Origin of the sequence: Aminobacter sp. MET-1 (assembly GCF_026521175.1) — a bacterium.
Lineage (GTDB): Bacteria > Pseudomonadota > Alphaproteobacteria > Rhizobiales > Rhizobiaceae > Aminobacter.
On sequence record NZ_JAMSHL010000001.1, the window covers coordinates 1 to 55,424 of the forward strand.

Annotated in this window: 53 protein-coding genes and 1 tRNA gene; 31 read left to right on the forward strand and 23 right to left on the reverse strand. The window is 63.9% G+C overall.

Going from position 1 to position 55,424, the window contains the following annotated elements; genetic code table 11:
* From NDO48_RS00005 to NDO48_RS00040, 8 genes are all read right to left on the reverse strand, one after another.
* Nucleotides 1–1,261, reverse strand: a 1,261-nt coding sequence (locus NDO48_RS00005) for an FGGY-family carbohydrate kinase (RefSeq protein WP_267320646.1), incomplete at its 3' end; no start/stop codon positions are given.
* 1 nt (nucleotide 1,262) lies between these two features.
* Nucleotides 1,263–2,324 carry a class II aldolase/adducin family protein gene (locus NDO48_RS00010; RefSeq protein ID WP_267320647.1) on the reverse strand — a complete coding sequence of 354 codons (1,062 nt, stop codon included), beginning with the start codon at nucleotides 2,322–2,324 and terminating at the stop codon, nucleotides 1,263–1,265.
* A 102-nt stretch (nucleotides 2,325–2,426) separates the two neighbouring features.
* Nucleotides 2,427–3,533, reverse strand: a complete 1,107-nt coding sequence (locus NDO48_RS00015) for a substrate-binding domain-containing protein (RefSeq protein WP_026227628.1) — start codon at nucleotides 3,531–3,533, stop codon at nucleotides 2,427–2,429.
* Nucleotides 3,534–3,592: 59 nt separating this feature from the next.
* Nucleotides 3,593–4,540: an ABC transporter permease gene (locus tag NDO48_RS00020; protein ID WP_018430135.1), complete on the reverse strand. Its 948-nt coding sequence runs from the start codon at nucleotides 4,538–4,540 to the stop codon at nucleotides 3,593–3,595.
* A gap of 10 nt (nucleotides 4,541–4,550) precedes the next feature.
* Nucleotides 4,551–5,552, reverse strand: a complete 1,002-nt coding sequence (locus NDO48_RS00025) for an ABC transporter permease (protein WP_018430134.1) — start codon at nucleotides 5,550–5,552, stop codon at nucleotides 4,551–4,553.
* Nucleotides 5,549–7,063, reverse strand: a complete 1,515-nt coding sequence (locus tag NDO48_RS00030; protein WP_267320648.1) for a sugar ABC transporter ATP-binding protein — start codon at nucleotides 7,061–7,063, stop codon at nucleotides 5,549–5,551. Before NDO48_RS00030 ends, NDO48_RS00025 begins: the two co-directional genes overlap by 4 nt.
* A complete protein-coding gene (locus tag NDO48_RS00035) occupies nucleotides 7,060–8,469 on the reverse strand; it encodes an FGGY-family carbohydrate kinase (RefSeq protein ID WP_018430132.1) in 1,410 nt (469 codons plus the stop codon). The genes NDO48_RS00030 and NDO48_RS00035 overlap by 4 nt, the downstream gene beginning before the upstream one ends.
* The gene (locus NDO48_RS00040) at nucleotides 8,466–9,242 is read right to left on the reverse strand and encodes a DeoR/GlpR family DNA-binding transcription regulator (protein WP_018430131.1); all 777 of its coding nucleotides are present in this window, start codon (nucleotides 9,240–9,242) and stop codon (nucleotides 8,466–8,468) included. Before NDO48_RS00040 ends, NDO48_RS00035 begins: the two co-directional genes overlap by 4 nt.
* A 234-nt stretch (nucleotides 9,243–9,476) precedes the next feature.
* Between NDO48_RS00040 and NDO48_RS00045 the strand changes: the two genes are divergently transcribed.
* The 7 genes from NDO48_RS00045 (at nucleotide 9,477) to NDO48_RS00075 (ending at nucleotide 19,000) form a co-directional block, all read left to right on the forward strand.
* Nucleotides 9,477–11,579, forward strand: a complete 2,103-nt coding sequence (locus tag NDO48_RS00045) for a bifunctional rhamnulose-1-phosphate aldolase/short-chain dehydrogenase (RefSeq protein WP_018430130.1) — start codon at nucleotides 9,477–9,479, stop codon at nucleotides 11,577–11,579.
* 838 nt (nucleotides 11,580–12,417) lie between these two features.
* A complete protein-coding gene (locus NDO48_RS00050; RefSeq protein WP_018430129.1) occupies nucleotides 12,418–13,386 on the forward strand; it encodes an ABC transporter permease in 969 nt (322 codons plus the stop codon).
* Nucleotides 13,387–13,403: 17 nt separating this feature from the next.
* Nucleotides 13,404–14,354 carry an ABC transporter permease gene (locus NDO48_RS00055; RefSeq protein ID WP_018430128.1) on the forward strand — a complete coding sequence of 317 codons (951 nt, stop codon included), beginning with the start codon at nucleotides 13,404–13,406 and terminating at the stop codon, nucleotides 14,352–14,354.
* A gap of 6 nt (nucleotides 14,355–14,360) precedes the next feature.
* Complete coding sequence (locus NDO48_RS00060; protein ID WP_018430127.1) at nucleotides 14,361–15,554, forward strand: amidohydrolase family protein; 1,194 nt, start codon at nucleotides 14,361–14,363, stop codon at nucleotides 15,552–15,554.
* On the forward strand, nucleotides 15,551–17,047 hold the full coding sequence (locus NDO48_RS00065) for an amidohydrolase family protein (RefSeq protein ID WP_018430126.1): 1,497 nt from the start codon (nucleotides 15,551–15,553) through the stop codon (nucleotides 17,045–17,047). The genes NDO48_RS00060 and NDO48_RS00065 overlap by 4 nt, the downstream gene beginning before the upstream one ends.
* Entirely contained in the window at nucleotides 17,040–18,023 is a 984-nt protein-coding gene (locus NDO48_RS00070; protein ID WP_267320649.1) for an ABC transporter ATP-binding protein, read from the forward strand. Before NDO48_RS00065 ends, NDO48_RS00070 begins: the two co-directional genes overlap by 8 nt.
* Nucleotides 18,020–19,000, forward strand: a complete 981-nt coding sequence (locus NDO48_RS00075; RefSeq protein WP_267320650.1) for an ABC transporter ATP-binding protein — start codon at nucleotides 18,020–18,022, stop codon at nucleotides 18,998–19,000. The genes NDO48_RS00070 and NDO48_RS00075 overlap by 4 nt, the downstream gene beginning before the upstream one ends.
* A 16-nt stretch (nucleotides 19,001–19,016) precedes the next feature.
* Here the strand turns inward: NDO48_RS00075 and NDO48_RS00080 are convergent, their stop codons facing one another.
* Nucleotides 19,017–19,694 carry a GntR family transcriptional regulator gene (locus tag NDO48_RS00080; protein WP_018430123.1) on the reverse strand — a complete coding sequence of 226 codons (678 nt, stop codon included), beginning with the start codon at nucleotides 19,692–19,694 and terminating at the stop codon, nucleotides 19,017–19,019.
* A 137-nt stretch (nucleotides 19,695–19,831) separates the two neighbouring features.
* On the opposite strand from NDO48_RS00080, the gene NDO48_RS00085 reads away from it, so the two are divergent.
* Both NDO48_RS00085 and NDO48_RS00090 read left to right on the forward strand, forming a co-directional pair.
* Nucleotides 19,832–20,467, forward strand: coding sequence for a flavin reductase family protein (locus NDO48_RS00085; RefSeq protein WP_267320651.1), 636 nt, complete (start codon nucleotides 19,832–19,834; stop codon nucleotides 20,465–20,467).
* Between the two features lie 11 nt (nucleotides 20,468–20,478).
* Entirely contained in the window at nucleotides 20,479–21,222 is a 744-nt protein-coding gene (locus tag NDO48_RS00090; RefSeq protein ID WP_040456363.1) for an aspartate/glutamate racemase family protein, read from the forward strand.
* Between the two features lie 266 nt (nucleotides 21,223–21,488).
* On the opposite strand, the gene NDO48_RS00095 is transcribed toward NDO48_RS00090, so the two are convergent.
* Complete coding sequence (locus NDO48_RS00095; RefSeq protein WP_267320652.1) at nucleotides 21,489–22,964, reverse strand: amidohydrolase family protein; 1,476 nt, start codon at nucleotides 22,962–22,964, stop codon at nucleotides 21,489–21,491.
* A 191-nt stretch (nucleotides 22,965–23,155) separates the two neighbouring features.
* Here NDO48_RS00095 and NDO48_RS00100 point away from each other — a divergent pair, with 191 nt between their 5' ends.
* A complete protein-coding gene (locus NDO48_RS00100) occupies nucleotides 23,156–24,724 on the forward strand; it encodes an ABC transporter substrate-binding protein (RefSeq protein ID WP_018430119.1) in 1,569 nt (522 codons plus the stop codon).
* A 112-nt stretch (nucleotides 24,725–24,836) separates the two neighbouring features.
* Nucleotides 24,837–26,315: an amidohydrolase family protein gene (locus NDO48_RS00105; protein ID WP_018430118.1), complete on the forward strand. Its 1,479-nt coding sequence runs from the start codon at nucleotides 24,837–24,839 to the stop codon at nucleotides 26,313–26,315.
* A 25-nt stretch (nucleotides 26,316–26,340) separates the two neighbouring features.
* Here NDO48_RS00105 and NDO48_RS00110 read toward each other — a convergent pair whose 3' ends face one another.
* The 4 genes from NDO48_RS00110 to NDO48_RS00125 form a co-directional block, all read right to left on the reverse strand.
* A complete protein-coding gene (locus NDO48_RS00110) occupies nucleotides 26,341–27,783 on the reverse strand; it encodes an amidohydrolase family protein (protein ID WP_267320653.1) in 1,443 nt (480 codons plus the stop codon).
* Nucleotides 27,776–28,870: an amino acid ABC transporter permease gene (locus NDO48_RS00115; protein ID WP_018430116.1), complete on the reverse strand. Its 1,095-nt coding sequence runs from the start codon at nucleotides 28,868–28,870 to the stop codon at nucleotides 27,776–27,778. Before NDO48_RS00115 ends, NDO48_RS00110 begins: the two co-directional genes overlap by 8 nt.
* Before the next feature lie 2 nt (nucleotides 28,871–28,872).
* A complete protein-coding gene (locus NDO48_RS00120) occupies nucleotides 28,873–30,030 on the reverse strand; it encodes an amino acid ABC transporter permease (protein ID WP_267320654.1) in 1,158 nt (385 codons plus the stop codon).
* 78 nt (nucleotides 30,031–30,108) lie between these two features.
* The gene (locus tag NDO48_RS00125) at nucleotides 30,109–31,131 is read right to left on the reverse strand and encodes an amino acid ABC transporter substrate-binding protein (protein ID WP_018430114.1); all 1,023 of its coding nucleotides are present in this window, start codon (nucleotides 31,129–31,131) and stop codon (nucleotides 30,109–30,111) included.
* Nucleotides 31,132–31,372: 241 nt separating this feature from the next.
* Here NDO48_RS00125 and NDO48_RS00130 point away from each other — a divergent pair, with 241 nt between their 5' ends.
* The gene (locus tag NDO48_RS00130) at nucleotides 31,373–31,750 is read left to right on the forward strand and encodes a hypothetical protein (RefSeq protein WP_267320655.1); all 378 of its coding nucleotides are present in this window, start codon (nucleotides 31,373–31,375) and stop codon (nucleotides 31,748–31,750) included.
* Between the two features lie 109 nt (nucleotides 31,751–31,859).
* On the opposite strand, the gene NDO48_RS00135 is transcribed toward NDO48_RS00130, so the two are convergent.
* A tRNA-Ser gene (locus NDO48_RS00135) sits at nucleotides 31,860–31,949 on the reverse strand.
* A gap of 17 nt (nucleotides 31,950–31,966) precedes the next feature.
* Nucleotides 31,967–32,254 (reverse strand): hypothetical protein, encoded by a 288-nt coding sequence (locus tag NDO48_RS00140; RefSeq protein WP_267320656.1) that lies wholly within the window; start codon nucleotides 32,252–32,254, stop codon nucleotides 31,967–31,969.
* Nucleotides 32,255–32,587: 333 nt separating this feature from the next.
* On the opposite strand from NDO48_RS00140, the gene rplU reads away from it, so the two are divergent.
* From rplU to NDO48_RS00155, 3 genes are all read left to right on the forward strand, one after another.
* On the forward strand, nucleotides 32,588–33,019 hold the full coding sequence (gene rplU, locus NDO48_RS00145; RefSeq protein ID WP_018430100.1) for a 50S ribosomal protein L21: 432 nt from the start codon (nucleotides 32,588–32,590) through the stop codon (nucleotides 33,017–33,019).
* Between the two features lie 24 nt (nucleotides 33,020–33,043).
* Nucleotides 33,044–33,313 (forward strand): 50S ribosomal protein L27, encoded by a 270-nt coding sequence (gene rpmA / locus NDO48_RS00150; RefSeq protein WP_018430099.1) that lies wholly within the window; start codon nucleotides 33,044–33,046, stop codon nucleotides 33,311–33,313.
* 118 nt (nucleotides 33,314–33,431) lie between these two features.
* Nucleotides 33,432–34,022 (forward strand): GNAT family N-acetyltransferase, encoded by a 591-nt coding sequence (locus tag NDO48_RS00155; protein ID WP_018430098.1) that lies wholly within the window; start codon nucleotides 33,432–33,434, stop codon nucleotides 34,020–34,022.
* 66 nt (nucleotides 34,023–34,088) lie between these two features.
* On the opposite strand, the gene NDO48_RS00160 is transcribed toward NDO48_RS00155, so the two are convergent.
* Nucleotides 34,089–34,949: an endonuclease/exonuclease/phosphatase family protein gene (locus NDO48_RS00160; RefSeq protein WP_018430097.1), complete on the reverse strand. Its 861-nt coding sequence runs from the start codon at nucleotides 34,947–34,949 to the stop codon at nucleotides 34,089–34,091.
* Between the two features lie 120 nt (nucleotides 34,950–35,069).
* Here NDO48_RS00160 and obgE point away from each other — a divergent pair, with 120 nt between their 5' ends.
* From obgE to NDO48_RS00180, 4 genes are all read left to right on the forward strand, one after another.
* Nucleotides 35,070–36,107, forward strand: coding sequence for a GTPase ObgE (gene obgE / locus NDO48_RS00165; RefSeq protein WP_018430096.1), 1,038 nt, complete (start codon nucleotides 35,070–35,072; stop codon nucleotides 36,105–36,107).
* 13 nt (nucleotides 36,108–36,120) lie between these two features.
* Nucleotides 36,121–37,260: a glutamate 5-kinase gene (gene proB, locus NDO48_RS00170; protein ID WP_085941132.1), complete on the forward strand. Its 1,140-nt coding sequence runs from the start codon at nucleotides 36,121–36,123 to the stop codon at nucleotides 37,258–37,260.
* A 4-nt stretch (nucleotides 37,261–37,264) separates the two neighbouring features.
* Nucleotides 37,265–38,545 carry a glutamate-5-semialdehyde dehydrogenase gene (locus tag NDO48_RS00175; protein ID WP_018430094.1) on the forward strand — a complete coding sequence of 427 codons (1,281 nt, stop codon included), beginning with the start codon at nucleotides 37,265–37,267 and terminating at the stop codon, nucleotides 38,543–38,545.
* A gap of 218 nt (nucleotides 38,546–38,763) precedes the next feature.
* A complete protein-coding gene (locus tag NDO48_RS00180) occupies nucleotides 38,764–39,360 on the forward strand; it encodes a nicotinate-nucleotide adenylyltransferase (protein ID WP_018430093.1) in 597 nt (198 codons plus the stop codon).
* Nucleotides 39,361–39,411: 51 nt separating this feature from the next.
* On the opposite strand, the gene NDO48_RS00185 is transcribed toward NDO48_RS00180, so the two are convergent.
* On the reverse strand, nucleotides 39,412–40,242 hold the full coding sequence (locus NDO48_RS00185; protein WP_026227622.1) for an AraC family transcriptional regulator: 831 nt from the start codon (nucleotides 40,240–40,242) through the stop codon (nucleotides 39,412–39,414).
* Between the two features lie 212 nt (nucleotides 40,243–40,454).
* Between NDO48_RS00185 and NDO48_RS00190 the strand changes: the two genes are divergently transcribed.
* From NDO48_RS00190 to NDO48_RS00235, 10 genes are all read left to right on the forward strand, one after another.
* Complete coding sequence (locus NDO48_RS00190; RefSeq protein ID WP_018430091.1) at nucleotides 40,455–41,705, forward strand: MFS transporter; 1,251 nt, start codon at nucleotides 40,455–40,457, stop codon at nucleotides 41,703–41,705.
* Nucleotides 41,706–41,872: 167 nt separating this feature from the next.
* Nucleotides 41,873–42,250, forward strand: a complete 378-nt coding sequence (gene rsfS / locus NDO48_RS00195; protein WP_018430090.1) for a ribosome silencing factor — start codon at nucleotides 41,873–41,875, stop codon at nucleotides 42,248–42,250.
* A gap of 17 nt (nucleotides 42,251–42,267) precedes the next feature.
* Nucleotides 42,268–42,750 carry a 23S rRNA (pseudouridine(1915)-N(3))-methyltransferase RlmH gene (gene rlmH / locus NDO48_RS00200; RefSeq protein WP_018430089.1) on the forward strand — a complete coding sequence of 161 codons (483 nt, stop codon included), beginning with the start codon at nucleotides 42,268–42,270 and terminating at the stop codon, nucleotides 42,748–42,750.
* 155 nt (nucleotides 42,751–42,905) lie between these two features.
* Complete coding sequence (locus NDO48_RS00205; RefSeq protein ID WP_267320657.1) at nucleotides 42,906–44,225, forward strand: murein hydrolase activator EnvC family protein; 1,320 nt, start codon at nucleotides 42,906–42,908, stop codon at nucleotides 44,223–44,225.
* Nucleotides 44,226–45,554: a S41 family peptidase gene (locus NDO48_RS00210; protein ID WP_018430087.1), complete on the forward strand. Its 1,329-nt coding sequence runs from the start codon at nucleotides 44,226–44,228 to the stop codon at nucleotides 45,552–45,554.
* Between the two features lie 129 nt (nucleotides 45,555–45,683).
* Complete coding sequence (locus tag NDO48_RS00215) at nucleotides 45,684–46,835, forward strand: divergent polysaccharide deacetylase family protein (RefSeq protein WP_157632814.1); 1,152 nt, start codon at nucleotides 45,684–45,686, stop codon at nucleotides 46,833–46,835.
* A 6-nt stretch (nucleotides 46,836–46,841) separates the two neighbouring features.
* Complete coding sequence (locus tag NDO48_RS00220; RefSeq protein WP_018430085.1) at nucleotides 46,842–47,360, forward strand: RNA pyrophosphohydrolase; 519 nt, start codon at nucleotides 46,842–46,844, stop codon at nucleotides 47,358–47,360.
* 352 nt (nucleotides 47,361–47,712) lie between these two features.
* Nucleotides 47,713–48,141 carry a nucleoside diphosphate kinase regulator gene (rnk, locus tag NDO48_RS00225; RefSeq protein WP_040456356.1) on the forward strand — a complete coding sequence of 143 codons (429 nt, stop codon included), beginning with the start codon at nucleotides 47,713–47,715 and terminating at the stop codon, nucleotides 48,139–48,141.
* Nucleotides 48,142–48,216: 75 nt separating this feature from the next.
* Complete coding sequence (locus NDO48_RS00230) at nucleotides 48,217–48,759, forward strand: nucleoside-diphosphate kinase (protein ID WP_267320658.1); 543 nt, start codon at nucleotides 48,217–48,219, stop codon at nucleotides 48,757–48,759.
* Nucleotides 48,760–48,770: 11 nt separating this feature from the next.
* On the forward strand, nucleotides 48,771–50,111 hold the full coding sequence (locus NDO48_RS00235) for a D-amino acid dehydrogenase (RefSeq protein ID WP_323848083.1): 1,341 nt from the start codon (nucleotides 48,771–48,773) through the stop codon (nucleotides 50,109–50,111).
* 2 nt (nucleotides 50,112–50,113) lie between these two features.
* Here NDO48_RS00235 and NDO48_RS00240 read toward each other — a convergent pair whose 3' ends face one another.
* Genes NDO48_RS00240 through NDO48_RS00250 form a run of 3 tightly spaced genes read right to left on the reverse strand, consistent with a single transcriptional unit; the run spans nucleotide 50,114 to nucleotide 52,089 of the window.
* Nucleotides 50,114–50,515, reverse strand: coding sequence for a VOC family protein (locus tag NDO48_RS00240; protein ID WP_267320660.1), 402 nt, complete (start codon nucleotides 50,513–50,515; stop codon nucleotides 50,114–50,116).
* A gap of 4 nt (nucleotides 50,516–50,519) precedes the next feature.
* Entirely contained in the window at nucleotides 50,520–51,149 is a 630-nt protein-coding gene (locus tag NDO48_RS00245; RefSeq protein ID WP_267320661.1) for a sigma factor, read from the reverse strand.
* A 58-nt stretch (nucleotides 51,150–51,207) separates the two neighbouring features.
* A complete protein-coding gene (locus NDO48_RS00250; RefSeq protein ID WP_018430079.1) occupies nucleotides 51,208–52,089 on the reverse strand; it encodes a LysR family transcriptional regulator in 882 nt (293 codons plus the stop codon).
* A 220-nt stretch (nucleotides 52,090–52,309) separates the two neighbouring features.
* Here NDO48_RS00250 and NDO48_RS00255 point away from each other — a divergent pair, with 220 nt between their 5' ends.
* The gene (locus tag NDO48_RS00255) at nucleotides 52,310–53,806 is read left to right on the forward strand and encodes a CoA-acylating methylmalonate-semialdehyde dehydrogenase (protein WP_267320662.1); all 1,497 of its coding nucleotides are present in this window, start codon (nucleotides 52,310–52,312) and stop codon (nucleotides 53,804–53,806) included.
* A 146-nt stretch (nucleotides 53,807–53,952) separates the two neighbouring features.
* Here the strand turns inward: NDO48_RS00255 and NDO48_RS00260 are convergent, their stop codons facing one another.
* On the reverse strand, nucleotides 53,953–54,180 hold the full coding sequence (locus NDO48_RS00260) for a helix-turn-helix domain-containing protein (RefSeq protein WP_267320663.1): 228 nt from the start codon (nucleotides 54,178–54,180) through the stop codon (nucleotides 53,953–53,955).
* Nucleotide 54,181: 1 nt separating this feature from the next.
* The gene (locus NDO48_RS00265) at nucleotides 54,182–54,823 is read right to left on the reverse strand and encodes a hypothetical protein (RefSeq protein WP_267320664.1); all 642 of its coding nucleotides are present in this window, start codon (nucleotides 54,821–54,823) and stop codon (nucleotides 54,182–54,184) included.
* On the opposite strand from NDO48_RS00265, the gene NDO48_RS00270 reads away from it, so the two are divergent.
* On the forward strand, nucleotides 54,812–55,390 hold the full coding sequence (locus NDO48_RS00270) for a hypothetical protein (protein WP_018430075.1): 579 nt from the start codon (nucleotides 54,812–54,814) through the stop codon (nucleotides 55,388–55,390). The two genes, NDO48_RS00265 and NDO48_RS00270, sit on opposite strands and share 12 nt — an antisense overlap.
* Nucleotides 55,391–55,424 lie beyond the last annotated feature (34 nt).

A 55,424-nucleotide genomic window follows, 5' to 3' on the forward strand; every position in this document is an offset into this window, starting at 1 on the left:
CCCCCCCCCCCCCCCCCCCCCCCCCCCCCCCCCCCCCCCCCCCCCCCCCCCCCCCCCCCCCCCCCCCCCCCCCCCCGAGCCTGTTCTGGCGGATCGCGGTCCATGCAGGGTTTGCCGCACCGCCACCGAGGCTGCGCATGGAATGCAGCGGCGGCGCACCGAGTTCAGCCAATCTGTCATAGCCGAGTTTCTCGATGGCCGAGATGCCTTCCAGCATGGCCTGCAGGAAGCCGCTGTCATCGGCAGGACGTGGAGCGAGCCGTGGCGACCATGCGGGATCGAGCACCGGAAAGCGCTCGCCCGGTTCGAGCAACGGATAGAAGTCGAGGCCTGTCGGAACATCAGGGTCGATGGCGGCAGAAAGCCGTGCGATCTCATCGGCGGAGAAGAAGTGGGACAAAACCTTGCCGCCGCTGTTGGAGGCGCCGCCGGCAAGCCACATGCCGTTGATACGGTGGCTGTAGATGCCGAAGTCGGGCGCGAAGATCGGCTGGTCGCACAGCAACTTGAGCGTAAGCGTCGAGCCGAGGGCGCTGACGCCATCGCCGGGCCTGTCGGCACCGGTCGCCAGGAACGAGGCGCATCCGTCGGTGGTGCCGGCGATGATCTCGACTTCTTCGCTCAGGCCGAAGACCTTTGCCATGGTTGGTGCGATGGTCTCTATTGGTGCACCCGGCGCCACAACGCGCGGCAGAAGCGCGGTCCTGAGCCCGGTCGCTGCGACCCAGTCCGGCCAGCGCCGGTCGATGGGGTCGTAACCCGTCTTGAGCGCATTGTTTTCGTCGGTCGTGCCGAAATGGCCGGCGAGCCGCCCTGCGATCCAGTCGGCCTGATGCAACACCTTTGCCACGTGGGACACGGCCTGGAAGACCAGCGCCTTGGCAAGGCCAGACGTTGCGCCATGGGCCGCGCTTTCGGCCGGGATGACGGCGGCGATACGGGCCAGGATGGCGGCATCGCTCACCTTGTCGTCATACATCAGCGGTTCGGCCAGCGGCGTGCCCTCGGCATCGACAGGCAGCAGCGTGCCCGACGTGGCGTCGACTGCAATGGCATGAACCCTGAAGCGGTCGACCTTGGCGAGCACCGCGCGCAATGCCGTCTCGACCGCCTGCCACCAGATCTTTGGGTCGCGCGGGTTGGCGCCGAAATCAGAGAGTTTGGCCGCCCCCTGTGCCACGATCTCGCAGCCGGGCGTCATCGCCACGGCGCGGGCGCCTGACGTGCCGAGGTCGATGCCGATGGCGAGCGGGGTACTCATCTCAGGCAATCTTCTTGGCCGCGCCCTTGCGGGCGAGGTCCTGCCGGTATTTCTCGGCGTCCCAATCGGTCAGCTGGAGGTGTTCCTCTGCGGTCAGCACACGCACCGGCGCGTTTTCGGGGATACGGGCCAGCACGTCGGCGAGGCAGCGGGCCATGGCATCGGCGCCCGGCGTCGCATCCCTGCGCATCAGGATGCCCGCTCCGGGAAATAGGATCGAGACCGGCGATGCACCGAGGCGCGCGATGACGGCGGAGACGTCCTCGCCGTCGCGGGCGATGACGGAGCCAGTTCCGAGGAAGATCACGTGGTCGGGATAGAGGCTGCCTTTGCCGGCCAAACTCAAACCTGCAGGGTCGGTCGCAGCCGCATGGGCGGCTTCGGATGACGGAAGGCGATAATCAGTGCCGGCGGCGAGTTGAGCGAGGCGATCGGCATCGGGCGCGGGAGCGTTGCGCGGCGCAACACGCAGCCGGGCCTTGACGTCTTCGAGCAAGGCTTCTGTCTGGGGCACCGTCTCTCCGGCGACGACAAGTCCATGATTGCCTAGGACCAGCACGTCCGGCCGTTGGCTGCGATGTTCCGATATGGCGATCGCCAGCGGCAGGCCGGGTCGTGCATAAGGCACGTAGGCCCAGTTGAGGCCGGCCAGGCACGGGCCGATCTGTTCGATGCAGTCGCTGCGCACGGCATAAGCGATGGTGTCGACGCAGTGGACGTGCAGCACCACGCGTTGCGGCATCAGCGCATGGACTGTCGTCTCGATAGAGGGGCGCAGGCCGGAGCTGTTGAGCGCCGCGACAGTGAACTGGTGCGCCTGTTCGGCGGCCGGGTCGATTGCTTCGACCGCTGCTATCAACGGCGCCATCTCCACCGGCACCATGATGTCGCGTTCTTTCGCGTGCGCCAGCCAGGTGCCCGATGCCTTGATCCAAAGCGTGCCGCCGACCTTGAGCGACGTATTGCCGCCAGCACCTTGCGTCAGCAGCGGATCGCTGCCGATGCGGGCCGATACGGTTTTCAGCTGTTCGAGTTCGGCTTGCCAGCCGGCCGCTTCTGGCATGGCGACGGTCCTTTCATTTAGGGAGCGGAGCTGGCCGGCAGCGATGTCACAGGCCAGCTCCGAGACTTGGGGAGACGCGCCCGCGCGTCTCCCGATTCGACCTCAGAAGTCGAAATTGCCGATGTTGTCCTTGTTGAAGACGGTCGGCGCGCCGAGCAGGATCTCCGAGCCGTTGATGACGGAGAGGTCGCCGAGCTTGCCTGCCTTCACCGAAGTGGCACCAGGGGCCAGCGTGCCGTCGGCGGTCGCGCGCAGCACGTAGGCAGCGGCATAGCCGAGATCGACCGGGTTCCACAGCACAACGGACTTGACGCAACCTGCGCCGACATAGGGCTTCATCGCATTCGGCGTGGCGAGGCCAACGACGGCGACGCTGCCGCACTTCTTGGCCTGGGTCACGGCGTCCGCAGCGGCCGGCGTCGCCACGCTGGTCATGCCGAAGATGCCCTTGAGCTCGTCGCCGTACTTGTTGATGAGCGTGTTCGACTGGTTGAAGGACAGGATGTTGTCTTCCTGCGCTTCGACCGTCTCGAGCCACTTCATCTTCGGATGGCACTTGGCCTGGTAGGCCTGCATCTCGGCGATCCAGCGTGCCTGGTTCGGCGTGGTGAAGGTCGAGGTGACGATGGCAAAAGCGCCCTCGGCGCCGATCTCGGCCGCCATCGAGTCGACCATGGCCTTGGCGATGCCGTTGAACTCGGCCTGGTTGACGAACCACTGGCGGGCATCCGGCGACGAGTTGGCGTCGTAGCCGACGACGTTGATACCGGCACCGAGCGCCTTCTTCAGCACGGGCGCAATGGCGACCGGGTCATTGGCGGCGAACAGGATGCCGTCGACGCCAGAAGTGATGTAGTTGTCGATCAGCGTGATCTGGTCGTCGATGTTGGCCTTGGACGGACCGTCGGTCTTGGCGTCCATCGAGCCCATTTCCTTGGCCGCGTCGGCGATGCCCTTGGACGTGGCGTTGAAGTAGCCGATGCCGACCAGCTTCGGCACGTCGACGACCTTGATCGTCTTGCCTTTGCGGTCGGGCGCATTGGTCGGCTGGCCGCCATCATAAGGCTTGGCAGCAGCAGTCGCCGGCGTGGCGTCGCAGGCCAACGGGTTGGTGGGCAGGTCGTCGCCGCCCGTCCAGACGGACTGGGCGTTGCTGAGGCTTGTCGAGAAGGACAAGGCCAAGAGCGCGGAAAGTACTACGTTACGCATTCCATCCTCCAATTGATCGTCCGGACACTGTAGAGCGGCAGTGAAGGACGTTGCTCTCCCTAGGTTCGAGTGCCGCTCCTCTCGAAGAGGTTGCTGGCGAGGATCGCCAGAATAAGGACCGCGCCGATCAGCATGATCGTTCCGTCGCCCTTGATGCCCGCAAGCGACAGACCGTTCTTAAGCGCCTGGATCAGGCAAAGGCCGATGATGGTGCCGATGATGGTGCCGCGGCCGCCGAAGATCGAGGTGCCGCCGAGGACCACTGCGGTGATGGCGTCGAGCTCGATACCGGTGCCCATGTCGGAGCGCGTCGTGGAAACGCGCGACACAAAGATGACGGCGGCAACCGCGGCGGCAAAACCCGAGGCAGTGTAGAGTGCGAGCTTGGTCTTCTCGACCGACAGGCCGGAGAAGCGGCTGGCGACCTCGTTGGAACCGACGGCATAGACCGTGCGACCCCAGGTGGTGTAGGCGAGGATGATCGAGGCAACGAGGGCCGCGAACAGCAGGATCCAGAGCTGCGTCGGCACGCCGAGCACGTCCTTCTGGCCCAGCACGTAGAACCATTCAGGATAGCCGCGCACCGAACGCGCCTGGCTGATGCCTTCGGCCAGGCCGCGATAGAGTGCCAGCGTCGCCAGCGTGGCGATCAGCGGCGGCACGCGGAAGCGCGTGATGATGACGCCGTTGACGAAGCCGGCGAAGGTGCCGGCAGCGATCGCTGCGGTTGCGGCCACCGGCAGTGGCAGGCCGACATTCTGCCAGAACACACCCGTCAGAATGGCGGTCAGGCCAAGGATCGAGCCGACCGACAGGTCGATGCCGCCGGTTGCGATGACGAAGGTCATGGCAATCGCGATCAGCCCGATCTCGGTCATCAGTCGACCCTGGTTGAGCAGGTTGTCGACGGTAAAGAAGCGGTCCGACTGGAACGACAAGACGATCAGGACGACCACCAGCAGCAGGGCCAGGAAGGTCTCGTGGCGGATGAGGGATTTCAGCTTCATCTCATGTCCCTCAGCTTCTGCCGCGCCGGCGCAGCATGTCGGCCAGCACAGTCGCCAGGATCAGCAGGCCGATCACGGCGCGCAGCCAGTAGGCCGAGACGTTGACGAAGATCAAAGCCGATCCGATGGTGGCGAACAGGATGGTCGCCAGTGTCGAACCAATGACCGTGCCCGAGCCGCCAAGGATCGACACGCCGCCGATGACGGCCGCGGTGATCACCGTCAGTTCGAGATTTGGCGGCACGGTCGACTGGATGACCTGCAGCTGCGTGGCGAACAGGATCGTGGCGAGGCCGGCAAAGGCACCGTGGATGACGAAGACGGCGACGGTGCGGCGCGCAATCGGGATGCCGGTGGCAAGGGCTGCCTCGGCATTGCCGCCGATGGCATAGAGCGAGCGGCCGAAGGCGGTGTAGCGCATCCACAGTGCTGCAAGCACTGTCAGAACGACCATGAAGACGAGCGGTACCGGCAGGCCGAACACTTGCTTCTGGGCGATCAGGTAGGCGGGCGGCAGATCGGTGATCCAGGTGCCACCGGTGACACTGATCAGGCCGCCGCGCAGGATGGAGAGCGCGCCGAGCGTCACGACGATGGATGGTATGCGGGCATAAGCGACGAGGATGCCGATGATCGCGTTGACCGCCATACCGACAACCACCGGCGCCAGCCAGGCGAACCAGATCGGGTAGCCAGCAACGGCAAGCGAGCCCGAGATCGTCGCCAGCACGCCGATCAGTGCGCCAACCGAAACGTCGATGTTGCCGGTGACGATGACCATCGCCATGCCGATGGCGGCCACCGCGATATAGGCATTTCCAGAGAAGATCGTGGTCAGGTTGTTGGCGCTGATGAAGCGCGGATTGACCATCGTCACCACGGCGAACAGGACAACGATGGCGGCAAGCACCACGATCTCCTGGCCGTAGTCGGCGAAAAGCCGCTTGAAGAAGCCGGGTCGCTGGGGAGTGGGGCGCGAGCGGGCGGTCGCTTCGACTGTCGTCGTCATCATGCGGCCTCCCCACTGCGATGCGCGGTCATAGCGGCGCCGACGCGTTCGGGCGTGGCGTCGGCCCGGTCGATCTCGCCGGTGATGCGGCCGCCGCTGATCACCAGCACGCGGTCGCTCATGCCAAGCACCTCCGGCAGTTCGCTCGAAATCATGATGATGGCCACGCCCTGCCTCACGAGTTCTCCCATGATGGTGTGGATCTCGGCCTTGGCGCCGACGTCGACGCCACGCGTCGGCTCGTCGAGGATCAGCACCTTGGGCATGGTCTCCAGCCATTTGGCGATGACCACTTTCTGCTGGTTGCCGCCCGAGAGTTCGCCGACCGGCTGGCCGATGTTGCGGCAGCGGATGCTGAGCCGCTTGATCGCATCGATGGCACGCTGCGCTTCCTCGCCGGCCTTGATGAAAATGCCGGACGACAGCCGCTCGATGGTCGCCATAGACACGTTCTTGCGGATGGCCATTGCCTTCACCAGGCCTTGCTGGCCGCGATCCTCGGGAACATAGGCGATGCCAAGATCGCGCGCCTGGCGTGGCGATCCGATGCGCACCACCTTGCCTTCCATGACGATCTCGCCTGAAGTTGCCGGCGTCATTCCAAACAGGGTCAGCGCCAGTTCGGTGCGGCCGCTGCCGACGAGGCCGGCAATGCCGAGGATTTCGCCGCGCCTCAGCTCGAAGGAGATGTCGCGCACGTGGCGGCCATGATTGAGGTTCTTCACCCGAAGCACGGTGTCGCCGATGGCGGCGTCGGCCTTCGGAAACAGGCTTTCGATCGAGCGGCCGACCATCATCGACACCAGTTGGTTCTCGTCGACGTCGTCGATATCCCTGGTCGCGACATGGGCGCCGTCGCGCAGCACCGTAACGCGATCGGCCAACGCGAAGATCTCGGGCATGCGATGGCTGACATAGACGATGCCGACGCCACGCTCGCGCAGTTGCCTGACGACGGCCATGAGCCGCTGCACATCGGACTCGACCAGCGAGGCAGTCGGCTCGTCCATGATCAGGATGCGGGCGTTCTTGCTCAACGCCTTGGCGATCTCGACGCGCTGGCGCTGGGCTACCGACAGGCTCAGCACCTTGGTGTCGACGTCAAGGTCATAGGTGTCGAGCTGGTCAAGCAGGTCGCGGGTACGCCGCCGCACCTCGGCCCAGTCGATGATGCCTGCGGACGTGCGCGGGTAGTTGCCGAGAAAGACGTTTTCGGCGACCGAAAGTTCGGGGAAAAGCAGCAGTTCCTGGTAGACGGTGGCGATGCCAACCGCAGCGGCGTCGCGGGTCGAAGAGAATTTCACGTCCCTGCCATCGACCGTGATGATGCCGGCGTCAGGCGTGTAGAGGCCGGACATCATCTTGATCAGCGTCGACTTGCCGGCGCCGTTCTCGCCCAACAGCGCATGCACCTCGCCGGGGCGGACGTCGAAGTTCACTTCCTTCAGCACCTTCACGCCGCCGAAGGATTTCGACATGCCGGCGAGGCTGACATAGGCGGTCGAACTGCTCATCGGCTCGCCTCCTTCGCTTCGGTCATAGCGGACCTTGCTGCGGCGCGGGCGCCGTCGGCCAGTTCGCGCCAGCGGGTACGGTACGCTTCGAGGCCGGGAACGTGGCCTGCGGTGACAGGAACCGTCTCGTCCTTGAATGGTTTCAGGCCAAGCGCCTTGAAGGCCAATGCGGCAGCACCTGTAGCCGAGCCTTCGCTCATCATCGAGCGCACGACCGATTGTGTCGGGCGAAGCTGTGCCAGCATCGTCGTGAACAGGTCGATCTTCGCCAGCCCGCCATCCAGCACCAGGAGGTTCTCCGACTGGATCAGGTCGAGCGACAGGTCGGTCATCATGGCGACGTAGAGTGCGGCGACTGCAGCCCGTTCCTCGCCGCTGACCTCGCCGCCGACGATATGTCCTTTCGTCTCGGGGAAAGGTCCGCCGGCCGCCCATGACGGCAAGGCGAAGACACCGCGTTCCATCACGCGCTCGACTGCGGTCTGCGAGATCGGCTTGTTCCAGTTCTCGCTGATCAGGTCGTATTCGCGACCGCCCATGAAGCGCAGCGACGGCGCCGGTTCGCCATTGACGGTGACATTGGCAATCATGTCGCGCTCCTGGTCGAGCGCGCCGAGCGGACAGTCGAGATTGATGATGATGACCCAGGTGCCGGTCGAGACGAGCGTGAAGTCGCTCAGCCCGGTCATGCGGTAATAGGCCAAGGCCGCATTGGAGTCGTGCACGCCGTTGTGGACGGCGATGGCGCGGCTGCTGCCGTCAGCGAGGGTAACCTTGGTCTCGCCGACCACGGCACCGGCGGGGGCGATCGCCGGGAACCTGTCGCGCCAGCCGAGCCGCTCGACCAGCGAGCTGTAGTCGCGCTTGAGCGGAGCCCAGAGTTGACTGTGCGCGCCGAGATAGGACCATTCGGCAAGCTTTCGGCCACTGAAACGCCAGACCCAATATTGCGGATAGCAAAGGATCGCCTCGGTCGCGGCAAATGCCTCCGGCTCTTCTGTTTCCAGCCAGTAGATGTGGCGGGCAATGGAGAAGCCCAGCGGCAGCCACGGCGTGTAGGTCTCGGAGAAGTCGGGCAGGATCGGATCGATCACATCGGCCACGCTGCCGGGGATTTCCTGCTCGTAGTCAAGGATCGGATGCAGCAGCTCGTCGCCGCGCACCAGCGCAAAGGCACAGCCATGGGCCGAGATCATCAGCCGCGTCACGTCATGGGCCGCAGCGACATCGGCCAGTTCGTGGCCCATCCAGGCGAAGAGACGATCGCCGTCGAGCACGCTCCGCCCGCGAAAATCCTGCCATACCGGCTTGGTGCGCCGCTCGTCGAGCAACGTACCGTCGGGTGAGAACACGAACAGCTTGGAGTTCGTCTTGCCGAGATCGAAGACTGCCAGCGCGCCGCTCATGCGCCACCTCCGCTGGAGGCGATGCGCAGCGCTATGCCAGCGCTTTCGAGCATCTTGGCGTGCTGGTCGGAAAGGCCGTCGTCGGTGATGAGCATGGCCAGGCGCGACAGCGGCAGGGCGATGTTGCGCGCATGGATCGAAAACTTGCGGCTGTCGGCCAGAACGACGATCTGGTCGGCGTTGCGGCTGAGTTCCTGGATCGAGCGCACCATCAGCGGGTGCGATTCAAGCAGGCCGTCGGCGCTGATGCCCTGTGCGCCGATGAAAAACTTCGAGGCGTAAAAATTGATCGGCTGTGCCGGCGAGTAGATCACCCGAGGCTCGCGATGCAGCTCGCCGCCAGCGAGCGTGAGTGTGCATTTGCCGTGCTCGCCGAGATAACCGGCGAGCGGCATGGAGTTGGTGAACAGGCGGACATTGCGGTCGGCCAGCTTGACCCCGAGATGGAAGCAGGTTGAGCCGCCATTGACGATGACCGCGTCGCCGTCGGCGACCATGGTCGCGGCCAGCTCGGCGATCAGCCGCTTGGGCTCGACGGCGAGATCGCGGTTCTCGTCATAGGGACGCGCAAAAGCCGTGCCTTGCGCTGCGCCGTCGAGCGCTGAGATGCCGCCATAGACCTTGCGGGCGCCACCGGCCTCATCGATCTTGTCGATGTCGCGCCGCACGGTTGCCGCGGAGACACCGAGATGCTCCTGCAACTCGCGCACCGACGCAAAAGGCCGGTCACGCAAAAGCTCGACGATCTGCCGTTGGCGGACCAAGTCGTTCACGCAAACACCTCCCATGGCTTCGCGAAAAGGCTGTGCCGTGAGTTAACTTACGCAAATCAAAATCGGGTGCAAGCGATTTGTGACGAAAATTGCTCATATCGCGCTGCAACTAGATCATACCGCGCCGCACAATGACAAAGTTCAATCTTTTTGCGATTGACAAACCGCATGGCTTGGCCTGAATTACGCTCAAACGAGAGCGGCGCCGGTGATGCGCGCCGGGAGGAATCCGACATGCTCGATATCAATTCCACGCGGCTTGCCAATCTGTGGGACGACGCGAAGGCAGCGGCCATGGGCGAGTCCGAACGGCTGGTCTACCGCTCCAACATCCTGGGCTCGGACAAGCGCGTCACCAATTATGGCGGCGGCAACACCTCGTCCAAGATCTTGCAGAAGGACCCGCTGACGGGCGTCGAGGTCGAGGTGCTGTGGGTGAAGGGATCGGGCGGCGACAGCGCGTCGATCAAGCTCGATGGTTTCGCCACGCTCTACATGGACAAGCTCAGGGCGCTGAAGGGCCTCTATCGCGGCCTCGCGCATGAGGACGAGATGGTCGGCTACCTGCCGCATTGCACCTTCAATCTCAACCCGCGCGCGGCGTCCATCGACACTCCGCTTCATGCCTATGTTCCAAGGGCTTACGTCGACCATATGCATCCGGATGCAATCATCGCGATTGCGGCTGCGAAGGATTCTGAGGCGCTGACCGCAAAAATATTCGGTGACGAGATCGGCTGGCTGCCGTGGAAGCGGCCGGGTTTCGAACTCGGGCTCTGGCTGGAAAAGTTCTGCCTTGAGAACCCCAAGGCCAAAGGCGTCGTGCTCGAAAGCCATGGCCTGTTCACCTGGGGCGACACCCCCAAGGAGTGCTACACCACCACCATCGACACCATCAACAAGGCGATCGGCTGGTTCGAGGGTGCAACCAAGGGCAAAGCTGTCTTCGGCGGGGCGGTCGCGACGTCGCTATCGTCGGGTGAACGCCGGGCCGTTGCAGCGCGGCTGATGCCGCGCATCCGCGGCATGGTCTCGCAGCAGGGCGTGCGCAAGCTCGGTCATTTCGATGATAGCGACGCTGTGTTGGAGTTCGTCAACTCGCATCATCTGCGTGGCCTCGCAGCACTCGGCACGTCATGCCCCGACCATTTCCTGCGCACCAAGATCAGGCCGCTGGTGATCGACTTTAATCCTGCGAAACCCGATGTTGACGCCGTGGTTGCAGCGTTGCCCAAGGCGCTGGATGATTACCGCGCCGGCTACCAGGCCTATTACGACCGCTGCAAGCACGCGGATTCGCCCGCCGTGCGCGACGCGAATGCCGTGGTCTACCTGATGCCTGGAGTCGGTATGTTCACCTTCGCCGCCGACAAGGCGACGGCGCGCATTTCAGCCGAATTCTACGTCAACGCCATCAATGTCATGCGCGGCGCTTCGGCGGTGTCGACCTATGTCGGCCTGCCTGAGCAGGAGGCCTTCGACATCGAGTACTGGCTGCTCGAGGAAGCCAAGCTGCAGCGCATGCCGAAGCCAAAGTCGCTGGCCGGCCAGATCGCTTTTGTCACCGGCGGTGCCGGCGGCATAGGCAAGGCGACCGCCGTCCGGCTTCTGCGCGAAGGCGCTTGCGTTGTCATCGCCGACATCGATGAGACCGCCCTTTCTACCGCGCATGAGGAACTCGGCAAGGTGTTCGGCACGGATTTCGTACACCCGGTTCGCCTCGACGTCACCGATGAGGCCGGCGTGGCGTCGGCCTATGCCGACAGCTCCGTCGAATTCGGCGGCGTCGACATTCTGGTCTCGAATGCCGGCATCTCGTCATCGGCGCCGATCGAGGACACGGAACTCTCCATGTGGAACCGCAACATGGACATCCTCGCCAAGGGCTACTTCCTGGTGTCGCGCGAGGCTTTCCGCACCTTCAAGCAGCAGCAAATCGGCGGCAACATCGTCTTCATCGCCTCGAAGAACGGCCTCGCAGCCTCGCCCAACGCGGCGGCCTACTGCACGGCCAAGGCGGCTGAAATCCATCTCGCGCGCTGCCTGGCACTCGAAGGTGCAGAGCATCAGATCAGGGTCAACACCGTCAATCCCGATGCCGTGCTGCGCGGCTCGAAGATCTGGACTGGCGAATGGCGCGAGCAGCGCGCCGCAGCCTATGCGATGCAGCCGGACGAACTCGAGGAACACTACCGCAAGCGCTCGATGCTGAAGCGCTCTGTGTTCCCCGAGGATATCGCCGAGGCGGTCTACTTCCTCGCCTCCGACATGTCTGCCAAGTCGACCGGCAACATCATCAATGTCGACGCCGGCAACGCCCAGAGTTTTACGCGCTGAGCAAAGGCCTTTTCGTCGGACCTGTCTGACGATAGCTGCGGGTGGGGCAGCACGTCGATCGACGCGCGCGAGGCCGCGGCGATCGACGTGCTGCCGCTTCGCTGTTTCCTGTCGGATCCAACACATGATCGCCGGTTCTTCCTAGGCGGAGCGGTCCTGGTCAGTTGAGCAACTCCTGACGGCATTCCCTTCGAAATTGATTCTCCCCCCATCCTCGTTCCGGCTTTCGCTTATTCGATGCCGGCCATGGTCATCGGTGCCCGAGCGCACCAATGAGAATGGCCTGCGGGTGGCATTTGCCAGATGCGTCGCTGCCATGAACCTCGTTGTCCTAGTATCCAGCGCGCACTCTGCAGGCGACGGTTGCGGTTGGCGACGTTGGCCATTGCAGTCCTTTTGACGCCGCTCCACTCCCGGACATCTGGCTTGTCGACAGGATCATCGTGAACTCTGGACAATAATTGTCGACAAAGTAGTTGACAATTTGTGCTGGCTTTTGAATATGGCAGGCAAGGCAAGCGGCATTGCGACCTCAGGGCGGGAGAGGGCGGTGCCGACAGTGGCGGCGTAAGCGAGAGCGCTTTGCGTTCGCTGCGGGCCGGCGTGGCGAAATGCGCCGATGCCGGTCGGCTCGGAACAACGACCTCCGGAACGGAGGCGCGACCTCAAGTGGGAGGACTGAGGATGTGCATGAACATGCCGTCGCGGCGAGCGCGACATTGGCATTCCGCGCCGACGACCGTGTCGGAATGCCTGGCGGACACACCGCTTTCATCCGTGCAGTGACCCGCATTCCTGCGGAACAGTTTCAGCCCCCGCTCATCTGACGAGGCTCCTTATGCTGGTTTTCGTTATCGGCCGCATTGCCAATGCCATCATGGTCATGCTTGCGGTCGCCATGCTCGCCTTCCTGATCTTCCGTCTTGCCGGCGATCCGGTTGAACTCATGGTCACCGAACAGACGACGCAGGCCGACCGCGATGCTCTGCGCGAACGCCTCGGCCTCAACGACAGCGTCGCGACGCAGTTCGTGCACTTCGTCGGCAATGCGGCGCGCGGCGATTTCGGCATCTCCTACCGCAACGGCCAGGACGTGCTGAAACTGATCGGCGAACGCTTCCCGGCAACGCTCGAGCTGGTGCTGGTGGCAACGCTGATCTCGCTGTTCGTCGGGCTGCCGCTCGGTGTGCTGACGGCCATCAAGCGCGGGCGATGGTACACGGAGGCGCTGCAATTCCTGTCGATCGTCGGCGTATCGCTGCCCAGCTTCGTCGTCGGCATCCTGCTCATCCTCGTGTTCTCCGTTATCCTGGGCTGGTCGCCGTCCTTCGGTCGCGGCGAGGTCGTGCAGTTGGGCTGGTGGTCGACGGGCCTGTTGACGCCTTCGGGACGCGCGGCGCTGATCCTTCCTGCCATCGCGCTGTCGCTCTACCAGATCACGCTGATCATGCGGCTGGTGCGTGCCGAGATGCTGGAAGTGCTGCGCTCCGACTACATCAAGTTCGCTCGCGCCCGGGGCATTCCGCGCTGGCGCGTCTATTTCCGCCATGCATTGCGCAACTGCCTGATGCCCGTCGTGACCATGACGGCGATGAACATCGGCTCGCTGATCGCCTTTGCGCTGATCACCGAGACCGTTTTCCAGTGGCCGGGCATGGGCATGCTGTTCATTCAGGCGGTCACCTTCCTCGATATCCCTGTGATGGCAGCCTATCTCTGCATCATCTCCTTCATCTTCGTCGCGCTGAACACGCTGGTCGACATCACCTATGCGGTGATCGATCCGCGCCTGCGTGGCTCGCACTGACAGCGGGAGGCTAGTCGATGACGACCGACGCAACGAAAACAGGCGCTGCTGCGCGTCCCGGCCTGTTGCGGCGTATGCGCAACAGCGATGTCTGGTGGTCCTTCACCCACAGCAAGTCGGCGATGATCGCTGCAGTGATCCTTGCCGTGCTGGTGCTTGCCGCCGTCTTTGCGCCGCTGATTGCGCCGCAGAACCCCTATGATGCGGCCCAGCTCGACATGTGGAAGGCGGAACTGCCGCCGATTTGGGAGCCGACGGGCGAGTGGCCCTATCTGCTCGGCACCGACACGCAAGGCCGCGACATGCTGTCGGCCATCCTGTATGGCACGCGCATCTCCATCGTCATCGGCCTCGGCTCGGTGGCGCTGTCACTGCTGATCGGCATGACGGCAGGTCTTTGCGCCGGCTTTTTCGGCGGCTTCGTCGACAACCTGTTGATGCGCCTCGGCGACGTCACCTTGTCGATCCCGACCATCCTGATCGCAATCCTGGTGTCGACAGTCGTACGGCAGATGCTGCCTGACGGGTTGCGCGAGATCGGTGCTGCCGCGGTTCTGGTGCTGGCCATCTCGCTGTCGTCGTGGGTGCAATATGCCCGCACGGTCCGTGCCCAGACCATCGTCGAGCGCAACAAGGAATATGTCCAGGCAGCAAGGCTGCTGAAAGTGCCGCCGCGCCGTATCCTGGCCTACCACATCCTGCCCAACACGCTGACGCCGGTGCTGGTTGCCGCGACGCTGAACTTCGGCATGGCGATCCTGACCGAAGCGACGCTGTCGTTCCTGGGCATCGGCATGCCGCCTGGACAGCCGTCGCTCGGAACGTTGATCCGCATCGGCAACCAGTTCCTGTTTTCCGGCTCGTGGTGGATCGTCCTGTTTCCGGTGATCCAGCTCTGTCTGCTCGTCGTCGTCGTCAACATACTGGGCGACTGGCTGCGAGACGTGCTCAATCCGAAACTGAGGTAAGGCGTGATGACCAACCTGTTGCTCCGCAACGTTCGGCCCTATGGTGGCGCGAACTCCGATGTGCTGATCCGAGACGGCCGGATTGCAGGCATCGGCCGCTTCGAGGCGGATCCCGGCATGGCGGTCGAGGACGGCAAGGGCGCCATCGCCATTCCCGGCCTGATCGACGCGCATACCCATCTCGACAAGACCACCTGGGGCTTGCCCTGGCACGAGAACAACCGCCGCGCGGTGCTGCGCGAGCGCATCGATTTCGAGCGCGAGAACCGCATCGCGCTCGGCCTCGACCCGCATCGCCAGTCGATGCGGCACGCGATCGGCCTGGCGGCGCATGGCGCCACCCACATCCGCAGCCATGTCGACATCGATCCGGTCCACAAGCTGGCGCTGGTCGATGGCGTGATGGAAACCCGTGAGAAGCTCAAGGGCATCATCGACATCGAGATCGTTGCCTTCCCGCAGTCGGGCCTGATGGTCATGCCTGGCACGCTGGAATTGCTCGACGAGGCACTGAGCCAGGGCTGCGAAGTGCTCGGCGGCATCGATCCATGCGGCATCGACCGCGACCCCAAGGGGCAGTTGGACGCCATCTTTGCGTTGGCGCTGAAGCATCAGTGCCCGATCGACATCCATCTGCATGAGGCGGGCGATCTCGGCGCCTTCACCATGGAGCTGATGTTCGAGCGCATTCGCGCCAACGGCATGCAGGGCAAGGTCGCCATCAGCCACGCCTTTGCGCTCGGCATGAACGACTATCTGCGCGTCGGCCAACTGATCGAGCAGATCGCAGAGCTTGACGTGGCGATCCTGACGACGGGTGCGCCGTCGGCGACCGTGCCGTCGATCATGCGCCTCAAGCAGGCGGGCGTACGCGTCGGTGCCGGCTGTGATGGTATTCGTGACACGTGGGGTCCATGGGGCCAGCCGGACATGCTCGACCGCGCCAAGATCGTCGGTATGAAGAACGGTGTGCGCTCAGACATCGAGCTCGCACATGTGCTGCACATCGTCTCGCAGGGTGGTGCCGATGTCATGCGCATCGAGGGCTACGGCCTGGCGGAAGGCTGCAATGCAGACCTGACGCTGCTGACGGGCGAGACGATCGCCCATGCGGTGGTCGATGTCGCGCCGCGTCCGCTCGTCATCAAGGGCGGCCGCATTACTGCACGCAACGGCCAGGCCACAGTGGAAATGCCATGACCAGACAGGTTCTCGACACGCTCGAACTCGGCAAGCGGCCCAACGGCCGTACGCTCATCACCGCAGCCTGGGTGCTCGGCCATCGTGACGGCGGGCACAGGTTGATCCCCAATGGCCAGGTCGTCGTCGACGGCAGCGAGGTCATCTATGTCGGTACTGACTTCGCCGGCGAGGTCGCCCGCCGCATCGACTTCGGCGCAGCACTTGTCAGCCCCGGCCTCATCGACCTCGACGCGCTGTCGGATCTCGATACCACCATCCTCGGCATCGACCATCATCCGGGCTGGGCCAAGGGTCGCGTCTGGCCGCGCCATTATGTTGAGGCCGGTCCCTACGAAATGTACTCGCAGGAAGAGCTCGCCTTCCAGAAGCGTTTTGCTTTCGGCCAGCTTCTGCTGAACGGCATCACCACGGCTGCCCCCATCGCCTCGCTGTTTTACCGCGAGTGGGGCGAGACGGTCGCCGAGTTCGATGCTGCGGCGGATGCAGCCGGCGACCTTGGCCTGCGTGTCTATCTCAGCCCCGCCTATCGCGCCGGCGGCATGGTTCTGGAAGAGCCGGGCCGCATGGAGGCGGTGTTCGACGAAAAGCGCGGTCTTGCCGGACTGCGCGACGCGGTCGACTATATCGGTCGGCAGACCGGCCGCCACGGCGACCTGGTGCGCGGCATGCTGGTGCCTGACCGTGTCGAGACCTGCACGGAAGAGCTGCTTCGCCAGACGCAGGCAGCTGCGGCCGAACTCGGCTGCAAGATCCGCCTCCACATGGCGCAGGGCTCGATGGAAGTCGAAACCGTTCGCAAGCTGCACGGCACGACAGCGCCGGTGTGGCTGGCGCGTGCCGGCTTGCTCAACGACAGGCTGATCGCGCCGCATGCCACCAACGCGACCGAAGAGGACCTCGGGCTCTACGCACAGAACGATGTGTCGATCGTGCATTGCCCACTGGTCTCGGCCCGTGGCGGCAGCACGCTCAACTCGTTCTCCAAGTGCAAGGAGCGCGGCATCAACATCGCGATGGGCACCGATACGACGCCTCCCGACATGCTGATGAACCTGCTCGTCGGCCTGATCGCCTGCCGCATCAACGACCGTGCGCCTGACCGCGTCCGCAGCGCCGACCTGTTCGATGCGGCGACGCTGGGCGGCGCCAAGGCGCTTGGCCGCGATGACCTCGGTAGGCTCACGCCGGGCGGACGCGCCGACATCGCAGTCTTCGGGCTCGACGATGCCTTCATGGCGCCGTCCATCGACCCGATCACCACGCTGGTCACCGGCGGCTCGGGCAAGGTCACACAGGCCGTGTTCGTCGACGGCCGCCTGTCGATGCGTTTCGGCGAGGTTGCCGGCATCGACATGAAGGCCGGACGCGAGCGTGCCCAGCGCCAGTTCGACGGCCTCATCGCCAAGTATCCGGAACGCAGCTGGGGCAACCCGCCGGTTTCGGAGATCTTCCCGCCAAGCTACCCGATAGAGGTCAATGACAATGGCTGATACCGAGAAGGCAGTGCTTGAAGTACGCAACCTCAAGGTCGAATTTCCCGGCCGGCGCGGGGTTGCCACAGCACTTTCCGACGTGAGCCTGTCGATCCGCCCGGGCGAGATCCTGGGTGTCGTCGGCGAGTCCGGTGCCGGCAAGTCGATGACGGGCCTTGCGATCCAGGGCCTGCTCGAGCGGCCGGGCCGTATCGCCGATGGCGAGATCTGGCTCGGCGATCGCCGGATCGACCAGCTCGACGACCGCGAGATGGAGTCGATCCGCGGCCGCGAAATCGGCGCGATCTTCCAGGACCCGCTGACCTCGCTCAATCCGCTGTTCACTGTTGGCGCGCAACTGACGGAGACCATTCGCCAGCATCTGCCGCTAGGCAAGGTCGAGGCCAGGGCGCGCGCGATCTCGCTGCTCAAGGATGTCGGCATTCCGTCGCCGGAAGATCGCTTCGGCCAGTATCCGCACCAGTTTTCCGGTGGCATGCGTCAGCGCGTGGTGATTGCGCTTGCCCTGGCCGCCTCGCCGAAGCTGATCATCGCCGACGAGCCGACCACTGCGCTCGACGTTTCCATCCAGGCGCAGATCACTTCGCTTCTGCGCAAGCTTTGCAAGGAAAAACAGACGGCGGTGATGCTGGTGACCCACGACATGGGCGTCATCGCCGAGACGGCCGACCGCATCGCAGTCATGTATGCCGGTCGCCTTGTCGAGATCGGGCCTGTCGCCGAAGTGCTGCACGCCCCCAAGCATCCCTATACGCGCGGGCTGATGGCTTCGATCCCGGCGCTCGGCGCTCGCGTCGAGCGACTCAACCAGATCGACGGTTCGATGCCGCGGCTCGATGCGATCCCCAATGGCTGTGCCTTCAACCCGCGCTGCCGAGACGCCGGACCGCGCTGCTCGCGGGAGCGGCCGAGCCTGCTGCCGGCGGGCACGGGAGCGAGCGCATGCTGGATCAATGCAGGAGGAACCGCATGACCGCGATGACTTCACACAAGACCTCGGCGCTCAGCGTCGACGGGCTCGTCAAGACGTTCGACGTTTCGGCGCCTTGGCTCAACCGCGTCGTCGAGCGCAAGCCGCGCCAGTATCTGCAGGCGGTCAACGACATCAGCTTCGAGGTGCCGCTGGGCGGTTGCCTCAGCCTCGTCGGCGAAAGCGGCTGCGGCAAGTCTACAGTCGCCCGCCTGGTGACCGGCCTCTACCGAGCCAATGCAGGCGAGCTGCGCTTCGCGCCCGGCGAGGACGGCCAGCCGCTGTCGGCGCAGATGATCTTCCAGGACCCCTACGCCTCGCTCAATCCGCGCTGGCGGGTGAAGAACATCATCGCCGAGCCCATCCGAGAGATGAAACTCCGGAACACGGCAGAGGAGATCGACGAGCGCGTTGTCGAACTCTTGAAGATCGTCGGCCTGTCGGCGTCGGACGGCGAGAAGTTCCCGCACGAGTTCTCGGGCGGCCAGCGCCAGCGTATCTCGATTGCGCGTGCGCTCGCCAGCGAGCCGCGCTTTTTGGTCTGCGACGAGCCGACCTCGGCCCTCGACGTCTCCGTGCAGGCGCAGGTGCTGAACCTGATGCGCAAGCTGCAGGACGAGTTCGGCCTGACCTACCTGTTCATCAGCCACGACATGAGCGTGGTCAGGCATATGTCCGACCGCATCGCGGTGATGTATCTCGGCCGCATCGTCGAGGAGGGCGAAACCGAGGAGCTGTTCGCCAGGCCGCGTCATCCCTATACGCAGCTTCTGCTGCAGACGATCCCCAACATCGAGAAGCCGCATCGCGACCGTGTGATTGCCGCAGGCGAAGTGCCGAGTCCGCTCAAGCCGCCATCCGGCTGCACCTTCCATCCGCGTTGCCCGATGGCGACGGCACGTTGCTCGGCGGAACTGCCGGAAGTGCGCACGCTGGCAAGTGGTACGCGCGTCGCCTGCCATCTGGTGCAGGACGAGTAGCGATGGTGCCTGTGGCTTACGCCAGCGCTGCCCGGAGATCGTGCGAGATGTCGCGCACTTCCCTCAAGTCGAGCTCGGCCTCAACGTGCTCGAGATGATGCTCCATAAGCGCAGCAGCCTTCTTGAAGTTGCCGCTGGCAATCTGTTCGACGATCTCGGCGTGTTCGTCGGGACCGCAGTTGAAGCGCGCGGTGTTGCGGTAGACGGCTGTTATCAGCGAGGTGCGCGAGATCAGGTCGCGCATCATGCCGAACAGGAAGTCGGAGCCGGATATCTCGGCAAGCAGGAGATGGAAGCCGCCCGAGAGCTTGATGATGTCGGTGGTGGAGTCCTTGGCATTGGCGGTGCGCTCCTGGGCGACATGGTTGCGCAGCCGCGCCAGGTCGGGCTTGGAGATCGAATTGCCGATGCGATCGACGACGCAGGCCTCGACGGAGCGGCGGACGGCGAACACGTCCCTGGCCTCGTCGACGGATGGCTGGCACACGAAAGCGCCACGATTGGGAATGATCGTCACGAGGCCTTCGCGCTCAAGCGCGGTCAGGGCCTGGCGGATGCGGGCGCGGCTGACGTCGAAGATTCCGGCCAGCTGGCCTTCTTTCAGCTGGACGCCCGGACGCAGCCGCCGCTCGGCAATCGAGAGCCACACCTTCTCGACAATCTGCTGTGTCGAAACACTTGCTTGTTCGGTCATGACGCGATGCCTCCCACGAGGGCCGACATTCGTCATGCACAATAAAAAGTCAACATTCCAATAAATTACCCGGATTGCATTTTGCTGACAATTATACGGAAAATTGTGTACCAAGCGATGCGGGATTGAGAGGGCGTATGGAGTTCGATTTTACGAAGCTGGAGATGGAGAGCCGATATCGGCTGCTGACCAACTTCATTGGTCCGCGCCCGATCGCGCTTGTCACCACCCGCTCGGCCACGGGGCGCAGCAATGCGGCGCCGATGAGCTTCTTCAACGTGTTTTCGCATGAGCCGCCGATCGTGGTGCTGGGCATCCAGCCGCGCGCGACCGGCGAGGACAAGGACACTGTCGTCAACATCCGTCGCACGGGCGAGTTCGTGGTCAACATGGTCGACATGGCGCTGTCGCAGCAGATGCTGGTCTGCGGCCTGGGCTTCGAAAGCGATGTCGACGAACTCGAGATGGCCGGACTGCCCACTGCCCGCAGCGCCCAGATCGATGTCGACTATGTCACCAATGCGCCATGCGCCTTCGAATGCCGCGTCGAGCGGCTGATCGAATATCCGCGCCGCCTGCTCGTGCTGGGTGAAGTGGTCCACATGCATGTGCGCCGCGACTGCCTCGACGAGGCAGGGCGCTATGTGAATCCGGAAGTGTATCAGCCGATCGCCCGGCTTCACGCGGACAACTACATCACCTCCGACCGCCAGTTTGTGCTCAAGGCCCCGACAATTGCGGATGTGCTCAAGGCAAACGAAAGCGGCGAATAGGATCCACCAAAGTGCATATTCGCCTGATCAACCCAAATTCGACCGCTTCCATGACCAACCAGGCGCTGGAAAGCGCGCTGCGCGTGGCAAGTGCGGGCACCCATGTGAGCGCCGTCAATCCGACCCGGACGCCTGTCAGCATCGAGGGCAGCGCCGACGAGGCACTTGCAGTGCCTGATATGCTGTCGGAAATCCGCAAGGGCGAGGAGCAGGGCGTCGACGCCTATGTCATCGCTTGCTTCGACGACCCCGGCCTGCATGCCGCGCGCGAAGTTGCCAAGGGACCGGTCATCGGCATCTGCCAAGCGGCCGTTCAGGTGGCCATGACCATCAGCCGGCGCTTCTCCGTGGTCACCACGCTGCCGCGTTCGGTGCCGATCATCGAGGACATCGTCCAGGCTTATGGCGCCGGGCACCACTGCCGCGCCGTGCACTCGATCGACCTGCCGGTGCTGGGCCTCGAGGAAGACCCAGAGACGGCGGAGCGGCTGCTGGTCGAGGCGATCGAGCGCGCCAAGATCGAAGACCGCGCCGAGGCGATTATCCTGGGCTGTGCTGGCATGTCGAGCCTGTGTGACAGGCTGGCCAAGGCAACGGGCGTGCCTGTTATTGATGGCGTCACCGCTGCACTCAAGATCGCCGAGGCGCTCGTCGGCGCCGGCTACGTGACCTCGAAGGTCAATGCCTATGATTTCCCGCGGCAAAAGGGACCTGTTGCCGTCGATGCGGAAGTCCAGTTGATGGCGGCGAGCTGACGCCCAAAACGAAACAAAGGGGCCGGAAGGCCCCTTTTTCTTCGATGGGTTTGCTGACCGCCTTTGAAGGGCGTTACGACAAACCCTGCGCTCAGCCGTCGGCCTCAAGACGATATCCAACGCTGTCTACCGTGACGTAGCCTGCACCAGGCAAGCAGTTCGCTGCGCTGTCTGTCGCCGACGAGGCCGCGTATGGCGGAGCGTCACCTTCGCAGGGCTTGTCGCGCAATCGAGAAAGTCTGCGACAAGCCCTGACCGACCGGACCTTACAGAACCGGCGGCGCCGGCGGCACCACCGCTTCCTCGAACGTACGGTACAGCTTGCCCCAGGCCGGGTCGTGCATATGCGCCTGCAGGCCGGCCCGGTCGACCAGGGCCTGTGCCTCGCGCTCGCCGAAATTGAGCGCCTGCTCGACGTCGGTCGTCAGCACCTTGCGGCCTTCCATCAGGATCTTGCCGTCGACGATGACGGTGTCGACATCGCTGCCGAGCACCTGCTGGACCAGGCGGTGGACGACCATCCAGTTCGGCGTCAGGTGCGGCTGGCGCATGTCGATGACGGCTATGTCGGCCTTCTTGCCGACTTCCAGCGAGCCGATCTCGTGATCCATGCCGAGTGCCTTTGCGGCATCGATGGTGATCATCTCGAACATCTTGCCCGGCGGCAGCAGATAGCGGTCGTGATTGTGCAGCAGGTGCTGGGTGTATTGGGCAAGCCGCGCCATCTGGAACATGTCGAAATGGCGGCTCGGGGATACGCCATCGGAGGTGACGGCGACCGGCACGCCCTTGGAGATCATGTCGAGGATCGGCGTCGAGCGGCCGGGCGGGGCGTGGGTGACGAAGGTGCCGGTTTCGGCCAGGATATCGACTTCCTCGTGGGATATGCCCCAGCAATGCTGCAGGTGGACGTCGGGGCCGAGGATGGCGTTTTCCTTGTCCTGGAAGGCCATCCGGATCTGGCCGGCGAAGGCGTCGGAATGAATGCGCACGCCCCATTTGCGCGCCGTCTCGCGCACACGACGGGCCTGCATGCGGTCGTTGTCGGTGAGCTTTACCGCCCGGTCGGGCGTCGTCATGTTGGACGGATCGAGCGACGGCACGATGGTGAAGGGCGTCAGGAATACATTGATCCGGCCGTCAGCGCTGCCGTTCAACTCCTGGATGGTCGCCTCGGCGCCCTCGATCATTTCCTCGAAGGAGACGTGCCGGCGCTCCGGCTTGCCGCTCTCCCAGCGAGTCACAGGGTGCGGCCAGGGCAGGCCGGCCGGTCCGACGCAGATGATCTCGCGCAGGCCGATTTCGCCATAGGCCTTGGCATGGTTGCTGGCGAAGACGGGATCGTCGCTGCGCGGCATCGACGAGATGATGCTGACGCCTGTCGTGACGCCGGCGCGCAGGCGTTCAAGGCCTGAAACCAGGCCGTCGGCGTACCAGTAGTCGCGGGTGGTGTAGTGATAGTAGGTCGGCGTGACGATCTGCATCCACATGGAATTGGTGTCGGCAGCGATGCTGCGGATCAGCACGTGTCCGGCGTGGCCGTGGGCGTCGATGAGGCCGGGAATGATGAGCTTGCCCTGGCAGTCGACGACCTTCTTGTCTTGATGCCTGGGAGCGAGGTCGCTGGCAGAGCCAATGTCGACAATCCTGTCGCCCGATATGGCGATTGCACCATCCTCGATGATGCGCCGCTCGGCATCTACCGTGACGATGGTTCCATGAAGCAACAGCAGGTCGCTCATGCGATTTTCCTCCATTTCTGCTGGCTGCGGGCCTTCCGGCTGCCCTGTGGGCTTGTCTGTGCCGCGTGATGGCAGCCTGACCCCACGTAATTTTGCTACCGGCTCGAGGAAAATGCGTCAACAATATTGTTGACAATCTTGTCGATCACCTTGATGGTGGAATCCAGGAAGCGCGATCCTTGGGAGGTAAAATGTCTCGCTTTAAGAAACTCATTCTCGGTGCCGTTGCAGCACTTGCCATCTCCGCGCCGGCCACTGCGGAAACCCTGCGTTGGGGCGGTCGCGCCGACATCTATTCGCTTGATCCCGATTCGATCGCGTCGACGTTCAACCTGTCGTTTCTCAACCACATCTATGAAGGCCTGGTCCGCTACGACGCCAACTTCAAGGTCGAGCCGGCGTTGGCGACAAAGTGGGAGCTGATCGACAACAAGGTCTGGCGCTTCACGCTGCGCCAGGGCGTCAAGTTCCACAACGGCGCAGACTTCACCGCCGACGACGTGATCGCCTCGCTCAACCGCGTCACCGATCCGGCCTCGCCGCTGCGCGGCAACATCCCGCTCTATGTCAGCAGCAAGAAGGTCGACGACTACACCGTCGACGTCGAGGTCTCGGCGCCGACGTCGCTGTTCCTCAACGACATGACCAATATCTTCATGTTCAGCGCCAAGTGGCTGAAGGACAACAACACCGAGAAGCCGACCGCCGTCGACACCAAGACCGAAGGCTTCGCCACCCACAACACCAACGGCACCGGCCCGTTCAAGCTCGAGAGCCGTGTCGCCGACAGCAAGACCGTGCTGGTGGTCAACGACCTCTGGTGGGACGAGAAGAAGCACAATCTCGACCGCATCGAGTATATGCCGATCGCCTCGGCCGCGACCCGCGTCGCAGCGCTGCTGTCGGGTGAAGTCGACCTCGTCGATTCCGCACCGATCCAGGATCTGCCGCGCCTCGAAAGCTCGCCCGGCCTGTCGGTCCTGAAGAAGCAGGAGTTCCGCACGGTGTTCCTCGGCTTCAACCGCAAGGAGAAGCTGGAAGACGGTCGCGCCAATCCGTTCAACGATGTGCGCGTTCGTGAGGCAGTCGAAGCCGCCATCGACCGCGACCTGATCAACGCCAAGGTGATGCGCGGGCTTGCCCGTCCGTCCGGCTCGCTGATCGCTCCTGAGATCGCCGGCTACGCCAAGTCGCTCGACACCTACAGCAAGGCCGATCCGGAACGCGCCAAGAAGCTGCTCGCCGAGGCTGGCCAGGAAGGCCTGAAGTTCACCTACATGTGCTCCAACGACGAGAGCATCAACGAGGAGGATTTCTGCGCCGGCATCGCCAACATGCTGAAGCGCGCCGGTTTCGACGTCTCGATCGACATCGCACCGCGCGCCGTCCAGTCGCCCAAGCGCACGCAGGGCAAGGCCGACATGTTCAACCTGAGCTGGGCCAACGAGCCGACGCTCGACGCTTATTCGATCCTGGCGCAGGTTCTCTCGACCAAGAACGACAAGGTCGGTGTGTCGAACTATGGCGGATGGTCCTATCCGGAGCTGGACAAGCTGGTTGCCCAGTCGGTGCAGGAGCCTGACAGCACCAAGCGCCTGCAGCTCGAAGAGGCGGCCCTCAAGATCGCCAAGGATGACTCGATCCTGATTCCGCTGCACCAGCAGCCGATCGCCTGGGCAATGCAGGGCACGGTCAAGAGCGTCGACTTCCGCTCCGACAACAAGCCGCGTCACTGGCTGACCCAGATGGCGGGCAAGTAAGCCTAGATAACAACGTCTCCCACGACCCTGGGCGCTTCATCATCCGGTGAAGCGCCCTTTCTTTAGGTGCGTCCGCCCTGGGTTGGCGCAACGACTTCAGACTGGATTGACGATGACACGTCCCGAAGACCTGACGCTCGGCCAGCGGCCGGCTGGCCGCACGCTCATGACCGCAGACTGGCTGCTTGCCTATCCCGGCGAAGGCCATTGCCTGGTGCCGCGCGGCGAGGTGGTAATCGAAGGCGGCGAGGTCATCTTCGCCGGGCGCAGCTTCGACGGCGAGGTCGCCCGCCGCATCGACTTCGGCAGCGCGCTGATCAGTCCCGGCCTCATCGACCTGGATGCGCTCTCCGACATCGACACCTATGTGCTCGTGCACGACAACCAGCCCGGATGGGCCAAGGGCCGCATCTGGCCGCGATCCTATGTCGAGCGTGGGCCCTACGAAATGTATTCGCCCGAAGAGCTGGCCTTCCAGAAGAAGTTCGCCTTCGGCCTGTCGCTGCTCAACGGCGTCACGTCGGCCGCGCCCATCGCCTCGCTCTACTACCGCGAATGGGGCGAGACGGTCGCCGAATTCGATGCGGCTGCAGATGCGGCAGGCGAGCTCGGCCTGCGCGTCTTCCTGAGCCCTGCCTATCGCTCCGGCGGGATGGTGCTGGAGGCGCCCGGCAAGATCGTGCCCGACTTCGACGAGGCGAGGGGCCTCGCCGGCCTTGACGATGCGATTGCTTTCATCGAGCGCCAGCATGGTCGCCATGGCGGACTGGTCAATGGCATGCTGGCGCCCGACCGTGTCGAAACCTGCACGCTCACGGTACTGCAGCGGACCATGGCGGCGGCGCGTGACCTCGACTGCCGGGTGCGGCTGCACATGGCTCAGGGCAAGCTCGAGCTCGAAACCATGCACAAGCTGCACGGCGTCTCGGGGCCGCGCTGGATGGCCGATCATGGCCTGTTGAACGAGCGGCTGATCACTCCGCACGGCACCCATGCTTCGCCTGACGATCTGCAGTTCTATGCCGACGCTGGCGTGTCCATCGCACATTCGCCGCTGGTGTCGGCGCGCATGGGCAGCACGTTGAACTCGTTTGCCTCGTGCCGGAAGCTCGGCATCAATATCGGCATGGCGACCGACACGGCACCGCAGGACATGTTGATGAACCTGCTTGTAGGCCTGGTTGCCTGCCGCATCAGCGAAAAGGCATCCGATGCCGTGCTGAGCAAGGATTTCTACGATGCCGCCACGCTTGGTGGGGCAAGGGCGCTCGGCCGCACCGACATCGGCCGCCTGGCCGCTGGCGCCAAGGCCGACATCTCCGTGTTCCGCCTCGACGATCCCTACATGACGCCGACTGTCGATCCGATCACCACGCTGGTGCTCGGCGGCTCCGGCAAGGTGACGCAGGCGGTGTTCGTCGATGGACGGCTGTCGATGCTCGACGGCAAGCTGGCCGGCTTCGACATCCGCGCTGCGCGCGAACAGGCGCAGCGGCAGTACGAAGGGCTGATCGCCAAATACCCCGATCGCAGCTGGCAGCACCCGCCGGTGTCGGAGATTTTCAAGCCGAGCTACCCCATCTTGCCCTGAGCAGAATGGTGCGTCTCTCCTTGGGCTAGTTTCCGACCACGGGCAGCGACTTCGGCGCCAGTTCGCCGATGCTGCGGCCGCGCGGATCGTTCATGCCGGCGCGGGCGCAGGCCCAGTCCTGCAGCGCCTGAATTTCCCTGACGGCCCCGTCATAGTCGAGTTGTGTCGGCTTGCCCTTGTCGATGGTCAGTTGTCCGTCGACATAAACGCGCTCGACGGCGCGCTCGGCGGCGCAATGGAGCAGGCTGCGCAGGGGGTCGTAGACCGGGCGCATCGAAGGCGTGTCGAGGTCGATCACCACGAGGTCGGCCTTGGCGCCGACGCTGAGGCGGCCGATGTCGTTGCGGCCCAGAGCCCTCGCGCCGGCAAGGGTGGCGGCATCTAAGATATCTGATGTGGTCAGGTCGAAGACGCTTTTGCCGCCGAGGCGGGAGCAGATCAGCGCCTGCCGCATCTCCTCCAGCATGTTGAAGGGATAGCTGTCGGTGCCGATGGCGACATTGACGCCGGCGCGCCTGTAAGCGCCGAGCGTTTCCAGCGCCATGCCGCTGCGGGCGAAGGTAACGGGGCAATGGGCGACCGTGGTGCCGCGTTCGGCAAGTGTGACGAGATCGTTTTGCGTCCGCTGGCGGGTCCACGAGTGATGGTCGGCGAAGATGCAGTGGCCGAGGATGACGTCAGTGCCAAGCACGCCGAGGCCGTCAAGATATTGAACGGCGGTCAGTCCGGTGCGGCGCAGCAGTTCCTCGTGCTCGGCCATGGTCTGGGCTGCATGAACGGTGAGCTTCATGCCGCGCTTGCGCGCTTCATCCGCGGCGTCGGCCAGAAGGTCGGGCCGGCAGGTCTCGACCTGCGACGGCGAGACCACTCCGTCCAGCCTGCCGCTCGGATGCGCCCGGGCGCGTTCGGCGAAGTCGAGTGCGCGCACGAAGGCATCGCGGCCGGCATCGTCGTTCCATTCATATTCCAGCCTGTGGCCGTCGCGGACGATCCAATCGGCCTGGCGGAAGCCGGGTGCGAGATAGGCGCGCGCGCCGCTGCGGCCGGCGATGTCGAGCCAGATGTCGTGGGCGCCGGCGATGTCGAGGATGGTGGTGGCGCCCGAGCGCATCAGGTCGCCCAGCATTACCGTCAGGCAGGCGGCGCGGGCATCCTCGCCGCCGTCGAGCGCGCCTGAAAATTCATACATGGCCTGGCCCCACAGGGCAGGGGTGCCGACATCCTCAAAGATGCTCTTGGCCATCGGCTCGTCATGCGAATGACAATGGATGTCGACCAGGCCGGGCATGACCATGCGCGCCTTGCCCGAGAGTTCGGTCGTCGCCTCGCCCTCGAAATGTTGGCCGACGCAGATTAGCCCGGTCGCATCGAAAGCGACGTCGCCACCATGACGATAGACATGGCCGCCGCTGGCGGCGTCGTAGGCAACGATGGTGTCGACGTCGCGAATGACCGTGATTTCAGTCATGACCTACCCTGAAGCGTTTTTCGAGAAAGCGGCTATACGCGCCCATCAGCGCGCTGAAGACGAAATAGACCACGGCGGCGAAGACATAACCTTCGAGCACGGCGATGCCCTGCCAGTTGGGGTCGCGCAAGGCCGTGCGCACCGTATTGAGGAAGTCGAGCAGGCCGACGATGGTAACCAGCGTCGTGTCCTGGAAGAAGCCGATGAACAGCGACACCAGCGGTGGGATGACGGTCTTCAGCGCCTGCGGAATGGTGACGAGGAAGGTGTATTGCCAATAGTGCAGGCCGAGCGCCTTGGCTGCCTCCGTCTGCCCAGCGGGCAAAGCCTGGAGGCCGGCGCGCACGATCTCGGCGATGTAGGCTGCGGCAAACAGGATGATCGCGACCTGGGCTCGCAGGAGTTTGTCGATGGTGACGCCGTCGGGCATGAACAGCGGCAGCATGACGGACGCCATGAACAGGATGCTGATCAACGGCACGCCGCGCACCAGTTCGATGAAGGTGATGGCGAGGATACGGATGGCGGGCAGGTTGGAGAGCCGCGCCAGCGCCAACAGGATGCCGAGCGGCAGGGCGCAGACGAGCCCGACGAAAGTCAGCATGAACGACAGCGGCAGGCCGCCCCACTGCGATGTCGGGACCTGCGTCAGGCCGAGCATGCCGCCCGACATAAGCACGAACAGCAGCGGCAGCAAAACCAGCCAGGCGATGACGAGGCCGCGGCTCCACAGGCGGGGGACGCCCGACAGAGCCATCGCCGCGATGAACAGCAGCGTTGCCGCCAACGGTCGCCATTGCTCGTCGAAGGGATAGATGCCGAACAGCATGTAGCGGAGCTTGGCTGCGACATAGGGCCAGCAGGCGCCTGAGGCTGCCTTGCAGTCTTCCGGTACGCCGTCGAACACGGCATTGATCAGCAGCCAGGACGCGGCTGCCTTGGCGGCGAGCGCGAGCAACACCAGGCACAGGAGTGTCACCAGCGTGTTGCCGGGCGTGCCGAAATAGGCCTTGAGGGTGTCGTTGCGGCGAGCGGGCCGGCGCGGCGGGACGCGGTCGCCGGCGACTGTCGCGGATTGGTCGCTCATGGTCAGCGTCCCTTCAGGGCGACACGCCCGTTGTACCAATTCATCAGGGCCGAAGTCGCCAGCGACAACAGCAGATAGACCAGCATGAACAGGGCGATCGGCTCGATCGCCTGGCCGGTCTGGTTCATGATGGTGTTGGAGACCATGACCAGGTCGGGATAGCCGATGGCGATTGCCAGCGAGCTGTTCTTGAAGGTCGTGACATAGACATTGGTCAGCGGCGGGATGATGACCCTAAGCGCCTGGGGCAGGATGACAAGCCGCATCGTCAACCGGTCGGACAGGCCAAGCGCGTGGGCCGCCTCGCGCTGGCCCTTGCGGATCGCCAGGATGCCGCTACGGACGATCTCTGCCACGGTGGCAGAGGCGCCAAGCGTCAACCCAAGCAGCAGGGCAACGAATTCGGGCTTGAGATGCGCGCCGCCGGTCAGGCGAAATTTGCCGAGGACAGGCCAGTCGAGCTCGCCGCTGACATCGAAGAAGAGAATAGCTGTTGCCATCGGCAGCGCGACAAGGGCGAGGGCGACCGGCCAGCCCGGCATGGACTTGCCGGTGGCGATGCGCCGGCGACTTGCCCAGCGCTGCCACAAGATGGCGGCGACGATGCCGATTGCGGCTGCGGCCGCGACGACCCAGAAGCCGGAATTCCAGATGAAGGCGGGAACCACGAGGCCACTGTTGGAGACAAAGACGCCGGGCAGCAGCGTGATGGCCTGCTTGACCGGCGGCAGGGTGAAGATGATCACCGAATACCAGAGGAACAGATAGAGCAGCAGCGGCACGTTCCTGAGCGCTTCGACATAAGCGAGCATCAGGCGCGACAAGAGCGGATTGGAAGACAGCCGGGCGATGCCGACAAAGGTGCCGATGATGGTGCTGAGCACGATCGCCAGCACCGCAACCTTCACGGTGTTGAGCAGGCCGACCAGCATGGCCCGGGCATAGCTGTCCGACGCCTCGAAGGCGATCGGCGTGTCGCTGATGATGAAGCTTGCCTCGCGGCCGAGGTAATCGAAGCCGGTGGCGATGTCCTGCTTCGCCATGTTGGCCAACGCGTTGTTGAGCAGGTACCAGCCACAGCCGATGACGGCCGCGACGCACAGGACCTGGTAGGCCAGTTCGCGGACGCGCCGGTTTCGTAGCAGAACAATGGGCGACACGCCGTCGGTCCTTGTCGGGTCAGTTGATAAAGTTACGGCGCATGTCGAACCGACATGCGCCGTATCTGTTCTGACGGCTTAGCGGAAGGGCGGCGGGTAGAGCAGGCCGCCGGCGTTCCACAGCGTGTTCGGGCCGCGGCTCAGGCCGAGCGCGGTCTTTTCGCCGAGGTTGCGGTCGAAGACCTCGGCGTAGTTGCCGACATGCTTGATGACGTTGTAGCCCCAGGCCTTGTCGAGGCCGAGCATCGGGCCAAGCTCGTCGGTGACGCCGAGCATGCGCTGGATCTCGGGATCCTCGCTCTTGAGCTGCGCGTCGACATTCGCCTGGGTGATGCCCTTTTCCTCGGCCGCCATCATCAGCCAGGCCGACCACGAGACGATGTCGCGCCAGTTGGAATCGTTCTGGCGCACGGCCGGTGCCAGCGGCTCCTTCGAGATGGTTTCCGGCAGGATCACATAGTCATCGGGGCTCTTCGAGGCGGCGCGGATGGAGGCGAGGTCGGAACGGTCCGACGAAACCGCGTCGCAACGGCCGGAGAAGAAGGCGTTGTTGTTCTCGTCGGGGTTCTCGAACACCACCAGCTCGAACTTCTTGCCGGTCGCGCGGAAGAAGTCGGCAAGGTTCTGTGCGGTCGTGGTGCCGGGCAGGGTGCAGACGGCGGCGCCGTCCAGTTCCTTGGCGCTGTTGACGCCGAGGCTCTTGGCAACCATCAGACCCTGGCCGTCATAAAAGACCGCGGGGCCGAAATCGATGCCCAGCGAGGCCTCGCGCGAATAGGTCATCGTCGTCTGGCGCGACAGCACGTCGATCTCGCCCGACTGCAGGACCTGGAAACGCGTGTTGATGTTGGTCATCACGAAGTCGACCTTGTTCGGGTCACCGAACACGGCGGTTGCGATGGCGCGGCAGACGTCGACGTCGAAGCCGGCAAACTTGCCCTGCGCGTCGGCGAGCGCAAAGCCCGTCGTGCCCATCGACACGCCGCAGATCAACTTGCCGCGCGCCTTGACGGTCTCGAGCGTCGACGCCGCCTGCGCGGCGATCGCCGACGTGCCCAAGAGCAAAGCGGCCGCGGCGATGCGGCACGCCCTACGGAACATAGCCATATTTTTCCTCCCAATGCGGCCCGTCGGGCGTCTGCCGCGGACCGTCCCTCTCTGAACGGAGCGATCCAACCAAATTGCCGACAATTCTTCAACAAAATAATCGACAATGATTGTTTTCAATCTTGGCGCGAAGGGAGGGATGTCGCTCGACGGTCCAACTGGCGGTTGCTTAGTCGGTGCTCTCGCCACAGTTGAGACAAGGTCTGCTCGCACCCTCGTGGCGAGGGAGATTCTGATGAGCTTTGTGCCGGTGCTACCCAAAGCGTGGGTCCTGGGCTCGCTTCTTGCTGCAACATCCCCGGCTCATGCTCTCATTGAGCTTGAGGCCGTCATCAGGCCGAGTGTCGCGGCCACTCAAAGAGCGTGGTTCTACTGCGCCCTTGGCGCTGCCGGGGATCTGCGTGCAGGCATAGAACGCTTCCAAACCGCAGCCCATATAGCGGATCGGGCTCTGGTGGCTTGCGAGAAGGGTGAGGACCTCTATTCCGACGCCATTCTCAATGACCGAACGCGCATGCTGGATTTCGATGCCGCTTCACGGATGCGCGCGAAAATCCGGGCTTCTGTCATCGAGTATCTGGAGATGGACAGAGAGCCGGCGTCACAGCCTTAGATGGTTGGACGTTTGAATCTACGGCCGGTTCAGGCGGACCTTGGCTCGGCCAGCGCAGATGCCTTACAGAACGTGAAGCACGAAAAGCATTCAAGCGTTTGAAAGGGAATGGCGGAGAGGGAGGGATTCGAACCCCCGATGGGCTTGCACCCATGCCGCATTTCGAGTGCGGTGCATTCGACCACTCTGCCACCTCTCCGCGGATGTGATCGGCCGTTACCGGCGCGGCGCACTAGATAACGGCTCATCGGTCATCGCACAAGGCCAAATATGGCTGCGATGTTGTATCTTTTCAGCCGGCTTGAATCTGCCAGCGGGACGCTGCGTCAGTTCACTCGAAAATGCCGTCGCGATGGCGCCAGGGCGGGCGTTATTCGACGTTCTGGCTGCAATTCGGTCTCGTTCCCGGTGGAAGAGCGTGACAGTCGGATCATTTAGCCCGGTGCCTTTTGGCTCGAAACCGGACCTGCCTTCGACAAGCGCGGCGCGCAGCTTCAACAACATGATGTGTTCCTTGTGGCGTCGCTGGGTCGACGGCGGCTGACGCCCGTGCCGTCGGCCAGTTGTCTGGCCTTGCTGGCGGCTGTATCTGAGGTGGTCTTCCTGGGCGCGCCCATTGCGCCTGCATCGGGCAGTGATGCCCGGTTGCGACCGGATGGCGGCATTTTGGCGAGTGTTCGCCTTGACTCCTCGGCAACCTTCGGTTACGGGACGCCTGCATTCGGCGTGGAGGGTTCTCTGCGCCGCTTGTTTTTTGAACCCGTAACGACTGACAAAAAGACGGCCCGGACCGCCCAGGTGGTTCAACAAGGCCGACCGAACAGCGAAAGGCATAAAATGTTCGCAGTCATCAAAACGGGCGGCAAGCAGTACCGCGTCGCCGCCAATGATGTGATCAAGATCGAGAAGGTCGCCGGTGCAGCCGGTGAGACCGTGGAATTCGTCGAAGTGCTCGCCGTTGGCGAGGGCGACAAGGCCGAGATCGGCGCGCCCTTCGTGGCCGGCGCCGTGGTTACGGCGGAAGTGGTGGAACAGGGTCGCGCCGCGACCGTCATCGCTTTCAAGAAGCGTCGTCGCCAGAACTCGCGCCGCAAGCGCGGCCATCGCCAGCACCTCACCACGGTGCGGATCGCCGAGATCCTGACGGGCGGTGCCAAGCCTTCGAAGAAGGCAGCGGCGAAGACCGAAGCTGCGGCTGAAGAAGCCGCTGAGAAGCCCGCGAAGAAGGCAGCGCCGAAAAAGGCTGCAGCCGTCGCGGAATCAGAGTAATAGAGCGACTGAAGGAGAACATCCATGGCACATAAAAAAGCTGGCGGTTCGTCGCGCAACGGTCGCGATTCAGAGTCGAAGCGCCTTGGCGTGAAGAAGTTCGGCGGGGAAGCAGTGATTCCCGGCAACATCATTATTCGTCAACGCGGCACCACCTGGCATCCCGGCGTCAACGTCGGCATGGGCAAGGATCATACCCTTTTTGCTCTCGAAGCAGGTGCAGTGTCGTTTGCCAAGAAAGCCAATGGCCGAACCTACGTGTCGGTAAATCCGATGCTCAAGGCCGCGGAGTAGCCGGTTCCGCACTACAACACCGGCGCCCCATCTCGGGAACCGGTGTCTGGCCAAGCCAGGAAAAGGATCAGGGGAGATGGGTCGCCATCTCCCCTTTTTCTTTGCCTGGAGGACAAAAATGGTTGCCGAGAAGGAAGACTACGAAGACGAAAGGCTGTCGATAGACTGCCCCATATTGCTGACGGAGCGGCTGGTTTTGCGACCGCCGCACGAGGACGACATCCCCGAACTGGTGCAGCTTGCCGACAACCGCCACGTTGCCGAAATGCTGTCGCGCATGCCGCACCCCTATGGCGAGGCCGAGGCTCGCGCCTTCCTTTCCATGGCACGGGCCAAGCGTGGCGGCGGTGTCGTCTATGCGATCACCCTTGCCGACAGCGGCGCCTTCGTCGGTTCGGCCGGCCTCAACGCCACCGACCGTGGCCTCGAGCTCGGCTACTGGATCGGCGAGCCCTACTGGAAGCATGGCTACGCCACCGAGGCTGCGCATGCGCTGGTCGATCTCGCTTTCCGCGCGACCGACACCAATGTGCTCAACGTCTCGTGCCGGGTCATCAACCCGACGTCGCGACGCGTCATCCACAAGTGCGGCTTCCAGTATGCCGGCCAAGGCATGGTGAATTCGATCGTCGCAGGCCAGGTGCCGGTCGAGCGCTATCGCCTCGACCGCAAGACCTGGGCGAGCCTCCGGTCGTGGGCGCGCTTCTGAGATGTCCATAGCGCCGCGCGTCCAATCGGACGCGCATGGGACGCTGTGGCACTTCGGATCATGCGCTCAGGCCAGCTCGACCCATACCGGCTGGTGATCGGAGCCGTCCGCGTCGATGTCGATGCGGATGGACGTCACCTTCGCCGCAAGGTCGGCCTGGACGAAGACGTAGTCGATAAGGCGGGTTTTTTCCGGATGGGTCGTGTCGCTCCAGGAGGCCGACCCGTCCGGGACGCCACCCGCCAGCGCATAGGCGTCTACGGGGTGATGGGCGACGATCTGGGGACCCTCCACCGGATCGGGCGCGCCGGTCATGATGAGGTGCTCGGGAGAGCCCCGTACCATGTTGAAGTCGCCCATCAACACGAATTCCTCGGGGCTGGGGAGCTCGGGGAAACCGTATTCGGCAGCGCCTGTTATGGCGCCGCCTTCCATTGCAAAGGCGTAGACCCGCTCTTTCAGGTGACGGATCTGCGCTATCCGTTCCTCCTGACTGACATGGTCGACATGTACCGAATAGATGCGCAGCGGGCCGGAGGGCGCCATGACAAGCGCTTCCAGTGCCGAGCGCTGCAGGTTGCCGCGGCTGATGCGCCGGCTGCGCGGCAGAAGCAGATTGCGCGAGGCCACAATCGGCCAGCGCGACAGCACCATGTTACCGAATTGCAGGCGCTTGTTTGCCGGCTTTCCATCGTCGCCGAGCATGCCGAAGTCGATGTCCATGGCGACGCCGTAGACATGGAAGTAGTCGGGCAGCAGTTTTGCCAGCCCGTCGACCATATCGGCCATGTTGTTGCGCATGAAGTTGCGGGTCACTTCCTGCAACGCGACGATGTCGGCGCCGTCGATGGTGCTGGCAATGCGCTCGAGATCGTAGCGCCCGTCGCGGCCGACGCCGTATTGCGTGTTGTAGGTGACCAGCTTCATCCGGTTCGTCTCCCTATGCCGCATGGCGTCCGCGCCAATCCGCTCTCGCCCTTCGCTGCGCCTTGCGTTATGGCAGAAGCGCCGCAACAACCAAATAAGCAATAGAAGACGAACAGTGCGATGAAATTTCTCGATCAAGCCAAGGTTTACATCCGCTCCGGAAACGGCGGCGCGGGTGCTGTGTCGTTCCGGCGCGAAAAATTCATCGAGTTCGGCGGCCCTGATGGCGGCGACGGTGGCCGTGGCGGTGACGTCTGGCTGGAGGTGGTCGACGGGCTGAACACGCTGATCGACTATCGTTATCAGCAGCACTTCAAGGCGCAGACCGGCATTCACGGCATGGGCCGCAACATGACCGGTGCCAAGGGGGCAGACATCACGCTCAAGGTGCCTGTTGGCACGCAGGTCTATGAAGAAGACAACGAGACGCTGATCTGCGACCTGACTCAGGTCGGCCAGCGTTACCTGCTGGCGAAGGGCGGCAATGGCGGCTTCGGCAACCAGCATTTCAAGACCTCGACCAACCAGGCGCCGCGCCGCGCAAATCCCGGCCTCGAAGGCCAGGAAATGTGGGTCTGGCTCAGGCTCAAGCTGATTGCCGACGCTGGTCTCGTCGGCCTGCCCAATGCCGGCAAGTCGACCTTTCTCGCCTCGGTCACGGCGGCAAAGCCCAAGATCGCCGACTATCCCTTCACCACGCTGCATCCGGGCCTGGGCGTTGCCCGCATCGATGCCCGCGAATTCGTCATCGCCGACATTCCCGGCCTGATCGAGGGCGCGCATGAAGGTGTCGGCATCGGTGACCGCTTCCTCGGCCACGTCGAGCGGACGCGGGTGCTGCTGCATCTGGTTTCGGCGCAGGAAGAGAACCCGGGCAAGGCCTACAAGATCGTGCGCGGCGAGCTCGAAGCCTATGGCCACGGGTTGACCGACAAGATCGAGATCGTGGCGCTGTCGCAGGTCGATACGCTCGATCCCGATGCGCGCAAGAAGAAGGTCGCTTCGCTGAAGCGCGCCGCTGGGCGCGCCCCGATCCTGCTTTCGGCCGTTACCCGCGAGGGCATCGAAGAGACGCTGCGCGCACTGATGAGCATCGTCGAGGAAGCGCGCCAAGCAAGCGGCGACGTCGCCCCCTCCGACGCACGCTGGACGAAGTAGGCCTAGAATGACGATCCCTTCGCTGCGGACCTACAAGCGCATCACCGTCAAGATCGGCTCGGCGTTGCTGGTCGACCGATCGAGCGGCCTCAAGCGCGAATGGCTGGCCTCGATGGCCGACGACATCGCGACGCTGACCGAGGCCGGAGCCGACGTGCTCGTCGTCTCGTCGGGCGCCATCGCGCTCGGTCGTACCATTCTGGGGCTTGGCAAGCGGGCGCTGAAGCTCGAGGAGAGCCAGGCGGCTGCGGCCGTCGGGCAGATCGAGCTTGCCGGCGCCTGGTCGGACGCGCTCGGGCGCAAGGGGCTGAAGTCGGGCCAGATCCTGGTGACGCTCGGCGATACCGAGGAGCGCCGGCGCTACCTCAATGCGCGGGCGACGATCTCGACTTTGCTCAAGATGAATGCCGTGCCCGTCATCAACGAGAACGACACGGTCGCCACCACCGAAATCCGCTATGGCGACAACGACCGCCTGGCGGCCCGCGTCGCAACGATGATGGGCGCCGACCTTCTGGTGCTGCTCTCCGACATCGACGGGCTCTACACCGCACCTCCCGCACATGACCCGAACGCCAAGTTCATTCCGGTCGTCGATCGTATCACGCCCGACATCGAGGCGATGGCGGGGGCTGCCGCTTCCGAGCTGTCGCGCGGCGGCATGCGCACCAAGCTCGATGCCGGCAAGATCGCCACCGCCGCGGGCACCGCGATGATCATCACCGCCGGCACGCGGCTGTCGCCGCTGATGGCGATCGAACGTGGCGAGCGTGCCACCTATTTCCGCCCGAGCGGCAATCCGGTGAAGGGCTACAAGACCTGGATCGCCGGCCAGCTCGACCCGGCCGGCCGATTGACCGTCGATGCCGGTGCAGTGGGCGCCCTGTTGCAGGGCAAGTCGTTGCTGCCCGCCGGGGTGAAGCTGGTCAGCGGCAACTTTTCGCGCGGCGACACGGTGGCGATCCTGTCGCCAGAAGGCCGCGAGATCGCGCGTGGACTGGTTGCCTATGACGCTGCGGATGCCGTAAGGATCGCTGGGCTGAAATCGACCGAGATCGAGACCGTGCTCGGCTACGAGGCGCGGTCGGCGATGATCCACCGCGATGATCTGGTGGTCAGCCATGCGGACGCGGTGGTGCAGGCGGAAGGGTGAGGACATGCTGAAGGCGCACGAGAGCCAGGATACGGCGCGGCTGATGGCCGAGATCGGCCACAAGGCCCGGACTGCAGCGCGCCCACTCGCCGTTGCCAGCGCCGAGCGCAAACATGCCGCGCTCATCGGCATGGCCGATGCCATCCTCCGCCGCCAGGACGAAATTCTCGACGCCAACGCCACCGACGTGAAGAACGGCGAGGAAGCCGGCATCAGCGGTTCGTTCATGGACCGCCTGAGGCTGACGCCGGGCCGCATCCGCGACATGGCTGACGGTATCCGGGCGATTGCCGATCTCAGGGATCCTGTCGGTGAAATCATCGCCGAATGGGATCGCCCCAACGGCCTGCATATCGAGCGCGTGCGCACGCCGCTTGGCGTCATCGGCGTGATCTATGAAAGCCGCCCCAATGTGACGGCGGATGCCGGCGCGCTGTGCCTCAAGGCCGGCAACGCGGTGATCCTTCGTGGCGGTTCGGATTCGCTCAATTCGTCGCTGGCGATCCATGCCTGTCTCGTCGAGGGCCTGAAGTCGGCCAACCTGCCCGAGGATGCGATCCAGCTGGTGCCTGTGGCCGACCGCGCCGCCGTCGGCGAAATGCTCAAGGGCCTGTCGGGCAACATCGACGTGATCGTGCCGCGCGGCGGCAAGAGCCTTGTCGAGCGCGTGCAGACGGAGGCGCGGGTACCTGTATTCGCCCATCTCGAGGGCATCTGCCATCTCTACATCGACAAGTCGGCCAAGCTCGACATGGCGGTGGCGATCGCAGTCAACGCCAAGATGCGCCGCACAGGCATCTGCGGTGCTGCCGAGACGCTGCTGGTCGACCGCGCGGTCGCCTCGACCCACCTGGTGCCAGTGCTGGAAGCGCTGCGGGCGGCAGGTTGCGAAATCCACGCCGACGAAGACGTGCTCGCCGCTTTTGCCGACGCACAGGCTGCGACCGATGCCGACTGGTCGACGGAATATCTCGACGCCATCATCTCGGCCAAGCTGGTCGACGGCATCTCGGGCGCCATCGAGCATATCGAGACATTCTCCTCGCACCACACCGAGGCAATCGTCGCCGAGGATGCCAAGGTAGTGGAGCGCTTCTTCAACGAGATCGACTCGGCGATCCTGCTGCACAACGCCTCGACCCAGTTCGCCGACGGCGGTGAGTTCGGTATGGGCGCCGAGATCGGCATCGCCACTGGCAAGATGCACGCCCGTGGCCCGGTCGGAGTGGAGCAGTTGACCTCTTTCAAGTATCGCGTGCGCGGCAACGGACAGCTCAGGCCGTGATCAGGCATATCGGGCTGGTGTGACGGCTTTGCGCGCAATCACCCCCCTCTGCCCTGCCGGGCATCTCCCCCTCAAGGGAGGAGATTTGTTGACATACCTGCTTTCGCCAAACTTTGGCGTGGATGTTGCTGAGGTAACAGCCACGCTGCCGGCAGAGGGGGGCGCCTAGCACCATGCTCTCCCCACTGGATTCGCCAATTTCCCAAAAATACCTCCGTATGCCGCATGCCATGAAAGGCATGCAGGTCGGGCTGTTCGGCGGGTCGTTCAATCCGCCTCACGCTGGCCATGGGCTCGTTGCCGAGATCGCCATGCGCCGCCTGCAGCTCGACCAGCTGTGGTGGATGGTCACGCCAGGCAATCCGTTGAAGAGCACGCGCGAGCTGGCGCCTCTGGCCAGGCGCATCGAGCTGTCCGAGGCGGTTGCCAAGGACCCGCGCATCAAGGTGACCGCTTTCGAGGCGAGTTATAATGTGCGCTACACCGCCGACACGCTGGCGCTGATCAAGGCGCGCAATCCGGGTGTCGATTTCGTCTGGATCATGGGGGCAGACAATCTCCGCGATTTCCATCGCTGGCAGCGCTGGCGGCAGATCGTCATGACCTTCCCGATTGCCGTCATCGACCGGCCGGGGGCGACGCTGTCGTTCCTGTCGTCGGTGGTTGCCAAGACCTTCGACTATGCGCGGGTGGATGAGGGCGATGCGCCGTTGCTGGCGCGGATGAAGGCCCCTGCCTGGACCTTCATCCACGGGCCGCGTTCCCTGCTGTCGTCCACGGCGCTCAGGAACGGGACCGCCAAGGACAAGTCCTAGAGGTTCATGCAACTCCAGGCGGATGGTGCGATGCACTTTTCCCGGACTGACTTAGCTCTTGATCGGGATCCAGATTTCGTAGCCGCCATAGCCTGTCGCCGCGTCAAAGCTCTCCGGATAGAATTCAAAATTGGGGCCGTCGGCGGCTTCGTGCCCGGAAGCCGGCAGCCACTTGCACCACACCGTGTGGATGATGCGCCGGATCATCGAAATATGGTCGGTGGTGGCGAATACGGCATAGCGCTGTGGCGGTATGCGAAGACGCGTGAATTCTGGCGTCAGATCCGCAAAACTCTCAACCTCGACGCCCGCGATGTATTCGAAACTGTCGTCGTCGAAATTGCAGCAAACACCATATCCGAAACAGTTCTTCTGGCCCGGCACGCTGCCGAAATGAGGGCCGAAGCGCTGCCAGAGCGATGGAATCGCGAGACTGGTCTCGCTTGTGTAGCGATCGCCGAAGCCGGCGATGAGCAAGGGGCCGCCATCGACAAAGCGCGGCGGGGCCAGGTTTTCGACGAAGGTGTCGTCCATCTTGAGAAGCTCCAGGCATCGGGTCTGTGAAACGGAGCCATTGGCACGCACCTCCTCGGGGGTCTGCCCGAAGCGGTCGCGAAAGGCCCTGGTGAATGCCTCATGCGAGCCGTAGCCGGAGTCGATGGCGACAGCGAGGATGTCAGGTGCGCCTTTGGCCAGCGCGTGCGCCGCATCCATCAGGCGACGGGCCCTGATATAGCCCATGACCGAATGGCCGGTGGCGGCGGCGAAGGCGCGTGACATGTGGAAACGCGAGACCCCGCCAGCCGTGGCGATGTCGTCGAGCCCTATGTCCTTGAAGTAGTGGCTCTCGATGTACCAGATGGCTTTCTGAACAGGGGTCATCGTTGTTTCCGGCATGAGGACGCTCCCGATATGCCTGCTTGCGGGACGGCCCATTTGATCGCGCTTGCTGCCGGGGCGGTGTTTCGCACGAAAAGCCATGCCCGGAAATGCATCGGCCGCGCGTTTGAGCCAGCGCGGGCAATTTGGCAATCCAGCACGGTACATGTCGCAATTGCAGCCGTGGAAAAGCTCCGATCTGGCGACACTGGCGCATGAACAAGCGAGACGATGCGGCAGCAGCAGGCGACGAGGGCGAGCGAACGCCGGCGATCGCCGTCGCCGGCGTGATCCTGGCCATGGCGCTGGTCGCCGTCGGCAACGGCCTGATGTTTGGTTACATCCCCGTCAGCCTCGGTGCGTCCGGCTATGCGCCGGCCTGGGCGGGCACGATGCTGACCGGCCTTTCGGCCGGCGGACTAGCCGGCTGTCTGCTCACCGGAATGCTGGTCCGCCGGGTCGGCCATGCGCGCGCCTACATGGTGTTTTCCGCCCTCATCGTGCTCTCGAACGTCGCGGTTGCGGCCGGCACCTTCCCGCTCATCTGGATCGCGGCGCGTGTGCTCTATGGCTTCGCCATCTGCGGTCTGTTCATCGTTTCCCAAAGCTGGCTCAACGATGCGGTGGGCAACGACATCCGCGGCCGGGTCATGGCGATCTTCTACGTCGCCTATGTCGTCGGCCTCGGCGTCGGGTCGTTTCTCCTCCGTTTCGTCGACATCGCAACTGCGCAGGCCCCACTGCTCTGCGTCGCCTTCGCCGCCATCTCCATCCTGCCCGTAGGCCTGACCCGCCTGCGCCAGCCGTTGCCGCCGCTGGCCGCGTCGGTGGCGTTGGTGCGTGCGTGGCGCATCTCGCCTGTCGGCGTCGCCGGCATGCTCGCCGTCGGCGGCCTGTCGATGATGATCGCCGGCTTTGCCCCGATCCATGCGACGGCTAGCGGCTTCACCCAGCAGCAGGTTGCAACGCTCTTGTTTGCAATGCCGCTCGGCACGCTTCTGTTCCAGATTCCGTTTGGCTGGATTTCCGATCGTACCGACCGGCGATATGTGCTTGTGGCGGCAGGGTTACTCGTGGTCGTTGCCGGCCTTGCTGCCGGCCGGTTCGACGGCAGTGCGCTGCCGATCATGGTTGCGATCTATGTCGTGTGGAGCGGGGCAAGCGAGTCGATCTATTCGCTGTCGAGCGCGCATGCCAGCGACCGCGCTCACAAGGACGATCTCGTCGCCTTGTCGAGCAGCATGCTGTTTGCCTGGTCGCTGTCCGGCTTCATCGTTCCCGGACTCGGCACCATACTGACGGCCATCTACGGCACCCAGGCCTTCATGTATGTTGCAATCGTCATTGCCGCCGCCTACACGCTGTTCGTACTCTGGCGGTTGCGCAGGGTTCGGGCTGTTCCGGCTGATGAGACCGGGGCATTCTCGCCGAGGGCGGCACAGGTTCCGCCGTCGATCGAACCCTAGCCGGCGCAGCAATAAGCCGCCATTGGCAGGTGTTTGGCGGGCCTTGTCTTGAAACTGTCGCCCAACTCTGCCTATCTAAATGATGTCACCCGAGTCCTGGGTGATTTGGTTGTTCTTGTCGGAAAGGAAAGACACTGAGAACAGCACTACGGAAGAAGGCGGAAGTCATGCCTTCGCCGGCCGGGATAGGCGAATTCGACGCCGTTGCCCGCGCCCTCAAGACGGTCCTTGCCAGTCTGGAAGACTCCAAGGCCGAAGAAATCGTCTCCATCGACATCAGGGGCAAATCGAGCCTGGGCGACCACATGGTCATCGCCTCGGGTCGTTCGCATCGTCATGTCGCAGCGGTTGCCGATCATCTCCTCAAGGCGCTGAAGGATGCCGGTCTCGGCAATGCCCGCGTCGAGGGGCTGTCGGGCGCCGACTGGGTGCTGATCGATTCAGGCGATATCATCGTCCACGTCTTCCGCCCCGAAATCCGCGAGTTCTACAACATCGAGAAGATGTGGCAGACACCGGATCTCGAGGAAGAAACGGTTCACTGAACCGTTCGACCTAGAGGATGAAGGTCTGGATACATGCCGTGGGCCGGATGAAATCCGGCCCCGAGAAGGAACTTGCCGACCGCTATCTCGACCGTTTCGCCAAGAGCGGAGGGCCGTTGGGGCTGGACTTCGGCGGCGTTACCGAGATTGCCGAAAGTCGCGCCCGCGATGTCGATGAGCGGCGGCGCGAGGAAGGGGACAGGCTGAGGGCGCAGCTCGCGCCCGGCACGGCGCTCATCCTGCTCGACGAACGCGGCAAGAACCTTTCCTCCCAACAGTTTTCCGACAAGGTCGCCGCAATGCGCGATGGTGGCCAGCGTGGGCTGATGATCGCCATCGGCGGTCCTGACGGCCATGACGAGGCACTGCGCAACGAGGCTCAGCTGCTGATCTCTTTCGGTGCCGCCACCTGGCCGCACCAGATGGTCCGCATCATGCTGGGCGAGCAGCTCTATCGCGCTTCGACGATCCTTTCGGGGCATCCCTACCATCGGGCATGACATCGGGCGCTGCCGCAGCGGAAGGGCCGCGCGGCCCGAAATTCGACAAAAAGGCGCAGCACCGACGATCCGGGCGGCCCTCGCGACGGCACTATGGTTGATGGTTCGTTAACGATGCCGCCGCTAAGGTCGCCGATGCACAACCGGATCATCTGATGGCGCACATCTCCCCCCTGAAGGCGTGGCTTTGGCCATGCCGCGGCATAGCCGCGGCGGGTCTGCTTGCGCTTGCCTGCGGGGGCGCGCTGGCCCAGGAAACGCAGCCGACGCCCGATCCGGAACTGACACAATCCGAATACGAGACCGTCGCCCGCGATATCCAGGTTTCGGCCGAGCGCCGTGAGCGCCTCGCCGCTGACATCGCCCAAGTGAAGAAGGATCATGCCTCGATCACTGCGGCGCTGATCCAGTCGGCCAAGACCGAGCGCAAGCTCGCCCAGGACATCGAGGACATCGCCGGCAAGCTCGAAGGGCTGAAGGAACAGGAATCAGGCATCCGCAGTTCTCTCGCCATGCGCCGAGGCGTCTTGGCGGAGGTGCTGGGCGCGCTCCAGCGCATGGGGCTCAATCCGCCGCCGGCGATCCTGGTCAAGCCCGAGGACGCGTTGTCATCGGTGCGCAGTGCCATCCTGCTCGGGGCGGTGGTGCCGGAACTGCGTTCGGAAACCGAGATCCTGATGACCGATCTCAAGGAACTGACGCGGGTTGTCACCTCCATCGAGACCGAGCGCGACCGGCTGAAGGCGGCCGTTACCGAGCAAGCCACGGAGAAGGAACGGCTGAACCTTCTGCTCGCTGCCAAGGACAGGCTGCGCACGGAATCCGAGACAGCGCTTGCCGACGAAACCAAGCGGGCGGCCGAACTTGCGGCGCGCGCCGAAAGTCTCAAAGATTTGATCGCCTCGCTCGACAGGCAGGCGGCGAAGAAAGTAGCGGACGAACAGGCCGCCCGAAAGGCTGCGGAAGCCGCAGCCAAGCAGGCCGACGAGCCGGTCGTCGCAGCGGTTCCAGAAGCCAACCAACTCATTGCTTCCGCTCCGTTTTCGCTGCTCCAGGGGCAGGTCGCGCTGCCGGTGGCCGGCCGTATCAAGCGCCAGTACGGCACCGCCGATGGCAATGGCGGCACCATGCTCGGGGACATGGTTGCGACACAATCGGGAGCCATCGTCACCGCTCCGGCGGATGGAAGTGTTCTTTATGCGGGGCCTTTCCGCTCCTATGGTCAACTCTTGATCCTCAACGCAGGCGACGGCTATCATGTCGTCTTGGCGGGGATGAGTAGAATCAGCGTCGCGCCGGGGCAGTCCGTGCTTGCAGGGGAGCCGATCGGTGCGATGGGAGAGGCCAGGGTGGCGAGCACCACGGCTTCGGAAAATGCAAATTCGACGCCGGAACTTTATGTAGAGTTCCGCAAGGATGGAAAACCCGTCGATCCGGCCCCGTGGTGGGCGGACCGCACCTCTGGAAGGACATAAATGATGCGTAAACTGTCGCTTCTGCTTGCCGGGGCGCTGATGGGCGCCTCCGCAATGAGCCTTGTGTATGGCGCACCGGGTTCGGCGGCGAATGCGGCAGGTTCGGAAACCTATCGCCAGCTGGCCATTTTCGGAGACATCTTCGAGCGTGTGCGCGGCCAGTATGTGACCCCGCCGGATGAGAAGTCGCTGATCGAGAATGCCATCAACGGCATGCTGACCTCGCTCGATCCGCACTCGTCCTATCTCAACGCGGAAGCCGCCAAGGACATGCGCGTCCAGACCAAGGGCGAGTTCGGCGGCCTCGGCATCGAGGTGACGATGGAGAACGAACTGGTCAAGGTCATCACCCCGATCGACGACACGCCCGCTGCCAAGGCCGGCGTTCTGGCCGGCGATTACATCTCCAAGATCGATGGCGACGAAGTTCGCGGCATGACGTTGAACGACGCGGTCGAGAAGATGCGCGGCCTGGTCAATACGCCGATCAAGCTGACCATTCTGCGCAAAGGCGCCGACAAGCCGATCGATCTGACCATCACGCGCGACGTCATCAAGGTCAAGGCGGTGAAGTACCGGGTCGAAAACGACGTCGGCTACATGAAGATCACCTCGTTCACCGAGAAGACCTATGACGACCTGCATGACGCGATCCTGCAGATCAAGAAGCAGATCCCCAAGGACAAGCTCAAGGGCTTCGTACTCGACCTGCGTCTCAATCCGGGTGGTCTGCTCGACCAGGCAGTGAGCGTGTCCGACACGTTCCTGGATCGCGGCGAGGTCGTGTCGACCCGTGGCCGCGACCCCAAGGACATCACCCGCTTCGACGCCCGTCCGGGCGACGAGATCGACGGCGATCCGCTGATCGTGCTGATCAACGGCGGTTCGGCGAGCGCGTCGGAAATCGTGGCCGGTGCGCTGCAGGATCACCGCCGTGCGACGGTGGTGGGCACGCAGTCCTTCGGCAAGGGCTCGGTGCAGACGATCATCCCGCTGGCCGAGAACGGCGCGCTGCGGCTGACGACGGCGCTCTATTACACGCCGTCGGGCAAGTCGATCCAGGGCAAGGGCATCACACCCGACATCAAGGTCGACCAGCCGCTGCCTGCCGATCTCCAGGGGCGCGATGTCACCCGGGGCGAGTCCGAGCTCAAGGGCCACATCAAGGGCGCGGAAGAGAACGACCAGGGGTCGGGTTCGTCGGCCTACGTGCCGCCGGAGCCGAAGGACGATATCCAGTTGCAGTATGCGCTGGAACTGCTCCGCGGCACCAAGACCGATCCGGCGTTCCCGCCGAATCCTGACAAGGCGGTGATGAACAACCAGTAAGGCCGGCAACGCTGGTCTCAAGGACAAGGCAATGCAATGCTGCCGGGACCGCAAGGTTCCGGCAGTTTGATTCGGGGATTGGCGTGGAGCGCGGTGCGTCCTGCAGGACGCACAAGAGCAGGGCACGGCTTGGTGCAGATCGACAAGGAAATCGACCGCCCGCTCGGGCAGCCGCCTCGCCGCAAAGGCGGCGGCAAGCCGTCATGGCTGAGCAAGAGGGCGGTGCTGGCAGGCCTTTGCGTGCTCGCAGTGGTTGGCGGCTCTGCGGCGATTGCCTTGCGTGACAAGCCGTTTCGCGTGCCGGAAGTGCCTGTCGTCACCAAACCCGAAGTGGTGGCCGAAGCGCCGGTTCAAGCTGCGCCCAAGCCTAAACCTGCGACGACTCAAAATGGCGGTCCGTCGATCATCCGCGTCAATCCGCCGACCGATGGCAGCGGCGTGGTGGTGATCCGCGACCCCTCGGCAGTTGGCCAGAACGAGCGTATCGCCCATCTTCCCGAGACGGCTTTGATCGAAGACAGCGCCGATGGACCGCTGCCTGCCCGTTCCGCCGACGGGCGCCGGCCGTTCGACGTCTATGCCCGCGCCTGGTCGGGTGCGCGTGGCGCGCGCGTGGCGGTTGTTATCGGCGGCCTCGGCATCTCGCAGACCGGTACGCAGGCGGCGATCGCAAAGCTGCCGCCCGAAATCACACTCGGCTTTGCGCCGCAGGGCAACAGCCTTGGCCGCTGGATGCAGGCGGCGCGGCGCGAGGGCCACGAAATCGTCATGCAGGTGCCGCTCGAGCCGTTCGATTTTCCGAACGTCAACCCCGGCCGCAACACGCTGACCATCGACGCCGGCGACAAGAACCTCGACAGGTTGCGCTGGGTGCTGTCGCGGACGACCAACTACACTGCCGTGATGAACTACATGGGTGCGCGCTTCTCGGCCGATCCGGAGGCGATGGGCGTACTCATGACGGAACTCGGCAAGCGCGGCCTCGGCTATGTCGATGACGGTTCCTCGGCCCGAAGCGTGGCGCCGGAACTGGCGCTGAAGAACGGTGTGCCCTTTGCTGCGGCCGACGCGGCGATCGACGCCGTGCAGGATCGCGGCGCCATTCTCGACAAGCTGGACGAACTGGAACGCACTGCGCGCGCCAAGGGATTTGCCATCGGCACCGGCAATGCCTTCGACGTGACCGTCGATGCGGTGGCAGCATGGGCAAGCGAAGCGCGCAAGCGCGGCATCGAGATCGTGCCGATCTCGGCCGTCGCGAGCGACCCCGAAAGAGGATAACGGTCGATGTCGAAAAAGAAGATCGCAGCAGAGGATCTGCCCTACCGCCCCTGCGTCGGCATCATGGTGCTGAACGCGAAAGGACTGGTCTGGGCCGGCCGCCGCATTGCCGAACCTGACAGCGAGCTGTCCAACACCGACAAGCTCTGGCAGATGCCGCAGGGCGGCATCGACAAGGGCGAGGAGCCCTATCCGGCGGCCATGCGCGAGCTCTACGAAGAGACCGGCATGCGCAGCGTATCGCTGCTGGCGGAGGCGCCTCAATGGATCAACTACGATTTGCCGGAGCATCTCATCGGCGTCGCGCTCAAGGGCAAGTATCGCGGTCAGACGCAAAAATGGTTCGCCTTCCGCTTCGACGGCGACGAGAACGAGATCGCCATCGACCCGCCTCCCGGCGGTCATTCGGCCGAGTTCGATCGCTGGGCCTGGAAGCCGATGAGCGAGCTGCCGGAGCTGATCGTGCCGTTCAAGCGCTCGGTGTATGAGGAGGTCGTCTCGGCCTTCCTGCATCTCGCGCCTTGATGGCTGGCGCGCTCTCCATTTGCGTAACTGCCTGACAGAAAATCACAATTTCTCCTGCCTGGGGTGGCGACCAAGCGCCGCCCTTGACAAGCAGCGCCGCGTCGGCAACCCTCTGGCGATGTGCAATTTCGCTCACATCGGCAGCTTTGCCCTGTTTCGGGTCTGCCCCATCGCGGGATCCTAGCCCCGGCTCGGTCGCCATGCGACTGCCGAGCCCCTGGGGCCCATTCTCCAACGCATAAGATCATGAGCACCGGGCCGCTTTGCGGTTCGGCTTAATACAAGCACGCATCCGCCTTGGCGGATGACCGGTGGCGCGCATCCCGCGGGGAGCGCTGGCCGGACGAATTTCATGGGGTCTGCATTGCGCCAGAACATCAAGCAGCGCCGCGAGCACAACATCGTGGTGAGCGAAAACGACTACGCCAGGCTGACCGGCCTCGCCGAGTCCAGCCTAGACAGGATGCCCGAGATTGCCGAGGAACTGCTGTCCGAGATGGACCGCGCCAAGGTTGCGCCGCTGAGCCGCATGCCTGCCACGGTTATCCGCATGGGCTCGAAGGTTACATTCCGCAGCGGCGACGGTGAGGTCAAGACGGTGACGCTGGTCTATCCCGGCAAGGCCGACATCGCCGAGGGCAAGGTGTCTATCCTGACGCCTGTTGGCGCTGCCCTGATCGGCCTGCGCGAAGGCCAGTCTGTTGCCTGGACCTCGCGTGACGGCCGCCGTCTCGAATTCGAGATCGTCGCCGTCGAGGCGCCGCTCGAAGGCGCCAACTGAAGCAAAGTTAGTTCATCAAGCCAGATGTCGACCGTGCCGGCGCCGGGCAAAGGCCCGCGCCCGTGGAGTTTTGCCATGACCAAATGTCAGCTGACGACCAAGGACTTCGCCATAGTCAAGACGATGCTTGACCGCCTGGCCTGGTCGGGTGGTCCGCTCGTCGAACTTTTGCGCTGCAAGCTTGCTTCGGCGCAGGTGGTGTTTTCGAACGAAGCCGATCCCGATGTGGTGACGCTGAACAGCCGTGTGGTCTTCTCGGTCGACGGCGGCTCGGCCCACACCCGGGTTGTCACGCAGGGCCCGATGGACAGCATGGTCGGGCTCACCATCCCGATCACGGTGCCGCGCGGCCTTGCGCTGCTCGGCCTGCGCAAAGGCCAGTCGATATCGGTCGACCGCGGCCGTGGTACAACGGAAGTCATTCGCGTCGACGATATCCTCTATCAGCCCGAGGCGTCGCGACCGGGAATCACTGAGGCCGAGCCCGTTGCGGAGATGGCGCGACGCCGCTTTCCGGTGCTGGTGTTCAGCGCTGACGAGCCGAGGCCACTTGGCGTTCGGCCAAAAATCCGGCACACCTCGGACAGCGGCGACGATCCCGGGCCTTCGGCTGCCTGAGGCAGCGCCATCTGCGGTGTCCCGCATTTGCTGGGCTGTTGCAGGGATTTGAGCTTGTGCGCGAGCTTTCTAAGGACCGCGTACCTGGGGGCGAAATGAGGGTTGTGGTTGTCGGCGGCGGCGTGATCGGGATCACGACCGCCTATTATCTCGCCGAAGCCGGGCATGAGGTGGTCGTTTACGACCGCCAGAAAGGCCCGGCCCAGGAGACGAGCTATGCCAATGCCGGGGAGATTTCTTCCGGCTATGCCTCGCCCCTGGCCGCACCGGGCGCCCCGCTCAGGGCGCTCAAATGGATGTTGCGCAAGGACAGCCCGTTCGTCTTTAAGCCGAACCTCGATCCCATTTTCTGGCGCTGGCTGGCGCAGCTTCTGCGCAACTGCACGGCCGAGCGTTATCAGGCCAACAAGGCGCTGATGATGCCGCTCGCCGAATATAGCCGTGACATGCTGAGGGTGCTGCGGCAGGCGACCGGCATCAGCTACGACGAAGGCAGCCATGGCACGCTGCAGCTCTTCCGCAGCCAGGAACAGCTCGACCGTGCCGCTGCCGATACGTCCGTGCTCGACCGGTTCCAGGTGCCCTACGAAATCCTCGATGCCGCAGGTTGCATCAACGCCGAGCCGGGGCTGGCCGCTGCCCGCGACATGATTTCAGGCGGGTTGCGCCTGCCCGACGACGAGACCGGAGATTGCCGGCTGTTCACCGAGCGGTTGGCCGAATTGTGCGCCAGCCGCGGCGTGGTTTTCAAATACAACACAAGGGTTCATGCCTTTCCGCATTGGAAAGGCAAGGTTCATCGCATCGTGACATCGGAGGGCGTGACCGAGGGTGACGCTTTCGTTCTTGCGGCGGGCCCCTATTCGGAGCGCTTCATGCGCAAGCTCCACCAGCGCGTGCCGGTCTATCCGCTGAAGGGTTATTCGCTGACGCTTCCAGTTGCCGACGGGCAGGCAGCACCAGTGTCGACCGTCATCGACGAGACGAACAAGGTTGCCATCACGAGGCTCGGCGACCGTATCCGCATTGGTGGCACGCTCGAGATGTCTGGTTTCGACGTGACCTTGCGCGAAGAGCGTCGTGACTTGCTCGAACGGTCGCTGCGCGAGCTCTTTCCGGGTGTCGACAATCTGCGCGACGCCAGTTTCTGGTGCGGGCTCAGGCCGATGACATCAGATGGCCCACCCATTGTCGGCAGGACCAAGCTGCCGAACCTGTTCGTCAACACCGGCCACGGCATGTTCGGCTGGACCATGGCCTGCGGCTCGGCAAAAATCCTGGCCGACACGATCTCCGGCCGGCAGCCGGAGATCGAGGCTGACGGCCTAGGGCCGCAGCGCTACTGGGCTTGAGGTCAGGCCACATTCTTCAGCGAACGCGGCGCTTCCGCCGACTGGTACATCGAAATCACGTGGCCGTCGGGGTCGGCGAACTCGGATGACCAGCCTCCCGGTGCGTGGCTAACCGGGGTGACGATGGTCACGCCTTGCCCGGCCAGAGACGATACCACGTCGTCGATGCCGCCGTCGGCGATCTCGAAGACGATGATCGGCGAGTTGCCGGGGCGCGATTCCATCTTGAAAAAGATCAGGTCGACACCGTTGACGGTGCTGGCGATGAGCCAGTCGCCGCCTGTCTCGCCGTCGCCCTCCATGCGCTGGACATCCAATCCCATGACGACACGATAGAAAGCCTCGGTCTTGTCGATGTCCGAGACATAGTAGCAGATGTTGCCCAGCTTGCTCTTTCCAAACATTTGGTCACTCCGTGGTTTTGGTTGCACGTAGCCTTAGTTGCCGCGCACCCGGATTTTGTGAGGTGCCGATCACGAAAAGATGCCCGTCGGGATCGTGGCTCGCGAGCAGTGCCCCTTGCTGCCTGGCCGCTTCAAGCAGTGAGCGTCTGATGCGCCCGAAGGCGAGGGGGCCTGAAAGTCCGGGCAGATCCTCGATCGTGCCGCCGTCGAAGGCGCGCCAGCGTCGCCTGATCTCGCTGATGCGCTGGCGCAGTGCGGCATCGGCAAGGCGCTGAAGCCAGGCGATCTCCTGGCGTGTGTGGCCGGTCAACGCCAGCAATGCCGTCGTGCGGAGACCTGCGGGGAGGGCGTTGACGAAGCGTAGCGGCAGCGCCTGCCTGTCAGCGGGCTCGCAGGCCGTGACCGCGAAAGGCTGCTCGCGCTGACGTCGCCGTATTGCGGACCGGGCGTCGAAAGCGGCGCGATGCCGTATTGCCCCTTCCAGCCAGCGGCGGTTCTCGGGCTTCGACAGGTCGGTCTTGCCGGCCTCCACCGCAGCAACGAGTGCGGTCTGCAGCAGGTCTTCGGCCTCGTCGGCACGTCTGGAGGCGCGCCTCGCATGACGCAACAGTTCGGCATAGGGACGCGATAGCAAGCCAAACTCCTCACATCGGCGTACCACGTTAGCGGATGTGAGAGATTGTCGGAAGCCGTCAGGTGAACAGCGTTCGCTCGCGTTCGACCGCCTTGGTGATGAAGCTCGCCACGGTCTGGATGCGCCGGAGGGGACGGACCGACTCGTGATAGACCAGCCAATAGGCGCGGCGGATCGAAGGCACCGATGTCACCGGCACGATGTCGGCAATGGTGCGGGCGATGAAGGTATGCAGGATGCCGATGCCGGCGCCCGAGCGCACCGCCTCGACCTGACCCAATGCCGAGGAGATCGAAAAGGCCGATTCCCACAAGGGGCTGAATTCGGTGGCGTAGTCGAGCGATGGGCTAACGACCAGGTCGGGCACATAGCCGATCAGCCGATGCGCTGACAGGTCGCCACGCGTATCGGGCAGCCCGTTCTGCTCGACATAGGCACGCGAAGCGAACAGCCCGAGCGAATAATCGACCAGCTTGGCGGCAACCAGCCGGCCCTCGCGTGGCCGCTCGGTGGTGATAGCAATGTCGGCCTCGCGGCGCGACAGGGAGAATGTGCGCGGCACTGGCACCAGCTGGATCTTGAGGTCGGGATGCAGGGCCGTCAGTTCGCCGAGACGCTGCGCCAGGAATGCGACGCCGAAGCCGTCAGGCGCACCGATGCGTACAGTTCCGGCGACCTCGTCACCCTCGCCTGAAATCTCGGCGCGCGCAGTCAACATGTCCGCTTCCATGCGCTCGGCGATTTCAAGGAAGCGTTCGCCTGACGGCGTCAGCTCGCTGCCAGTCGTCAGTCGCCTGAACAGCTTTGTCTTGAGTGCCTCTTCGAGGGCTGCGACGCGACGCGAAACAGTTGCGTGGTTGAGCTCTAGTCTCCGTGCTGCGCCGAGGATCTGGCCGGTGCGCGCAACGGCGAGGAAGATGCGGACGTCGTCCCAGTTCATGGCTTTTGCCTCCCCGCGCGGGGGCGCATAGAGGGCAGGTGGCGTCCGGGCAGATTGGCCATGTCGAGCTTCGTCATCCGTTCAGCCTACTATGCATGAAATCACATTCAATCCAAGTTTGATCTACGATTTTTGCACAACGGGTGCTTTTGTCGTCACGTTGCATTGGCGCGCGTTAAGCGGGACAATGGGCCATCAACAAAGAATTGGGAGAGAAGCAATGGTCGACTACGGTCATTTCATCGGCGGCAAGCATGTCGCCGGAACCAGCGGGCGCAAGCAGGACGTGCTGCAGCCGATGGATGGTACGGTCCGTGCCACGGTGGCACTGGCCTCGGCGCAGGAACTGCGCGCTGCCGTCGAAAACGCCAAGGCGGCACAGCCGGCCTGGGCCGCGACCAACCCGCAGCGCCGCGTGCGCGTGCTGATGCGCTTCCTCGAACTGGTCAACAAGGAATATGACTCGCTGGCCGAACTGCTGGCCCGCGAGCACGGCAAGACCATTGCCGACGCCAGGGGCGACATCCAGCGCGGCCTCGAGGTTGTCGAAGTCTGCATCGGCGCCCCGCACATGATGAAGGGCGAGTTCACCGACGGCGCCGGCCCCGGCATTGACGTCTATTCGATGCGCCAGGCGCTCGGCGTCGTCGCCGGCATCACCCCGTTCAACTTCCCGGCGATGATCCCGCTCTGGAAGATCGCGCCGGCGATTGCCTGTGGCAATGCCTTCATCCTGAAGCCGTCCGAGCGCGACCCGGGCGTGCCGCTGCGCATTGCCGAACTGTTCCTCGAAGCAGGCTTGCCGGCCGGCATCCTCAACGTCGTGAACGGCGACAAGACGGTTGTCGACGCGATCCTCGACGATCCCGACATCAAGGCCGTCGGCTTTGTCGGCTCGACCCCGATCGCCCAGTACATCTACAGCCGCGGCTGCGCCAACGGTAAGCGCGTGCAGTGCTTCGGCGGCGCCAAGAACCATATGATCATCATGCCGGATGCCGACATGGATCAGACCGTCGACGCGTTGATCGGCGCCGGCTACGGTTCGGCCGGCGAACGCTGCATGGCGATTTCGGTTGCCGTTCCTGTCGGTCACGACACGGCCGAGCGGCTGATGGAAAAGCTGGTCCCGCGTGTCGAGAGCCTGAAGGTCGGCCCGTCGACTGACTCGTCGGCCGACTTCGGCCCGGTCGTCACCCGCGAGGCGTTGGAGCGCATCAAGGGTTACGTCGACATCGGCGTGAAGGAAGGTGCCAAGCTCGTCGTCGATGGCCGCGGCTTCAAGATGCAGGGTTACGAAAACGGTTTCTACATGGGTGGCTGCCTGTTCGACAACGTCACATCAGACATGCGCATCTACAAGGAAGAGATTTTCGGGCCGGTCCTGTCGGTGGTGCGTGCACCTACCTACGAGAACGCCATCAAGCTCGCCAACGACCATGAGATGGGCAACGGCGTCGCCATCTTTACCCGTGACGGCGATGCGGCCCGCGATTTCGCCTCGCGCGTGCAGGTCGGCATGGTCGGCATCAACGTGCCGATCCCGGTGCCGATCGCCTACTACACCTTTGGCGGGTGGAAGGCCTCGTCGTTCGGCGACCTCAATCAGCACGGCCCGGATGCGTTCCGCTTCTACACCAAGACCAAGACGGTTACCTCGCGCTGGCCGTCGGGCGTCAAGGACGGTGCGGAGTTTGTCATCCCGACGATGAACTAAGCCCGACGGCTCCTTGTTTTGCGCGTCCTCGCCGCGATGCGGCTGCGGGCGCGCGGCTGGGCGTCAGGTGCGGAGTTCATCATCCCGACGATGAACTGATCCATCACTGAGACGGAAATGAAGCGGGCGCCCAGTGGGCGCCCGTTTTACGTTCCGTCTTCTTCTTCCTCGCCCGGCTGGTATTCCAGCAGGTCGCCCGGCTGGCATTCGAGCTCGGCGCAGATGCGCGCCAACGTCGAGAAGCGAACGCCCTTCACCTTGCCCGATTTGAGCAATGACAGGTTCTGTTCGGTGATGCCGACCTTGGCGGCGAGCTCCTTGGAGCGCATCTTGCGGCGCGCCAGCATGACATCGAGATTGACGACGATGGGCATGTCAGACGAACCGTTTGTTGTCGTCGTCGATCTCTGCGGCCACGGCCAGCAGGTGGCCGAAGACGATGAGTATGCCTGACACCATCAGCGCGAGCAGCTCCGGTGTGCCGATGCTGATGGCGAGGAACCTCTGTCCGGCCGGCATATCCAGGCTGACGATCAGCGAGACGACAGGCGGGGCAAGCAGCATGGCCACGGCGTTGGCCAGGAAGGCCACACCCGACAGGCGCATCAGTCGTGCGCCTTCCGAGCTGACGATGTCATGCTGTCCGATCTCGCGGAAGGCGCCGCGAAGCGTTTGAAGCGCCCAGATCATCAAGCCTGCCTGTGCCAGCAAGGTGATCGACAGCAGCAGGATGGCGGAGGACGAAAATGCCTGAGGCACTGGCAGCGCCATGTTCTGGAGCAGAATTCTGCCCAGCCAGGACGGATCCGTCCACGCCACCCATAGGCCGCAACCGACAAGCAGGATGACCACGCCCATCAACACGGCAATCAGAAGTTCCATCCTGCGGCCCAACAGCCGGGCACGTTCGCGTGCGGCCTTCATTTCCAACCTCTTCAAATTCCACTTGTATAAATTATCGTAAAACAATAATTCAGCGCTGTCAAACAACCATATGGAGACGGTATGACCATTCATATACGTTCGATTGTGGCGCTGTCCGGGCTGATCGCCTTGACCGCCTGCGCTTCACTCAGCCCGATGGCGCTGACCAAGCTTGTCGGCCTCAATCCGCTTGACATCGCACCTGAGCAGATGAGTGTCGCGGCCGTCATGCCGGTTCCGCTCAAGCTGCGCACCGGCGATGTCGTGCTGCATTTCGCCATGGACGCGCCGGCGCCCTATGGCCCCGTCAACGAGACGTTGCCGCTTGAGATCGTTGCCGGCGACAATGCACCGGGCGTGTCAGCCAGCCCTTCCTTCGAACGAATCCAGGTCGCTCGCATTGCTCAAGCCGATGTAGCGCGGCTGGCTGCTGCGCAGGCCAAGGCACGCGCCTTCCAGGCGACAGGCAGGAAGGACGGGCATGGCAGCATATCCGTGACGATCAGCGGCGGGTGCCGCGACGGCGCCATCAATCCCGGTGCGCTGGTTGCCGAGCTCTACATGCGCAGCAAACCGGACGAGGACTATTTCCGCATGTCGTCGGTGAATCTGAGGAAGCTGCTGCCGGCGGACGCTATCGCCAAACTGCCGATGTGTTGAACTGGCGAATTCGAGCTGAACGAGCGCCCAGCGT

What these genes read in the sequence shown, in the direction of transcription:
- NDO48_RS00080 (WP_018430123.1), bottom strand. Translation starts at nt 19,694, where the DNA reads ATGACCGAACAAGCAAGTGTTTCGACACAGCAGATTGTCGAGAAGGTG.
- NDO48_RS00015 (WP_026227628.1), bottom strand. Translation starts at nt 3,533, where the DNA reads ATGCGTAACGTAGTACTTTCCGCGCTCTTGGCCTTGTCCTTCTCGACA.
- NDO48_RS00125 (WP_018430114.1), bottom strand. Translation starts at nt 31,131, where the DNA reads ATGTTCCGTAGGGCGTGCCGCATCGCCGCGGCCGCTTTGCTCTTGGGC.
- NDO48_RS00205 (WP_267320657.1), top strand. Translation starts at nt 42,906, where the DNA reads ATGGCGCACATCTCCCCCCTGAAGGCGTGGCTTTGGCCATGCCGCGGC.
- NDO48_RS00105 (WP_018430118.1), top strand. Translation starts at nt 24,837, where the DNA reads ATGACACGTCCCGAAGACCTGACGCTCGGCCAGCGGCCGGCTGGCCGC.
- NDO48_RS00175 (WP_018430094.1), top strand. Translation starts at nt 37,265, where the DNA reads ATGCTGAAGGCGCACGAGAGCCAGGATACGGCGCGGCTGATGGCCGAG.
- NDO48_RS00095 (WP_267320652.1), bottom strand. Translation starts at nt 22,964, where the DNA reads ATGAGCGACCTGCTGTTGCTTCATGGAACCATCGTCACGGTAGATGCC.
- NDO48_RS00155 (WP_018430098.1), top strand. Translation starts at nt 33,432, where the DNA reads ATGGTTGCCGAGAAGGAAGACTACGAAGACGAAAGGCTGTCGATAGAC.
- NDO48_RS00085 (WP_267320651.1), top strand. Translation starts at nt 19,832, where the DNA reads ATGGAGTTCGATTTTACGAAGCTGGAGATGGAGAGCCGATATCGGCTG.
- NDO48_RS00190 (WP_018430091.1), top strand. Translation starts at nt 40,455, where the DNA reads ATGAACAAGCGAGACGATGCGGCAGCAGCAGGCGACGAGGGCGAGCGA.
- NDO48_RS00070 (WP_267320649.1), top strand. Translation starts at nt 17,040, where the DNA reads ATGGCTGATACCGAGAAGGCAGTGCTTGAAGTACGCAACCTCAAGGTC.
- NDO48_RS00060 (WP_018430127.1), top strand. Translation starts at nt 14,361, where the DNA reads ATGACCAACCTGTTGCTCCGCAACGTTCGGCCCTATGGTGGCGCGAAC.
- NDO48_RS00250 (WP_018430079.1), bottom strand. Translation starts at nt 52,089, where the DNA reads ATGAACTGGGACGACGTCCGCATCTTCCTCGCCGTTGCGCGCACCGGC.
- obgE (WP_018430096.1), top strand. Translation starts at nt 35,070, where the DNA reads ATGAAATTTCTCGATCAAGCCAAGGTTTACATCCGCTCCGGAAACGGC.
- NDO48_RS00260 (WP_267320663.1), bottom strand. Translation starts at nt 54,180, where the DNA reads ATGCCCATCGTCGTCAATCTCGATGTCATGCTGGCGCGCCGCAAGATG.
- NDO48_RS00270 (WP_018430075.1), top strand. Translation starts at nt 54,812, where the DNA reads ATGACCATTCATATACGTTCGATTGTGGCGCTGTCCGGGCTGATCGCC.
- rpmA (WP_018430099.1), top strand. Translation starts at nt 33,044, where the DNA reads ATGGCACATAAAAAAGCTGGCGGTTCGTCGCGCAACGGTCGCGATTCA.
- rplU (WP_018430100.1), top strand. Translation starts at nt 32,588, where the DNA reads ATGTTCGCAGTCATCAAAACGGGCGGCAAGCAGTACCGCGTCGCCGCC.
- NDO48_RS00115 (WP_018430116.1), bottom strand. Translation starts at nt 28,870, where the DNA reads ATGAGCGACCAATCCGCGACAGTCGCCGGCGACCGCGTCCCGCCGCGC.
- NDO48_RS00055 (WP_018430128.1), top strand. Translation starts at nt 13,404, where the DNA reads ATGACGACCGACGCAACGAAAACAGGCGCTGCTGCGCGTCCCGGCCTG.
- NDO48_RS00240 (WP_267320660.1), bottom strand. Translation starts at nt 50,515, where the DNA reads ATGTTTGGAAAGAGCAAGCTGGGCAACATCTGCTACTATGTCTCGGAC.
- NDO48_RS00265 (WP_267320664.1), bottom strand. Translation starts at nt 54,823, where the DNA reads ATGAATGGTCATACCGTCTCCATATGGTTGTTTGACAGCGCTGAATTA.
- NDO48_RS00230 (WP_267320658.1), top strand. Translation starts at nt 48,217, where the DNA reads ATGACCAAATGTCAGCTGACGACCAAGGACTTCGCCATAGTCAAGACG.
- NDO48_RS00045 (WP_018430130.1), top strand. Translation starts at nt 9,477, where the DNA reads ATGCTCGATATCAATTCCACGCGGCTTGCCAATCTGTGGGACGACGCG.
- NDO48_RS00110 (WP_267320653.1), bottom strand. Translation starts at nt 27,783, where the DNA reads ATGACTGAAATCACGGTCATTCGCGACGTCGACACCATCGTTGCCTAC.
- NDO48_RS00140 (WP_267320656.1), bottom strand. Translation starts at nt 32,254, where the DNA reads ATGTTGTTGAAGCTGCGCGCCGCGCTTGTCGAAGGCAGGTCCGGTTTC.
- NDO48_RS00180 (WP_018430093.1), top strand. Translation starts at nt 38,764, where the DNA reads ATGCCGCATGCCATGAAAGGCATGCAGGTCGGGCTGTTCGGCGGGTCG.
- NDO48_RS00100 (WP_018430119.1), top strand. Translation starts at nt 23,156, where the DNA reads ATGTCTCGCTTTAAGAAACTCATTCTCGGTGCCGTTGCAGCACTTGCC.
- NDO48_RS00020 (WP_018430135.1), bottom strand. Translation starts at nt 4,540, where the DNA reads ATGAAGCTGAAATCCCTCATCCGCCACGAGACCTTCCTGGCCCTGCTG.
- rnk (WP_040456356.1), top strand. Translation starts at nt 47,713, where the DNA reads ATGGGGTCTGCATTGCGCCAGAACATCAAGCAGCGCCGCGAGCACAAC.
- rsfS (WP_018430090.1), top strand. Translation starts at nt 41,873, where the DNA reads ATGCCTTCGCCGGCCGGGATAGGCGAATTCGACGCCGTTGCCCGCGCC.
- NDO48_RS00130 (WP_267320655.1), top strand. Translation starts at nt 31,373, where the DNA reads ATGAGCTTTGTGCCGGTGCTACCCAAAGCGTGGGTCCTGGGCTCGCTT.
- NDO48_RS00050 (WP_018430129.1), top strand. Translation starts at nt 12,418, where the DNA reads ATGCTGGTTTTCGTTATCGGCCGCATTGCCAATGCCATCATGGTCATG.
- NDO48_RS00035 (WP_018430132.1), bottom strand. Translation starts at nt 8,469, where the DNA reads ATGAGCGGCGCGCTGGCAGTCTTCGATCTCGGCAAGACGAACTCCAAG.
- NDO48_RS00030 (WP_267320648.1), bottom strand. Translation starts at nt 7,063, where the DNA reads ATGAGCAGTTCGACCGCCTATGTCAGCCTCGCCGGCATGTCGAAATCC.
- NDO48_RS00160 (WP_018430097.1), bottom strand. Translation starts at nt 34,949, where the DNA reads ATGAAGCTGGTCACCTACAACACGCAATACGGCGTCGGCCGCGACGGG.
- NDO48_RS00010 (WP_267320647.1), bottom strand. Translation starts at nt 2,324, where the DNA reads ATGCCAGAAGCGGCCGGCTGGCAAGCCGAACTCGAACAGCTGAAAACC.
- NDO48_RS00255 (WP_267320662.1), top strand. Translation starts at nt 52,310, where the DNA reads ATGGTCGACTACGGTCATTTCATCGGCGGCAAGCATGTCGCCGGAACC.
- rlmH (WP_018430089.1), top strand. Translation starts at nt 42,268, where the DNA reads ATGAAGGTCTGGATACATGCCGTGGGCCGGATGAAATCCGGCCCCGAG.
- NDO48_RS00075 (WP_267320650.1), top strand. Translation starts at nt 18,020, where the DNA reads ATGACCGCGATGACTTCACACAAGACCTCGGCGCTCAGCGTCGACGGG.
- NDO48_RS00220 (WP_018430085.1), top strand. Translation starts at nt 46,842, where the DNA reads ATGTCGAAAAAGAAGATCGCAGCAGAGGATCTGCCCTACCGCCCCTGC.
- NDO48_RS00210 (WP_018430087.1), top strand. Translation starts at nt 44,226, where the DNA reads ATGATGCGTAAACTGTCGCTTCTGCTTGCCGGGGCGCTGATGGGCGCC.
- NDO48_RS00065 (WP_018430126.1), top strand. Translation starts at nt 15,551, where the DNA reads ATGACCAGACAGGTTCTCGACACGCTCGAACTCGGCAAGCGGCCCAAC.
- NDO48_RS00025 (WP_018430134.1), bottom strand. Translation starts at nt 5,552, where the DNA reads ATGATGACGACGACAGTCGAAGCGACCGCCCGCTCGCGCCCCACTCCC.
- NDO48_RS00185 (WP_026227622.1), bottom strand. Translation starts at nt 40,242, where the DNA reads ATGACCCCTGTTCAGAAAGCCATCTGGTACATCGAGAGCCACTACTTC.